Raw genomic sequence first — 48,196 nt, 5'->3', positions numbered from 1 at the left:
GATCGGTTAGTATACTTAGCCACTGATGTGCACCTTCAGTGTCTGAGATATACAAGCCCAACAGCTCCTTTTTTCCTTCTACATTGAGCGCCAGAATGGTGTACACAGCTTTGCTGACAAAGCGGCCATTCTCTTTGATTTTATAGTGAATAGCATCAAGCCAGAGGATGGGATACAGGGCTTCTAAATCACGTTCACGCCAAGCCTGAAGCTCAGGTAGCAGTTTATCAGTAATGGCGCTAATGGTGCCATTGGGGACTTCAATGCCGTAGATATCGGCGATATGGGCACGAATATCCTGATAACTTGTGCCCAGTGAAAATAGCGCAATGATTTTCCGCTCCATCTCATCGGTCAGGTATGTCTGGTTCTTTTTTACAACTTGAGGCTCGAAGGTGCCATCTCGGTCACGCGGAGTATGCAGCTCAAAGCTACCGGTAGCGGTCTTCAGTGTCTTACTGGTCTTGCCATTTCTGCGATTACCAGGCTGCTTATCTTCAAGATGTTGGTCGAGCTCAACATTGAGGGCCGCTTCAGTAAGCTGTTTAATGAGTGGGGTGAGAATACCATCTTTGCCGGTCAGGTCTTTACCTGCACGCAGAGCTTCAATGGCGGCTTCCATGTCGAATGTAGGTTTGGTCATTTGAATATCCTTTTGGGTGTATATTACTCAAATGACACAGATTTATGAACACTACCAGATAACACCTCTTGTTTTGTTAAGTTGACTTGGTTACTTTAAAGGCGGTTCAACCAGTTATAACATGCGGCCACCACAGGGGCGGCTGGCATGCCAATCCCCAAAAAATCAACACAAAAATAATTTAAAAGGAGAACACCATGACTGAAAACAAGCAGTCTAAAATGGATATAAATTTACATGAGATCAACTGTCCAGAATGCGGCGAAATAATGCCGAAAATTCGTATCCCTCAAAATATAAGTCAACTGATGTGGGGTGGTTGGACTTGTCCTAAATGCAATTGCAAAATGGATAAGTTTGGTAAAAAAGTCATCTAATTAAAACAGACTATAACCGAAATACCCATGGCTTCATCAAATCTACACATGAGCTAAGAAAGGTGCGAATAAGTCCTCGGGCCCTAAAAAAACTGCAGGTACACGTTAAGCTGAACTGTAGAAATAAGTAACCAGCCTTACAAATACCCTCGGACGGTTGGGCTTAAAAGTGGTGGCAAGTATCTGTTTAAAGTCCTAAGCCGCGCGTTAACACCCTCTTGCGACTAATACAACTTACACTACCTTCTGCGCCTCACTATAAGACACTTGCCACCATTTACCTGACTATGACTTCGTCATACTGGCTTGTTTCAAGCCAATACGCTTGCCCAACCAGACACCCAAGCCCAGTGGCGCAAAGAACACTACCAGCAAGAACAGCACGATATAGAGGATTAGGCTTTTAATCACGTCGGTGAGCTCTTCAAACACCTGAGTCACAGTACGTTGCACCAGCGCATCGGCTTCTTTGGTCACGGCCTGGCGCTCCCTATCCACCATCTGCTCCAGCGCAATGCGTTCACGTTCCACCATTTTTTCCAATGCCAGACGTTCGACCGACAGTTGCGCGAGATTGCGCTCGGCACTAGCATCCAACTGTACCAACAGCGGCGTCAGCTCGCGGCGCAGATCCACTGCCAGCTCAGACATTAACTGCGGGCTTTCATTCATCAGCTTCTGAAATTTAGCCGAGGTTTCGCTGATATCTTTTAGGGTTTGCTGTACCTCTTTTGAGTTGATGTTGGAGTGAAGGGCAAACAGCTCTGCCTTCCAGCCAAGCAGTTTTGGCGTTTGACTCGCCAGCATGGCCATACGGTCAGACATATCGCTCATCACCTCAGGCACACTGCCGAAGGTAGTCACAGCATCAAACTCACCGATCTTACGGAAGCTCAACCAGTCGTTAAACGCGGAGACCCGTGGAAAGCTAATATCAAACAGCGGGTGGGCCATGGTATATTCGCGGATAAACTGCTGATTGGCAGTAAAATCGGCTTTACTCATCAGCCCTTGCATGCGGCGCTCATAATCAGCCAACAGTTGCTGACTGGTGTTGGCTGCCAGTTGCGTTTGCTCGCCAAACAATGCCTTACCATTACCAGAGTCAAAAAACTGGGCCATCTGTGCAGTAAATGCCCAAGTGTCTATCATGGCGGCTACCGGCGACACCTGAAAAATGGTTTGTCCCAGTGTTTGTTCGGCATTAATTTTCCACATCAAGGCATTGGATTTGCTCTGCAGATCATCAGAGCGTAGTAGTATCAGATCGGCGCTCTGCTCTACTCCGGCAAAAAAGCTGCTGGCATATTCCCGGGTAAATACCCGCATGCTCAACTGCTCCTGCGGCAGCGGCTCAATACCGCTTTCCAATTTCACCTCAAGCAATGAACAACCCGAAACCAGCAACGACAGACAAAGAACCAAACCCCAGGAGGATAAACTACGCATGGCACTCCACCAATACAGACAATAATAAGGAAAAGAGGATCTTACCATTTTGCCGACTATTGCCGCCGAAGATAACCTAAAACGTGAGTAGACTCACAGCCCGCAAACAATTAAAAAAACAATATGATTGAGGATATTTTAAGCGGGTGTTAACGGTCCACTCGATGACCAAGGTTAACCTTGGCGGATACAGAAAACTAATGCAATAACGCAAACAATAGCAATATACCAATGGCAATAAACAAGTTGGTCTTCCAAAAGGCATTTTGGGTTACCGTTTGCCGAATCAATACCCCGCTCCCCCTCAACCAACCGGCCCAACATCCGGCGATCAATGCTTGTAGCATCAAAATAGTCCCCACCAACATATAGGTCAGATCCAACCAACCCTTGGATTGAAACATAGAAGGCAACAGCAGTAATCCAACAATGCCCGCCAAGGCCGCCCAACTGCAACCCACCAGCAATGCCAACAAAGAAGACAATAAAAATCCCTTAAATCCTTGCATCACACTCTCCTTGTTTTCGATAAAATTGCTTCCCTTTAGCCTGTAGTATTTTTTATCTATCCCTATGGAGAGCGTAAGTATCACACGAAAATCAAGAACTCACGTTGAGATAAATAGCATTGGAATCAGGCTGGTTGAAAATACTGACAGCTGGTTGCAAAATGCCATCGTCGCTTCTCCAGTGTTCGCAGTAGTAAGTTCTTGCAGCGTCCCTACCGGCCCAGGAAATAGTTTTCCAAATTCAGCGGTAAGCCTGGGCCAGTTATCATGATGGATATTCACCACACCTACAGCTTGGCGCTCTTTTCACTAATAGCGACACGTTTATCATTGCGAATACACCGCCAGGCATAATCCATGCATTCAAGATAATTCTTTAACGAAAATGCAATACCATTGGTTGACTAGGCGATCAATCGCATTCATTCCCAATAAAGGGGTATTCTGAAAATACAAGCCAATCATTTAAATATTTATTTTTTAGACGTAGCCACATTCCTGCCAAAATAAAAATTCAAGTCAGCAAAAAATATTTAAACTTATAGTGATTTAATAAAGCATTCAAACTTTTCAACCACCTCATCTTTATTATATTTAGAAGGTAACTCCTTAATAAATCTCTCAGGATGATTCAGTGCGTCTTCAATTCTAATGCCTAGATCCTCACCTTCTTTAACCAATCCCGCAAAGTCTTCTCCTAATACCTCAAGTGGACCTACAGCTTCTGTCGCTACAATAGGAATTCTAAGTGCCATGGCCTCAAGCAAAACATACCCCATAGACTCAAACTCTGAACACAACACAAGACACTTAGCTTTCTTCATGATATTCCATGGATTTTTAAGCTCACCTAAAAAATGTACGCGATGACTAATATCACATTGATCGAGTATTCTGTGCAATTTACGGGTAATAGGACCATCATGCTTAGGCTCAGCCCCGACAAAAACCAAGTCCGTTGAATGATGTAATTCTTTGTTATCAATATAAGTTTTTAACAGTAAATCCTGACGTTTCTCTGGTGCAATCCGACCAACATGTAAAATGAAATTTTCTGGTAAACTCATAGTCAAAGGTTCATTAGCTTTGGCCTGAATTACAGCAGGTTCAAAAGGATTTGGTATATGTTTTACTGGATATTTAATAAACCCATTAATCTCATCACCAAGTTTTTTAGAAATAAAAACAACCTTCCTGCGACCTAGAGAAAACTTTACTTTAACAAGTTCCTTGAACTTACTTACTAAAGATTTATTGCATTTGAACTTATACAAGGGATCACCATGAATAATAGAAACAACCCCTTTTACCGGAGCGTAACGACTTGCGGCATTATTCACAAGAACCATCACTTCTCCCTTAACAACGGAGCGCTTAAAAAGCAAAAGTTTAATCTTGCTAATTTTCTTAACATTGACCCATGATGACCAACATTCCAAATCCGTTTTATTTTGCTCACCTAAATTCCAAACTTCAACTTCATTACCTCTGGCAACCAACTCTTTCACTAATATCAATGTTGCCATTTCAACTCCACCTGGAGATATATGCCTTACCACGAAAATATACTTCATTACACTTAACTATTCAAATGAGATTCATTAACAACAATACTAAACTCTCTGCTACAACTCTAGCCTGACTAAAACTGGTAGCTAAAGGTAGAAGGATTTCAAATCCTGCTCAATTTAAGACAGCCACCATCAAAAGTGAATTAATATTTTAAATCAATTCAAAAGCACCTCAAAAACTCATACAACAACAAGGAAACCCAAAAAAACAAAAACATAATCAAAACATTTAATTAACACAAAACATTTTAAAACACTTATTCACGCCTGCAACCACCCAGCGGACAAGTTGCATCACAAAACAGCAACAAATACCAAGACGAATAAGCGAATATAGAACATCCTAAACACTTTCCGAGCAGCAAGAAGCACGCTATTGGGAGTCAGTCTCTGATAAATAACGACAGTTTTATGGAAATGAGATTCTCTGAGACGCTCACTTTCGGAGGTTCATGACAAAGCGACGGAACAGGGCGATGTTTTCCACCGCGTCTTCAAGTGTGATACGTGAGTTATCTTCTTTAAAGAGAACATCCAACACGCAATGCTGGCTGTTCTCAATCCGCCAGTACTGGCGGATGTAGTGGCTGCGCTGCTTCAGCAATAGCATCAGCATCAATGAAGTCGTTCTTGTTACCTTTGACGTAGGGCTTTACATACTGCGGAGGGATAAGTTTGACTTGCTAAATCGATACCGAGTACTTGAATAAACATGATGATCTACCTCCTGTCCAAATCTAATCTCAGCATAATTGCTGAGGAGGGGGCAGACCATCACATTAGGCCAAACATGATTTGTTTGGCTTTTTTATTGTAAATGATATTAATCCAAGTCTTTCAGTGGCCAAAGTACAATATGATCTTCAAGATCCCTGACTTTAGTTTCACTCAATGTCTTATCTTTCACCGACATCCCCACTTCATGCATAGCATTCTTGGAACCGGTCAAGAGCGGATGCCAGGCGGGTAATGGTCGCCCCTTATACAAACGCCGGTAAGCACAACTATCCGGTAGCCAGTCCAACTCTCCGATATTATTCGCCGTCACCGCAGTACATTGGGGAACAAATTCAAAGCGCTTTTCATAATGAATACAGCTGCAATCTTTATCAGACAACAACTTACAAGCCGCGTTAGTATAGTAGAGTTCATCGGTTTCATCATCGATGAGCTTATTGAGACAACATTTGCCGCAGCCATCACAGAGAGACTCCCATTCATCGGGAGTCATTTCGGCCAGGGTCTTGGTTAACCAAAAGGACATAAACTTGTTGATTCGTTCTTGAAAACTTGCGTGAACGCTATTTTACACTAATTTGAGGGTGGATACTTGATCCGTTCGGAAAGATAGGCCGCCGCCAAAGCAAAATAATCTGAATCCTGCCAGCTTCGCAATGCGCGATAATTCTGATACACGAGATAGTGTCGACCACGTTTGCCATCGGGCATAATCAATGACACTTGCATATCAGTTCTGCCTGGCAGATCACTGCCATCGTAACGACGAACGCCCAATTGCTGCCAGTGACTGAAGCTCGCCTGATAACCTACACCCAGTTGGTCATTCTCTATCGACTCTGGTGCTTTAACCTGACGTCCCCAGGTTTGGGTGTCATCCCAGCCCGCTTGCTGCAGGTAGTTAGCCACAGATGCCAAACCGTCAGCGAAACTATTCCAGATATCAACCTTGCCGTCGCCATCGCCGTCGCTGCCATATTGTAGATAGGCACTTGGCATCAGCCCTAAAGGTCCCATGGCGCCAGTGCTGGAGCCCTTGAGCTCATTTGATTCAAGCGATTGTGACGCGAGGATTTTCAGTGCCGAGATAAACTCATTGTGATAAGCCTCTTGCCCCTCATAGGCCAGTGACGCTGTCACAGACAGCACAGGATAACTCCCTTGCTGATTGCCAAAATCCGACTCGAGTCCCCAAAGCGCCAAAATAAACCTGGGTTGCACCCGGTATTGTTTGCCCAGCCCAAGCAACAGCGGCCGATACTCTTCAGCCAATACTCGCCCCTTGACCACCATCTCTTCATTGATAATCCGGGGAATATAGTGTTCTAAATCCTGCGGTGGCTTCGGAATGGCTTTATCATCATTGGAGGCCTTTTTAAACAGTTTTATTTGGCTGAAGGCCTTATCCAATGTGAGTTGATCTATCCCTTGCGTTGCCGCGTCCTGTTTTAATATATCAAGATACTGCTCGAAACTGCCCTCAGTCGCCACGCAAACATTGGGCAGCGCCACACCCAGCAGTGAAATAAACACCAGGGAAAATCTATCCATAAACCGCGTTATTCCTTAAGCAGAGTGATCATCCAAGCCCTTGCTAACTCTCAGCTCCTTCAGCATATCCACCTGAGGCGGCGGCAATTGCAAATAATAGCCCTTTTCTGCCAGGTCTGCTTTTACCTTGTTAATATCAGCAATGCCCAGTTGTTGCCTTTTCTGCAGCGGCAATAGCATTACCAGTTGTGGCGGCCCAAATACCTGCATCAAGGGAGCAGGTACATCATCAAACTGGCCTTTCTTGTTAACGAATAAATAGGTGTCGGCTTTTTTCAGGCTTTTATAGACAGCACAGATCATAATTGTATCAATTTCCATGGGTTCAAACTTGCCACTCATCGGGGCACACTATAACATGGACGCCTTGGAATATAACGCTGTCACGCAATCTGACTGTTCATTTTCTGGAGAATGATGCCGGGATGCCAAAACCTAGTCTAGAGCTAAAAGGCTCTTCTTTTACGCTCTCTGTACTTCACATCAATACCCCTGATCTGGGCGCCCTTTTCAAAGAGCTCGATGGCAAGCTCGCCCAGGCTCCGCAGTTTTTTATCAATGCCCCATTGGTGCTTAACCTGAGTCAAGTTAGCGACACTGATATAGATCTCAAAGGACTGCGCCAGGGACTAACCGACAGAAAGTTGGTGATTGTTGGGGTAACTGCAACCGATAAGGCTCTCAATGAAGCCGCCAAAGCTCAGGGATTAGCCAGTATCAAGGCGGGAAAGCAATCAGAACTGCCACCGCCTCCCCCGAGAATCACCAAGATAGTGAAACAAAACGTGCGTTCCGGGCAACAAATATACGCCAAAGACGGTGATTTAATCGTTTTTGGCGCTGTTGGGAATGGCGCTGAAGTCATTGCTGATGGTAGCATTCATGTATACGGGGCACTGCGTGGTAAAGCCATGGCGGGAGCCAGCGGCGATAAACATGCCGTGATTCTGGCCCAGTCCATGGAAGCTGAACTGGTTTCAATTGCGGGACAGTATTGGTTGACTGAAAACCTGCAGCAACACTGTACCGCCAAGAGTGGTTGTATCAGGCTCAGCGGTGAGTCATTAATCGTTGAATCGCTGCCCGGATAAGGCAGATGGAAAGGATAAAATAGAACATGGCACAAATTATTGTTGTCACCTCAGGTAAAGGCGGTGTGGGCAAAACCACATCGAGCGCGGCTATCGCTACCGGCTTGGCGCTCAAAGGACATAAGACTGTCGTTATCGATTTTGATATTGGCCTTAGAAATCTGGATTTGGTCATGGGCTGTGAACGCCGGGTTGTTTACGACTTTGTCAATGTCATCAACGGTGAGTCCAATCTAAATCAAACACTTATCAAAGATAAGCGCTGCGATAAACTGTTCGTTTTACCGGCATCCCAGACCCGGGACAAGGATGCCCTGACCCGAGAAGGTGTCGGCAAGGTACTCGATGATTTGAGCAAAGACTTTGATTACATTATCTGTGACTCCCCTGCAGGTATTGAAACCGGCGCCATGATGGCACTCTATTTTGCCGATATCGCCATAGTAACAACCAACCCTGAGGTTAGCTCGGTCAGGGATTCAGACAGAATTCTAGGCATGCTGCAAAGCCGTAGCCGCCGTGCCGAACAAGGGCTTGAGCCTATCAAGGAATATCTGCTGCTGACCCGCTACTCCCCTGCCAGGGTGAAAACCGGCGAAATGCTTAGTGTGGAAGATGTACAGGAGATCCTGGCAATAGAACTGCTTGGAGTTATTCCTGAGTCCCAGGCAGTGCTCAAGGCTTCCAACTCTGGCGTGCCGGTGATCATAGATCATGACAGCGATGCAGGGCAGGCCTATGAGGATACAGTGGCTCGTCTGCTGGGTGAAGAGCTTCCGCTACGCTTTGTCGCGGAAGAAAAGAAAGGATTCCTTAAACGAATATTTGGTAGCTAAATTATGTCATTACTCGATTATTTCAGAAGCAGCAAGAAAAGCAGCACCGCGGCAACCGCCAAGGAACGTTTGCAGATCATCGTTGCCCATCAACGCGGTGAGCGCGGGGCACCGGATTACTTTCCGCAGATGAAGCAGGAGATAATTGAAGTGATCCGCAAGTATGTGCACATCTCTGAAGAGCAGGTATCTGTGCAGTTGGATCAGAACGATGACAACTTGTCGGTACTCGAACTCAATGTGACTCTGCCGGAACGCCCCTGATTAAAGGGCAAACCCTTATAAATAATGCCGTTTCTGTAAAGAGACGGCATTTTCTTATCTGGTCATTGCCAATACAACTCGCTCTGCCAAACACTGATTGCAACCCACTCAAAAAGCTATTTAATGATGGTTTCAGTAAAAAGCAATTTTGGATAACGGCCGACAACACCCATAAAAAATCCGATGAGTCTGTATCATCGGATTTCAGTTTCAGCTTTGCCAGAGCAGCATTTGATTTATCCCTGGGGATCAGCGCCTGGCAACCGGCACTTCCAACATAGCCATAGCAGCCACACTGGATTCCAGAGGTTTACCTTCAAAACGAGCCTGGAAGCTGTACCCCTCAGGGCCAATTCGCTCAAGTGTCTTGGCCGGTACCTTGAACATCACCTTCAGTGTCTGCCCCGGCTTAACGCTGATATCTCTGATTGCTTGAGTGAACATCATTTCGTCTGACCAAGCCCAGACTCGCTGTTCCTTGTCATCCACCAACCAAAGATCCGCCGTCATCCCAGAATTGAAGCGAATCCCAATCGGGTATTCTTTGGGATTATGGATCTCCAGCATCACCTGCAAAGGTTGCTTGTCGACCACATCGCTAAATGTCAGCTTACCTTCAAACAGTGCCGGTGTCGGCGCTTTTTTGATGGTACCAAAGTGCAGTGTCAGCATTCTGAGTTCCTCCATCCCTGTCGGGCTCTTTTGAGGCACAGGCTGAGTAGTTGCGGCATTGGAGCCGCTGCAACCAACAAGTGCCAAGACCGCTAGCAAAGGCAAAACGGCGCGCATCAATTACCTCCTCCAAGTTTCTTGAAGATGCTTTCTTTAAGCTTGTCTTTCACCTTCTCGGTCTCTTCCTTGAGCTTGGAATCAAACAATGCCTGAGTATCGAGCGCAAATTTAGGTTCCTGGAATGAACCAGAAATCATCAACGGGATTTCAACACCGGCCAGATCATTCTTGCCTTCGCCGCCCTGTCCCTTGAGGCTACCGACCACTGAGGTTTTCAGCTTATAGTCCAACTGTTCACTGATAAGGTTGGCACTACCTGCACCCGCCAAGCGAATAAGTGGTGATGCCATAGCGAGATCCGGGTTGTTGGCCACACCATTTTTCAGACTGAAACTGCCGGTCAGACTGGAAAAGTCTGTCTTGCGTTCACCCTCGTCCTGAGCCGACAAATCACCTTTAAGCTTGGCTTGGGCACTGCGGATCATATATGGGATATTCACCCCATAGAGCGCACCATCACTGATTTCAAACTTACCGTTGGCATCCAAGTTCTGCTTGATATTATCCGGGATCAAGCTCTTGCCTTTACCTTTGACACTAAACGCAGTAGCTCCGGCAAGAATTTTCAAATCGGCCGCATCCTTGAGCAGAGGTTGAATTTTGACGCCGCTAAGCTGAGTATCAAAATTGTAGCTGGCGACCTTGTTGCGACCGTCAAGCTGCGCCTTGGTCATCAGTTTGCCCTGATACAAATCAGCGCTGAGCTGCTTCATATCCAGCACGCCATTGGTCAGAGCCAGATCCATCTGCCAGTTTTCAGTGGTCAAGCCGGCAACCTTAATGGCCTTAACAGCAAGATCCATGGCGAAATTGACCTGTTTCATCGCGCTCAAGTCTGGTTCACTGCTGGCCTTGGCGGCCGTTGCCGATTCAGTAGTTTTGGCGGCGGCTTTATCTTCTTCTCCGGCAGGCAGTAACTTGTCGAGATCTATTTCCCCCAAAGCCAACTTGGCTTTCACATCCGGTATCTTGCCGCCGAAAGCCACTTTAAGATCCCCTTTGCCTTCAATATCGGCCACCTTGAGACTGCTCAATACCAGCTCGGCGTTTTGACGATTAAGATCCAGTTTTACATCAGCATTCAGGGCGGCGCTCAGGCTTCCGCCGGGCATACTCTTGCCTTCAACGCGATTTTCAATGGCAAAGCCGGTGATCTCCAACTGCTTCATGTCCGCTGAAATCTTCAATTGCCCTTTACCCTCGCTGGCAATTTTCATCTCCGACATATTGCCACTGAACTTATAAGCCAGAGGCGCAAATTTACCCAGCGAAAACTCGCCCAAGGTCAGAGACTCAAGCACAAAGGTTTGATCACTGCCACTGCGCTTGTCGAGCAGATGAATCTGGGTATTGGTGATATTGATGCCACCGATATTGAGACTGGCCAATCCCTGAGCGCTGCCTTCGGTATTCTTGGGTTGCTCTTTGGCCGTCCCTGTGTCACCACTGAGCCCATCCAGACTGGTGCGGCCGTCTTTCTGGGTAATGAGATCCAGTTTCAAACCATCGAGGTTTAATTGGGCAATTTCCACTTCTTTACGAAACAGTGGCATCAAGGCCACTTCAGCGACAACCTGGTTGACCGCCAACATCTGTTTTTCATCAAACCCATCCGGGTTACTCAGGCTGATACCGCCCAATTCAATTCCCAGAGTCGGGAAAAAAGTCCAGTTGAGATCCTGACTAATGACCAATTCACGCCCTGTCTGTTTTTTTACCGCATCGACAATCTGAGGTTTAAAGTCGTTGGGATCAAACAACAAGGTCAAATACAGAACCAGACCGAGAAACAATACCGCGAAAATACCCAGTATCCACTTAACCACTTTCATAATAGTTTCCTTGTTCAACAATAAGGACTAAGGCGCTTGTTCAACTGATAAAGGCCATATTCAGGGGATTTTGACTAATTGCGATGCCATTATCGTCAGCATAAAGCATCATTCCGGGGGTTATCTGCACATCTCCGATGTAAAGTGCACAGTTTATTTCTCCTGCTCCCTTGCGCTCGGTTTTAATGGGGACTGGCGCCAGAGCCTTTACCCCTAGCGGCATAGTTGCCAAGGTGGCAACATCACGCACAGCGCCGTAGATCACCACTCCCTGCCAACCATGGTCAACAGCACTCTGGGCAATGAGATCCCCCATAAGGGCCTTGGCGGTAGAAGCGCCACCGTCCACCAACAGTACTTTACCCGTACCATCGGTTGCCAACAGCTGTTTCACCTTGGAATTATCCTCGAAACACCTGACGGTAACGATTTCGCCCCAAAAAATCGATTTGCCACCAAACTGACGAAAGACAGATGGCAGCAACGTGAGATCATTTTCATAATGATCAAAGAGATCCGGTAACAAATCCAGCATAGAGGCCTCCGTGCAAATACTGCTTTCTAGGTTAACGCCCTTATCCTGTCACCACAAGTTCCATGATAGCAGAACAGTTGTCTCCAGATTTATCTCATCCAATAAACGGTGAAATGCTTGAGTAATTTCAGAAATATACTATAGACTATTACAGGTGACAGCTTTGCGATCCCTTTATCCTGTCCCCCCTTTCGGGCAAAACTTCGTTTTAAGTGAACATACATGACAAAAGATCTCGATTTGCAGAGTGCTATTGCGGCACTCGATGCATATGGATATGAAAAAAAACACTCAACGGATCTTGAGCAAGCCAGAAACAAACAACAGATGACCCGCTATTTGAAGTCTTTGGACTTTAGCCTCAGGCGTCTGAAGCTTCTTCAGGAAGCGGTCAATGAATTGGTTGAAGAAACGCAAAACAACTTGCATAAACAGGAGCAAGTACAAACCTTTAAGACCAAGGTCATCAATTTATCCCGCGAACTCAACATGTCCTATGATGAAGTATTGGTCTATATGGCCAATCAGGGTAGTAAGTAAGGATGTGAGTTCAATATCGATTACAGTATTGTTCGATATACCAGAGTTGTTTGATATATCAGAGAGGCGCAGTCAATATCTGCGCCTCTCTTTTTATGGGACAAGGATGTGCGTTATCACCCCAGATAGTATTTCACAACTTATTTCACTTTTTGAATCCTATTGCATTATTGTTCGCTTGCTACAATTAACAAAAGAAATAACTGTCTTCCGCTATCGGTTTCACTTTCCAACCGAATACCACAAATAATCCCATGAAAAATATGAGCCTTTTATAGCACGCCCTTCCGTTTGCACTACACTTAAGAAAGTTGAAATCATCTGGATTGAACAAAACACGGGCTTCAGACTATGACTAATGGAGGACAGCAATAACCATGGGAAAGATGCTAGTGCCTTTGGCTCTATTGCTATTCTTGTTTATCTGGCTCAGCATGCCCAGACAGCCAAACTCCCCAGTTTTGCTCAACCAGACGCCGGTTCGCATCGCCGTATCCACCTCACTGCTTTCGGCCCCTGTCATTATTGCCGACAAGCTCGAACTCTTTGCCCGCGAAGGCGTCTATGTAGTGCTGCAACCACTTCAAGGAGGTGATCTTTGCTTCGAGGCTATGCTCAATAACAGGGCTGATCTGGCCACCAGCTCTGAATCCGTAGTGATGTTTAATAGCTTCAAGCGAACCGACTTCACCGTACTGGCAAGCTTTGCCGAATCGGATAACGACATCAAACTGTTAACCCTACATCAGAGCGGTATCACCACTCCGGCCCAACTGGAAGGTAAGCGCGTTGGCGTCGTCGCCGGCAGCGCCAGCGAGTATTTTCTTGATACCATACTCAACATAGCCGGACACCCGTCCTTAGCGCCGGTTCGGGTGGATATCCGCCCGTCCGCTTTAGCACCGGCGCTGCTTGCAGGCGATGTGGATGCAATTTCGGTTTGGGAACCATACGGATTTCAGCTATCGCAACATCAACCTGGCAAGATAAACGAATTTCCCAGCCGCGGTTTGTATAGCCTATCTTTTAATCTCATCAGTCGTAAGGGCGACAATCAGGCGTACTACGAACACCATGTGCGGATCCTCAAGGCGTTGAAACTCGCCAGTGAATTTATTGTTCTGCACCCACAGGAAGCCCGTCAGTTGGTTGCCGAATATCTGCACCTGCCCACTGAAGAAGTCGTCGCCCTATGGCCAGACTATCTGTTTCGTTTGTCATTGGGTAATAGCTTGCTCAGCAATCTGCAATCACAGGCACGCTGGGCCATGACCAGCGGCACCATAGAAGCCCAGCAGTTGCCCGACTTCAGAAATGTTATCGCACCCGAAGCACTGGATCAGATACAACATATGTCATTGGTAGAACAGAGATGAAATTATCCAGCCGCCTCAATATCCTGGTCATTCTCTGTGTTACTCTGACACTGGTACTAGCGCTGTCATTGCTGCAGCAACGTCATTTCTCCCAGCAGACGTTCCAACAGATGCACAAACTGGTGGAACTGCAACTACACCTGGATCTGCTGAGATCCAACTTATGGCTGCTGCAACAATACAGGGACACCCAAGCGGTGGAAAACACCCAAAGGGATCTGCTGCGCCTGAACGCCCTCTTGACTACCACTCAGGTCGATGATGAGCAGCAACAACAGCTGTTGGCTAACCTCAAACGCCAAAGCAACAACATCAGCACCCTGTTGGAGCATTCTCTGCCCAAGCTGTCTCTGATAGCAGATGATCAATTGGTCAGTAATATGTTGCTGTCAAGATATAATATGAGCATTCAATCCATGAGCGAAGACCTGTTTCGCTTTCAACATCACACCATGGACAGAGCCCGTGTGCTGCAGCTCAGTCATCTCTATCTCAACGGTGCCCTGCTGTTGGCCATAGCCCTGCTGGTGACCGGCTTTACTCTGCATACTCTGAGGCGTTTTCGCCGCCATTTGGGCAGTTTAAAACGCGGCATTCGCGATCTGGCCAAGGGCGATCTTCATAGCCGTATCAGACTGGAACAACAAGATGAACTCTCGGAGCTGGCCCATGAGTTCAACAATATGAAGCAGGCCTTGATGGAAGCGACAAAGCGAAAAGATCAATTACAGCAGGAAGTAGAGGAACAAACCCAGCAATTGCAACTACAGCAAGATAGATTGCGCTATCTGGCAGATCATGACGATCTCACCGGCGCACTCAATCGCGGCGCCGCCACCACTGAGCTGGAACACGCCATTGTGCGTTGCCAGCGTCAACAGCTTAAAGCGGCGCTGCTATTCATTGATCTGGATAAATTCAAACCCATCAACGACAATTTTGGTCACAGCGCCGGTGACGCAGTGCTGGTGGAAATAGCCAAAAGGCTGAAGGAGACATTAAGACGCTCTGATCTGGTGGCCCGCATCGGCGGTGATGAATTTATCATCTGGCTGGAGCCAATAACCGACCGTAAAGAAGTCTGCACTGTGCTGGAAAAAATCAATACCCTCGGCCGCGATATCCCCTGGCAAGGACAACAACTTCAGGTTGGCCTGAGTACCGGCATCAGCCTTTATCCCGAGCATGGCGATACCCTGGCCGAGCTTATCAACGCTGCCGACAGCGCCATGTATCAGGCTAAACAGGCACCCCTGCAAACTTCAAAGGAGTTTGCAGCAAAGAAGCAATACAGCTTTGCCTCGCCCTTGGCCGACGCCTGACAAAGCCTACCGTCTCATGCTCAGTCTCTGCGTCTTTCTTCAAGCAAACGGCCACAGACAGCGAAACCAGTTGAATCTCGGCAATCTTATCGCCAATAACAGCACCATGGCAGCGAAATAAAGACTGGGTTCGATGATTTCGGACTTAACCGACCAGTAATAATGCACAGGTACCAACAGGGCTATGGCATAAATACTGTAGTGCAGTTGCTGCCAACGCCGCCCCATCCGGCGCTGCAATGCCTTGAACGAGGTCAGCGCCAGCGCAGCAAGCAACAACCAGGCGCTGGCCCCCACCAAAATATAGGGACGCTTGATAATTTCACTGAGTAGCAGCTCCCAGGCAAACAGCAGATCCAGGCTGAAATAGCTGAGAATATGCAAGCAGGCCCAGGCAAATACCCATAGTCCGAGCAAACGCCGGGTCTGCATCAACAACCCCAGTTTGAATTTTCTGGCCACAGGCGATACCAACAAGGTTGCCACCAAGGCGTTGAGTGCCCCTTTGCCGGTGAAATGGATAATATATTGCACAGGATCACCACCGGCGCTATCTGTCACCACTTGCAGAACCAAATAAAGCAGTGGCAAACCGGCGGCCAAATGCAACAACGCCTTTAACCAAGGCAGTTGCTTGGGAGCTAGACGCATCAATAATATTTCCTTAAATCCAGATCCCGGTACAGATGAGCAACCAGCTCGCCATAGCCGTTGAACATCTGGGTCGGGATCCGTTTGGCAGAGAAGATCCCGCCTTCGGCAATCCGCCGCTCTGTCGCCTGTGACCAACGCGGGTGATCCACCTTGGGGTTCACGTTGGCATAAAAACCATATTCATTGGGTGCCAATTGATTCCAACTGGTCGGCGGCTGTTTGTCCAAAAGCCTAATTTTCACGATAGATTTAATGCTCTTGAAACCGTATTTCCAGGGCACCACCAAACGCACGGGAGCACCATTTTGCGGCGGCAGCGTCTTGCCATAGAGGCCCACCGACAGGAAGCTCAACTCGTTCATCGCCTCATCGAGCCTTAATCCCTCCACATAGGGATAATGAATGCCGCCGCCCATCAGGCGATTGCGTTGCCCAGGCATCTGCTCGGGATCAAACAGGGTTTCAAAGGCCACATGAGTCGCAGAGGATTTGACTCCGGCCTTGGCTAGCAAAGCCGCCAGCGGAAAGCCGACCCAGGGGATCACCATGGACCAGGCCTCGACACAGCGCAAACGATAGTGACGCTCCTCCAGAGGAAGCAACTTGAGCAAATCGTCATAATCCAACGTCAAGGGGCGCTCGACCTCACCTTCAACTTTCAGCATCCAGGGATTAACCTTGAGGCCCTGACTGTTTTCGAAGGGATCTTGTTTACCTGTACCAAACTCGTAAAAATTGTTATGGCGGATCACCTTATCAAGGGGGGTCAGGCTCCCCGGTAATTGAAACTCAGGGTTGCTGCGATAGTTGAGATTTGAGGTCACAAATGCCTCGTTCTCGCGCTTTTCACCAAAAAGGTCAAACAGGCCAGCCTGAACATGGCCGGGAATACTGGCACCTATAGCGCCGAGCCCCAACGCCTTGACTATGTTGCGCCGATCGCGAAACACAGATTCCGGCGTGACTTCAGTTGCCGGCAACTCCCAGGGCATCTTCCTGCCGATGCCAGGTTTAAATTTTTTATTACTCACTGTGACCTCTCAATAGCTGCAGTCAATTCAGTTTATAAGACCCAGGCAGGCAAAGAAAAATTTCCTGCTGGAATAATTCCAGCAACTCCATTGGCTGAACATTGGCTGACAAGGGGTACAAAATGGGCAACTCTTGGCCATTTATCCTGAGTCTGCATGCCCTGGCCCTTGAAGGCTCTGACTCATTCTGCGACTCTATCCGGGTTTTCCGCTCCTCTTTTTGCACTCAAGGGACATGATATGGACTTGGCCACCACAATTTCCGCGCCTCAACTCATTGCCGCCGCAGCCGTATTACTGCTGGGTATCTTGCTTGGCGCCCTCTTTAATCAACGCATGACCCGTAGCCGCTGGCAACAGATTAAAGACCAGTTAATACTGCAACATGAACAAAGATGCAGCGAGCTCAGCGAACAACTCAGCAGCAGTCAGGAAAAAGCCGAATGGCTGGTGTCACAACTCGGTAAAGCAGAGGCTATTGCCGAGCGGGTGCCTGACCTGGAACAGCAACTCAAAGATGCTCAGCGCAAACAGCTGGAAACCCAGCTTAACCTGTCAAAATCCAATGCGATGCAGCAGACAATCAGCGCCCGCTTCGACGCCGAGCAACAGGCGCTCAACGATAAGATTGAACTGCTTGAACGCAGTGAAGCCCGCTTAAAAGAACAGTTTGAAAATCTCGCCAACAAAATTTTTGAAGACAGAAGCGAAAGGCTAAAATCCCAGAATTTATCGCAACTCGATGGCGTACTTGGGCCACTAAAGCAACAGCTCGAAGGCTTCAGAAGACAAATTCATGAATCCTATTCACAAGAACAGAGTGAACGTTCCTCACTGAAACACCAGTTGGAAGATCTCAAACAACTCAACCTGCGCATGAGCCAAGATGCGGTCAATCTCACCAAGGCGCTCAAGGGTGACAACAAGCAGCAAGGCAACTGGGGCGAAGTGATCCTGGAGCGTGTGCTGCAGGAAAGTGGCCTCAGACAAGGGCACGAGTATGATGTGCAACAGGATCTGAAAAATGATGCCGGCAAGCGCTTTAAACCCGATGTCATCGTCCACCTGCCGGCCAATAAGGATGTGGTAATAGATGCCAAGATGTCACTGCTCGCCTATGAACGCTACTACAACGCCGAAACCGATGAAGAGCGTTCCCTGGCGCTGCGTGAACATATCAACTCTATCCGCGGTCATATCAAAGGCCTGAGCCAAAAGGACTACCAGCAACTGCACGGCATCAAGAGCCTCGATTATGTATTAATGTTTATTCCGGTGGAACCCGCCTTCCTGCTGGCACTGGAACAAGAGCCGCAGTTGGTGAATTTCGCGCTCGAAAACAACATCATGCTCGTCAGCCCAACCAATCTTTTGGTAGCACTGCGCACCATCAATAACATCTGGCGCTACGAATACCAAAACCAACACGCACAAAGGATCGCCAGGCAAGCCGGTAAAATTTACGATAAACTCTGTGGCTATCTGGAAGATATGGACAAACTCGGGCGCGCGCTGGACAATGCAGAGAAGTGTTTCAACGGCGCCATGAATAAACTGGCTACCGGCAGGGGTAACCTTGTCCGCCAGGCTCACCAGATGCAACAGTTGGGCGTTGAAACCAGTAAACAATTGGATAAACAACTACTTGAAAAGGCGATGACAGAAACGCCCTTGCCAGTAGGCAAGGAGGTTGATGCCATAGAAAATACAGAGAAGGACGGCGAACTCACCTCCTGAATTCAGCCTCTCAAGTGAAACTGGCCATCAACAAGGAGTTTTAGATGCGCAGAGCCTTGACCCGAATCGCCCTCGCCGGCAGCGTTGCCTTGAGTGCATTGACAGTATCCATCCCTTGGATGCTGTTTCCCGGGATAGGCCATGCGGCCAAGGCACCTGCCGCTTTGGAGCAACAACGCCAAAGCTACCTAAAGGCCAGAGAAGCGCTGGATAAGGGCCAACTTGCCGATTATCGCAAGCTCAGGGCCCAACTCAAGGATTACCCGCTCAATATCTATCTGGATTTTCACGCCGAGCTCGATGACATAATGGCGCTTGCAGGCCCAGAAGCACAAAAGGCAATAGACAAATTTGAGCATTCGCCCCTGCATGGCAGCGCCCGTCACAGGTACCTGCTGCGAGCCGGCGCCGACAAACGCTGGCATGACTTTCTGGCCATCTCCCCGGAACTGCCCCGAGCCACTGAGCTGCAATGTTACTTTTACCGGGCCCAGCTTGGGCAAGGGAATAAACAGGTCGCCTGGGATGGTGCCCGTCAACTCTGGCTCTATGGTCGCTCCCGTCCCAAGGAGTGCGATCCCCTGTTCAATGCCTGGAGCAAAGCCGGGCTTCGCTCACAGGAGTTGATCTGGTCGCGAATGTTGCTGGCCTTTGACGCCGGACAAAACGGTCTGCTGCAGTATCTGGGACGCAAAGTCACCCAACATCAGAATCAGGCCAAACTGCTGCAGGCGGTATACAAAGATCCCAATCGCCTTAGACACATGAACCAGTTTGATGGCGCGGCCCCCATCTACAGCGATATCGTTTCTGCCGGACTCAAGCGCCTGGCCCGTAAAGATCTTCGTCAGGCGGTGCGTTTGTACGTTAAGTATGAAAAGGCCGGTAGATTCAGCGACTTCCAGGGGCGACAACTGAACCGTTATCTGGTCAGGCGAGCGCTTATCGTCGAGGACGAAGGGCTTAGGGATCATATCGACACTATGTTGCCGCTGCTCGAAGCCGACGATCTGACCGAGCGCCGTTTGCGCTGGGCCATTGCCGAGCAAAATGACGCCGATATCCGCCGTTTTCTCCCCTTACTCAGCGACCAAGGCCGCAACGATGCCCGCTGGCGCTACTGGCATCTGAGAGTCAATGGCCGGGACGATGCTGTGCTCGAAGCGCTCAGCAAAGAACGTAATTTCTATGGTTTCTGGGCCGCCGCCGAACTCGGTATCACCCCCAATCTGGCGCATGTGCCGACTAAACCACAGGCACAGATGCAGGCAAGGCTTGCCGATGACAAGGCGCTTGCCCGGGTATCTGAGCTGCTGGCGCTGGATAAGTTGGTCGATGCCAGAATCGAATGGAGCCAAATGCTCGCCCGCCACAACAAACAGATGCGTGCCCAGTATGGGGTCTATGCTCAACAGCAAGGATGGGATGCATTGGCGGTTGAAGCCAGTATTCAGGCCAAGCTCTGGAATGATATGGAGATGCGCTTTCCCTATGCCGCCGATCCTTTCTTTACCCAGGCAGGCAAAGACTTCAAGGTCAATGTCAATGAAATTCGCGCAATCTCCCGCCGCGAAAGCGCCTTCTACCCCTACGCGACTTCGTCAGTGGGTGCCAGAGGCCTTATGCAATTGATGCCAGCCACCGCCAAGCAAACCGCGAAACAGTTTAAACTGGCGTTCAACGGCAATCGCAGTTTGTACGACCCGGCCATCAATGTGCCGCTCGGCAGTGCCTACTACACCAAGCTGCTGGAACAGTTCGACAACAATCGGGTACTGGCCGTTGCCGCATACAATGCCGGTCCACATAGGGTAAAACGCTGGTTGAAGCAGAGCGATGGCAAACTGGATGTGATGAGCTTTATTGAAACTATCCCTTTCAGCGAAACCCGCGCCTATGTGCAGGCGGTGTTCACCTACCGGCAAATTTATGAACTGCGTCAACAGCAAACTCGGCCACAGTTCAGCGAAGCAGAACTAGACCGCCGCTATTGAGGCGGCGGTGAATTGGCACTGAGTCAAATTCCCAACACTTTGATATTAAAGAGCTTGTTCCTAGACGTATTTTTCAGCGCTCAACGCTTTAGTGGGGTAAATTGACTTGTTATCTTGGCCCCATAATGGGAATAATTAGCATTCATTTAGCTAACTCCGTTGATAACTACATGGATCTTTCCCCTCCGCGGCACATTGCCTGTGAATATCAGCCGCTTGTCTGTCCCCGAACTCTGGCCATTCAAGGCTATGAAGCCCTGGCCCGCTTTTACGATCACCAAGGAGCCTCCTTGGCACCTAATCTGGTATTCGACTGGCTGCATAGAGACAGCCGTGCTCTGGCGGCGGTAGAACTGCAAGCCAAGCTGTTGCAACTCAGTCAGGCGCCCAAGACTCCCAGACTCAACCTCAACCTGGATCCTCACGCACTCGATAGCAGCAACTGTCAGTACATGATGCAGGCACTGGATAAGTATCAGCAGCAAACCGGAGGCTTGACGGTGGAGCTGATAGAAAACACCTGCGTCAACGATGCCGACAAGGCACAAACATTACTCAAGGAGCTGCACCGGCGCGGGATCACCGTAGCGCTCGATGACGTCGGCGCACCCCATGCCATGGTGTCGCTACAACTGTTGACCGCCGTAGACTGCATCAAGCTCGACCGTCACTGGCTCAGTGCCATCCAGATACCACTCATGGCTAAGCTTCTGGAAAACTTGCTTAATTTTGCCAAGTCCTGCCAAAAAATAACTATACTCGAAGGAATAGAAACCGAGCAGCACCTGTCTCAGGCTCTGGCTTTGGATGTGGATTTGGTGCAAGGTTTCTACTTCAGACCTCAGTTCATCCAAACCGAGCCGGAACTGATTTCAGTGACCATCTAACAAGGAAGCCAATGTGTCCAGGAGCCAGATAACCCAGGTACTGCAGCAGCTCGAGCAAGTTTTGATAGGCAAGCCCAGGGTAATACGGCTGGCACTGGCCTGCATTCTGGCTCGCGGTCACCTGCTGATTGAAGATCTGCCGGGCATGGGCAAAACCAGTTTATCCCACGCGCTGGCGCAAACCTTAGGCCTGAGTTATCAGCGGGTACAGTTTACCAGCGACATGCTGCCGGCAGATATTCTCGGGGTTTCCATCTTTGATAAGCAGCAATCTGAGTTTGTATTCCACCCTGGCCCCATCTTCAAACAGATGGTGCTGGCCGACGAAATCAACCGCGCCAGCCCCAAGACCCAGAGCGCCTTGCTCGAGGCGATGGCAGAGCGGCAGATCACTGTCGACGGTGTGACCCACAGGCTGCCGCATCCTTTTTTTGTGGTCGCCACCCAAAACCCCACAGACCAATCAGGCACCTTTCCACTGCCGGAATCCCAGCTGGACCGCTTTATGATGCGCCTCTCCATTGGTTATCCCAACCAGGACGCCGAGTTGGCCATGCTCAAAGGACAGGAGCGCAACCAGCCCCTGCCCCAGTGTCTGAGTGCGCTCGAGCTGGATCAACTGCAGCAGGAGTGCGAACAGGTGGCCGCTTCTGACGCCCTGCTTAACTATATTCTGGCGCTGGTGGAGGCTTCCCGCAACCAAAACGAAGGCTATGGCCTTTCCCCCAGAGCCACCAAGGCGCTGCTGGCGGCTGCCAAGGCCTGGGCCTATATCCAGGGGCGTCAATATCTGGTGCCCGAAGATGTGCAAGCTGTGTTTGGCGCCGTTGCCGAGCACCGCCTGCGGCATTCGAGCCAACTTCAGGGCGAGCAGTTATCGGCCAAGTTACTCGGCACCATTAATCCCATTCGGTAACAACGAGATGGCCTCTGTGACCTCCCTCTTCTCTGCGCGGCTCAACCGCTGGTTGTCACGGCGTATTCCCGCCGCCAAAGAGCAACGTTTGAGCCACAGAAGCATCTTTATTCTTCCCAGCGGCTTTGGCGTTATCTGGCTGGCGCTGGTACTGCTGCTGTTTCTGTTCGGCACCAACTATCAAAACAACCTGGTGATCGGTCTGGCCATAGTATTGGCCAGCGTGTTTCACACCTGCATCATTCACAGTTACCGCAACCTGGCGGGATTGAGACTCAGTGCCCGTAAGCCTCCCCAAGCCTACGCCGGTGACAGCCTCTCCTTCCCTGTCACCGTCAGCGCCGACAGAAGCCTGTTTCGGCTCGGTTTCAGCTACCCAGGAGAGCGGCAAGTCTTTATCTCCTGTGTCGATAACCAGGAGCAGACGGCTTTGGTGCCCATGCAGCCAAGGCCCAGAGGCCTTTGGCATCCAGGTAGACTCAAGGTGGAGTCCTGCTATCCTCTGGGGCTCTGCCGCGCCTGGTCTCATCTGGATCTCGACACCAGTCAATGGGTGTTTCCAGCGCCGGTGGTCAGCACAGCTAAACTGGGCCGCTGTGAACACGTCCCCGAATCCCAAGACAGTGGCGAGTGGCTCAGCGGCGTCGATGAATACGCCGGGCTTAAGAGCTATGTTCCGGGTGAATCGCTCAAACAGGTGGCCTGGAAACAGTGGGCTCAGGGCCGAGGCATGCTCAGCAAGGAGTTTGCCGAGCCTCAGGGGGCGCCTTTGTGGCTGGACCTTAATAGCAAGTTAACCGGCGATGAGTTGGAAAAGCGCCTGGGTGAGCTGAGTTATCAGGTCAATCAATTGGCCCATTCAGGCCAAACCTGGGGGCTTAAGTTAGCGGGCAGGACCATAGCGCCTTCTCAAGGCGAACCTCAGCGTCAGGAATGCCTCAAAGCCCTGGCGCTCTATCCGGCAAAGGCTGAAGGTACCGGCCGATGAAAGCCGCTCGCTTGCAAACCGCGCTCAAGGAGACCTCGGAGGAGATCATCGCCCGCCGCACCTTGCTTTGGCTGCTGATCACCAATCTGGCAGTGCTGGCGCCGCTTGCAAGCAAAATCACCCTGGGAACCCTGGGGATCTGCGCCATCTGTTTTGTCTGGCGCTTGGGGATCTATCTTGGCAAGGTCGCCAGGCCCCCCAGAGTGCTGGTGACTGTGCTGGCCATTGCTGCGGCGCTGACGTTGGCGCTGGTGAGTCGCGAACTTGGCCTGCTAAATGCCCTGGTCAACTTGTTGATCCTCGGCTATTCCCTCAAATATATCGAAATGCGCAGTCGCCGCGATGTCAAAGCCGTGGTACTGGTGGGCTACTTTCTTATCGCCCTCACCTTTATCGACCATCAACAGATGCTCGACGCCCTGCAACTCTCGCTGGTGGCTGCGCTCAACACCTGTGTGTTGGCAAGCCTCTACCACGAACAGGCCTCGTTCAATCGCCAACTGAAACTAACCCTGATGCTGCTGGCACAGAGTCTGCCGCTGGCGCTGCTGCTTTTTGTGGTGCTGCCGCGTTTCAGTCCGCTTTGGATGGTGCCGCAGATGAAAAGCAGTACCACAGGGCTGTCCGATGAGCTTAGCTTTGGTGATATCTCGCGCCTGACCAAATCCAACGAGCTGGCATTTCGCGCCAGTTTCAAGGGTCAGATACCGGCTCCCGAAGACAGGTATTGGCGCGCACTGGTATTGGAAGAATATGACGGCAAACGCTGGCAGCAGTCACGGGGAATAAAGGCGCTGCAGCAAGACAGCTTTATCATGAATAGCCGCCCCGAACCCGGCGTCCCCAAAGGGCCTTTTATCGATTACAGCATCATAGCCGAGCCGAGCGGCCAGCATTGGCTGTTCGGCTTGGATCTCGCCTACAGCATGGATCCACGCCTGGTGAATCTACCGGACTTTCGCCTCTATGCCATAAGGCCGGTAGAACAAAAGTTGCAATACCGGGTGATGAGCTATCCTGATGCCCCGCTGGATAATCGCTTGAAAGCGCCGCTGCGGCAGCTCAATCTGAGCCTCCCCGATGAAATCAACCCCCGCAGCCGCAAACTTGCCGCCGATTTTGCCCATCGTTACCCGCAAGCCGAGCAGCGCTTGACGGCCATGATGCAGTATTTCAACAGTCAGCCGTTTTTCTACACCCTGACGCCCCCGCCGGTGGGGCCGCAGCAACTGGACGACTTTTTGTTTGAAAATCGTGCCGGTTTCTGCGTTCACTACGCCTCAGCATTCACCTTCATGGCCAGAGCCACCGGCTTGCCCGCCCGCATCGTCACCGGCTATCAGGGCGGCGAATACAACCCGCAGGCCGGTTATCTCAGCGTGTATCAATATATGGCCCACGCCTGGAGTGAGGTCTATCTCGAAGGCAAAGGTTGGGTACGTTACGATCCCACCGCCATGATAGCGCCCGAACGAATTGAGCAGGGTTTCGACTCCCTGTTCAGCCCTGAAGAAAGCTATCTTTCCGACCGTTCTTTCGCCGGGGTTAGGGCCAGCGACTGGTACAACAGCCTGAGACTCAGACTCGCCAGCCTGGACTACTACTGGAGCGTCTGGGTGCTGGGTTTTGACAACGAGCGCCAGCAACAAGTGCTCTCCAAGCTGCTGGGAGAAGTGAGTATCGGCCGTCTGGCAGCCTTGGTCCTCGGGGTGATGACCCTTACCTTTATCGCCATTATGTTCAACACTGGCCTGCTGCGGCTTAAAAGAGGCCCGGACAGCATCAACCGTCACTATCTCAAGGTATGCCGCCAGGCAGCCAGACTCGGGCTGCCAAAGCCAGCTTCCTTGGGGCCTGTGGATTACGCCGCGGCGCTTGTTGCGCGCTGGCCGGCGCTGACAGAGGAGATAGAAAGCTGGACCTCACTCTATATTCAGCTCAAGTATCAAGGCGCTTCCAAGGAGTCGGCAATATATAAACGCCGCTTTATCCGTCAGTCCCGCACTTTGTGGTTCAAACTGCTGAAACAAGATTTGCAACCCGATAAATCAAGCACCTAGAATAGAGCACCAAAGCAATAAACGGCCCAAAGCCAGGTAACCCTGCTGCCTATGTTTACTCTTATCCAGTCCAACAAGATGGAATTGCTGTCGGCCACCCTGGCAGACCGGCTTCGCGATGGCGTGCCCGGCATGTCGCCGCTTAGCTGCGAGCAAATTCTGGTGCAAAGCCCCGGCATGTCCACCTGGCTCCGCCTTGAGCTGGCACGCCACAATGGCGTGGCGGCGGCGCAGGAGTTTCCGCTGCCGTCCAGCTTTATCTGGCAGCTCTGTTATCTGCTGCTCGATGACGTGCCCAAGGAAAACCCCTTTACCAAGGCGGCGATGACTTGGAAACTGATGGCGCTGTTGCCCTCCCTTCTGGATAGAGACAATTTTGCACCGCTCAGACATTATCTGGGCAACGATGTCGAACTTAAACTGTTTCAACTCAGCGGCCGTATCGCCGATATTTTCGATCAATATCTGGTATACCGTCCGGAATGGATCCTCGGCTGGGAGCAAAATGAATCCCCGCTGGAGATAGCGCCGCAGCACGCCTGGCAACCCGAGCTTTGGCGCGAGTTGGTGCGTTACAACAATCAGGAATTGCAGCAGAGCCATTACCACAGGGCCAATCTGCACCAGGCGCTGATAGAAACGCTGACAGGCGGCAGCGATCATGCCTTGGAAGACCTGCCGCCCAGGTTGTTCGTGTTCGGGATCTCCTCGATGGCGCCGCAAACACTGGATGTACTCTATGCGCTCGCCAGTCGCATCGAGGTAGTGATGCTGAGCCTCAGCCCCTGTCGTCACTATTGGGGCGATATCATAGAGCCCAGGGCGCGAGCGCGGATGGCGCTGGCTTTTGAGGGCAAAAAACAGTTGCCCGAGCTCTGGGAAGACAAGCTGGAAGTGGGCAATCCCATTCTGGCCAATAACGGCCGTCTCGGCCGCGAGCTGCTGGATATGGTGCTGGAGCTGCCACCTGAGCGGCTGGAACTGGAAGAGCTGTTTCACCCAGGCAACACAGATACCCTGCTCGGCGGCATTCAAAATGACATTCTGGAGATGGAAACCTTAGGCGAGCCTCTGGGGCCGGATGTCAGCAAATACCTGAATATCGCCCGGCGCAGGCCCTTGGCCGCCACCGACGACTCCATCACACTGCGAAGCTGCCACAGTCCACTGCGGGAAGTGGAAACCTTGCACGATCATCTGCTGCATCGCCTGCGCAGCGACCCTTCGCTGGCCGCCAAGGACATCATGGTGATGCTGCCCGATGTGGCCGCCTACGCCCCCTATATCGATGCGGTGTTTTCCGCCAAGAGCGGCGATCATTTCATCCCCTATGCCATAGCCGATCGCGGCGCGGCCCAGGAATCCCCCTTAATTGCCGGTTTTCTCAACCTGCTGGCGCTGGACAAGAGCCGCTTTGGTCTGACAGACATCATCAGTATTCTCGAAGTGCCTGCTGTGCTGGCCCGCTTTGGCATAGCCCAGGAGGAGCTGGAGCAGCTCAAGGGCTGGCTCAAGGCCGCCGGCATTCGCTGGGGCCGCGACAGTCACAACCGCGAAGAACTGGGCTTGCCCGGGTTTGACAAACACTCCTGGGCCTTTGGGATCCGCCGCATGCTGCTGGGCTATGCCCTGGGCGATGATGCCGAGCTGTATCAGGGCGATCTGCCGCTGGCCGGTATTGAAGGCCAGTCGGCGCAGGCGCTCGGCAAGCTGTTGAATTTTATTGAAGCGCTCGATGACTTCAGGGAAGAGCTCAAGCAGCAAACCCCGCCGGAAGAGCGGGTGGCGCAGCTTAACGCCCTGCTCGATGCCTTTTATCTGGCCCAGGAAGACGATGCCAGGGAAGAAATCAACGACATTCGCCAGGCCATAGACAGATTCGCCGAAGAGCTGCGATTGTCGGGCTTTAGCGGGGTATTGCCGCTGACAGTGGTTTGGCAATGGTTCAACTCAACCTTGAGTGAGTCCAGGGTCGGTCAGCGTTACCTCGCCGGCAGCGTCAACTTCTGTACCCTGATGCCGATGCGCTCCATCCCCTTCCGCCAGGTGTGTTTGCTGGGAATGAACGATGGCGTCTACCCCAGGGTGCAACATCCTGTGGGGTTCGATCTCACCGCCCATGAAAAGCCAAGACGCGGCGACCGCTCTAGACGCCTGGATGACAGATACCTGTTTCTCGAAGCCTTGCTGTCGGCCCGGGATCAGCTCTATATCAGTTACATAGGCCACAGCGAGCGCGATAACAGTGAGCGTATTCCCTCCATGCTGGTATCGGAATTGCTGGAATACATTCAGCTGTGTTACCGCCCGGACGAGGCGCAATTTACGCCGTCATCAGTGCCCACAGATGCCGATGAGATTGCCGCCCTTGGCGATCTGGCGGCCGATGCGCTGATGCAGCGCCTCATCATTCAGCAGCCGCTGCAGCCCTTCGACGCCCGGCTCTACAGTGACAGCGAGCTGCCCGGCAGTTTTGCAACCCAGTGGTGCCCCCGGGAGATGTTTGCCGCCCAAAGTCCGGCGCCCTTTATTGAACATGAGCTGGGCGAGGAAACCGGCCTCAAGGAGCCGGAGCTGGAACTCTCGGCGCTGATCCGCTTTTTCCGCAACCCGGCGCAGTATTTCTGCCAGCGGGTGCTGCAGCTGGACTTGAGGCTGGATATCGACAGTCAGGACAATGATGAGCCCTTTGAGCTCAACGCCCTGCAACGCTATCAGCTGCAGCTGCTGATGATGCAGGATGCGCTGGAAGACGAGCGCGGAGAGCTGGATGAAACCCTGCTCGACAAGCTCAAGGCCGAAGGTCTGCTGCCGATGGCGCCGTTTGACGATCTGCTGCTGGATCAATACCGCCGCGATATCGCCCCGGCGGTGGAGCGCACCCGTTTTCTTCGCGCCGAATTGCCCAAGCCGGATGCCGTTGAAATAGCGCTCAAGCTCGAGGTCAATGGCCGCGAGTTGCTGCTCTGTGGCCGCATCGAAGACTGCTACCCCAAGGGGCTGGTCAACTTAAGGCCGGGTACCACCAAGCCCAAGGATCTGTTGAGCCTCTATATTCGCCATCTGTGCCTCAATGCCAGCGGCATTCACAGGCACAGCTATCTGCTGGATGCCGGTCACTTCCACGCCATGGCGCCGCTCAAGGCCGAGTCCGCCAAGGCCCTGCTGGGTCAGTTGGCCGCCTTGTTTGAGCTGGGGCAACATAGGCCACTGCCCTTTATGGCGCAAACCTCCATGGCGTACTTCAGCGCCGAGGTAGAAGATGGATTGCCCATTGACACTGAACATCAGCTGCGGCTTGCTGAGGCCGAGAGCGCCTGGTTGGATGATGCCGGGTTCGGTGACGGCCAGGATCCCCATAACGCCCGCCTGTTCCGCTTTCCGGAAGACTTTGGTTTAACCCTTGATGAAAGCACCTATGCTGCCACGGCGACGGATTTTGGACTCAAAGCTGGCGAACCTAAGCTGAATGAGAATGAGCTGAGTGAAAATGAGCTGAGTGAAAATGAGTTGAGTGAAGATGAGTTTTCGCTGAGCAACATGAGTGCGGGGTTGCCAGGCGGTTGGCAACTCAGACTCAAGCAGAGCCTGAGTTTCCCGGCGTTGGCCCAGGGGATTTTGGCGCCGCTTATCAGCCTTTACCACAAAGACAAACTGGCCGCCCTGGCCGATTTTACCCAGATGGGGCAGGAATAATATGCAAGCACTGGAGCCATTGAGTTTACCGCTGAGCGGCCGGCGCCTGATTGAGGCCAGTGCCGGAACCGGCAAGACCTACACAATTTCCGGCCTCTATCTGCGCTTATTGCTGGGTGATTTTGAGCGCCCGGGCCTCGGCTGTGAGCAGATCCTGGTGGTCACCTTTACCAACGCCGCCACCGAAGAGCTGCGCGACAGAATACGCAAAAGGATCCGCAGCTGTTATCAGCGCTTTATCGGCTTAAGCGTCAAAGACGATTTTATCGAGCAGCTTTATCTGCGCTGCCCGCCAACGCAGCGCGCAACCGCCCTCAAGCAGCTGGTTCTGGCGCTCAAGAGCCTGGATGAAGCCGCCATTTTTACCATTCACGGCTTTTGCCAGCGGATCCTCTCGGATATGGCCTTTGAGTCGGCGCTGCTGTTCGAGTCGGAATTTACCCTGGATGACAGCGAATATCTGCGCCAGAGTGTGCGCGATTTTTGGCGCCATGTCTGTTATCGGCTGCCAACAGCGCTGGCGACCGCGATAGCCGCCCATTACGCCACTCCGGATGCGCTGGGGCGCGAATTGAGACCGCTGCTCGGCGCCAGTCAAGCGAGCGCCAACCGCGACCCGGGGAAATTCGACCAATATGCCGAGCAGTTGCAGACTCAGCTCGCAAGGCTACGACTGAGCTGGCCAAGAGAAAGGGACGCCACCGAGGCCCTGCTCCACAGCCTGCCGCTCAACGGCACCAGCTATGGCAAGCAGGCCGATGGCTACCCCAAGCTCACGGCCATGCTGGAGCAGATGGACAACTGGGCCAAGTATCATCAGGGGCTGCCGACCCCGAAACTCCTGGACAGCCTGGCTCTCGGGTCACTGAAACTGAGAAAAGGCGGCGAAATCCCTACAGCACAACAAGCGCCGCTACTGGCGCAGATAGAAGCGCTCAGAGACAGCGTAGACTCGCTTATTCCGGCATTTCTCTATCAGGCAAGAGCCCAGATAGCCGAGCGTTTTGCCGAGCTCAAGGCCGAGCGCAACTTGCTGAGCCCGGACGATCTACTGCTGACCCTGGCCAAGGCCATAGGCGGCCTGACCCAGACGGCGCCGGATAGCGGCCTTGCCATAGGTGAGCAGCTCAAGCAGGAGATAGGCAAACGCTTCCCGGTGGCGCTTATCGACGAATTTCAGGATACGGATCCGCTGCAGTTTGCAATTTTCTCCGGCATCTACCCGGCGCAGTTGCCACAGCAGGATGCGGATGCCGGCGCCCAGCCTGAACCCAAGCCTGAGCCAAGTCGCACGCTGTTGATGATAGGCGATCCCAAGCAGGCGATTTACGCCTTTCGCGGCGCCGATATTTATACCTATATTGAGGCCAGGCGTAATACCGCCGATCACTATAATCTGGACACCAACTACCGCTCGGCCTGCAACATGATTGCAGCAGTCAACCGCCTGTTTGCCAACCACAGCGACCCTTTTATCAGCGACGCCATCCCGTTCGAGCCGGTCAAGGCCAAGGACGCTGGCAGTAAACAGCTGCTCGCGCCCGGCAGAGACTCGGCGGCGCTGCAGCTCAGGCTGCTCAAGGAAGATCCGGACAAGGGCCTCAACAAGACCCAGGCCCGTAAGCTGCTGGCCGAAGATGCTGCTGCCGAAATCGTGCGCCTGCTCAATGCCGCCAACCGCGGCGAGTGTCGCCTCAGTGGCAATGAGCAGCCGCTGCGCGCCCGGGATATCGCCATTTTGGTGCGCGACAGAAATGAAGCCGCCGTCATGCAACAAGCGCTCAATAGTCGCCAAATCGGCGCCGTGTTCCTCAGCCGCGACTCGGTAATGGGCACGGAGGAAGCGCGGGAAATCGCCCTTATCCTCAAAGCGCTCGCCAGCCCCAGGGATGAACGGGCGATTCGCTCGGCACTGGCCTGCCGCTTGCTGGGCTTCAGCGCCAATAATATCCATGAGTTCAACCAATCTGAGACACTGCGCGCCGAGGTGCTCGATACCTTCATGTCGCTGCATGAGCTCTGGAGCCGCCGCGGCATCATGCCGGCGCTGCTCAATCTCGCGGATCACTGGCAGCTGCTGGAGCGGCTTGGCCGAGAGGCCAACGCCGAGCGGCGTCTCACCGATTTTCGCCATCTGGCGGAACTGCTGCAGCAAAAATCCACCGAGCTCGAAGGCATGAGCGCCCTAGTCAACTGGTTTGAGCAGGAACTGCTCTCCGGCCAGAGCCGTGAAGAGCAGCAACTGAGGCTCGCCAGCGAACAAAACCTGGTGCAGATAGTCACCATCCACAAGAGTAAGGGGCTGGAATATCCTGTGTGCTTCATCCCCTTTGTCAGTTTGGCCCGCGACGGCAGTCGCCGCCCCTCGCCCATGCTGTACCACAAAGACAATCAATTAGTCTGGGATCTGGACGCCAGTGATGAAGGCTGGGAAGCCTGTAAACGCGAGACGCTGGCCGAAGATCTGCGCCTCTTGTATGTGGCGCTGACCCGGCCCATATATCGCTGTTATCTGGGGCTGGCCAACCATTGCCGCATGAACAAGACGGGCATCAACAGCTTTTTGAAAGACACAGCCATAGGCTATCTGCTCGGCATTGAAGACAAGGACTGTGACGGCGATAGGTTGCAAAGCGCCGCCGCATCCCTTGTTTGCGAGGCCATCTCCTTGACCGAGATGGGCGATGCAGACCCAAGTTGCCTTCAAGGCATTGAAAACCACTCTCCAAGCCCACTTTGTGCCCAGGTGCCGGCGGCGCGTCAAGGCGCACCCTGGCGGGTCGGCAGCTATTCCGGCTTGGTCAAACATCTGCCCCACGAGCGGGTGTTGCCGGGCGCCGGTGATGAGGAGTTTGAAATCGAGCCGGCCTCTGTCTATGAACCGCAGGATGTCTTGCCGGCCAACCGCTTCAGCTTCGAGCGCGGCGCCAATGCCGGTTCTTTTATGCACCTGGTACTGGAGAAAATCGACTTTACCCAGGCCGAGGAGGAGCTCTTGCTGCATCTGCCCCAGGCGATGCAGCAGTATGGCATCGACAGCGATTGGCAGGATGTACTTTATGACTGGTATCGGGATCTGCTTAACGCCGACATCGCTCTGCCCCAGGGGCAGAGTCTGCGCCTGGTTGATCTCAGCAAGCGCCAAAAGCTGGTGGAGATGGAGTTTTATCTGCCCCTTGGCGGCGATACCCAGCTTATCGATACCGAGCTCAGCCGCTTGCTGGCCAAACACGGTTATGGCGGTGAGCTGCGCTTCGATGCCTTCAAGGGCATGCTCAAGGGGTTTATCGATCTTACCTTTGAATATCAGGGCCGTTTCTATATTGCCGATTATAAATCCAACCATTTGGGGGACGATTTCAGCGATTACCGCCAGGACAAGATGGCCGCCGCCATCAGCGAGCACAGATACGATCTCCAGTACCTGCTCTACAGCCTGGCGCTGCACAGATATCTGAGCCTCAAACTGCCGGACTATTGTTATCAAAACCACTTCGGCGGCTGCTGTTATCTGTTTCTACGGGGCATGTCCGCGGCCCATCCCGGCGCCGGGGTGTTTGTGGACAGGCCGGATGAAGCCGTGATCCTGGCCTTGGATGCCTTACTCAAGGGCGAGTCGCCCTCGAGCGTCCCTCAGTTGGAGTTGAGTCTATGACAGATAGCCCATCAATACTGCAAAGCAGCCAAGCTGTTACTGCGCTGCTTAAGCAATGGGAAGAGCAGCGGCTGCTGACGGCGCTCGACCGCCACTTTGCGCTGCAGATGGCCGCCATTCACCGGGAGCCATCGCCGCTGTTTCTGCTGCTGTGCGCCCTGCTGAGCCGCCAGTTATCATCGCAGCACGCCTGCCTGCCACTGGGGAGCATAGCGTTTGATAATCCTCTGGCAGAGCCCCACCCCAGTGTGCGCCTCAATACCGACCCGGCAAGCCTTGAGCTGGCGGTGGCCAATTTTGCCGCCGTCGGCGCCCCGGGTGAAGACAAACCCTTGATCCTCGACGCTGGCCGCCTCTACCTCAAACGCTATTATGATTTTGAGTGCCGGGTCGCCCGGCGCCTCACCGCCATGGCCGCCACTGAATACCCCGCCACCGACGAAGTGCGGCGCGCGCTCGATTGCCTGTTTTTGCCGCCCGCCAGCCATACTGGCCAAGCGACTAATGATGCAGCTGAAGCCGATAGTGAAGCTCAAACTGATGGTGAAACTCAAACTAATAGAGAAAAGTCCGGCAAACGCGATTGGCAAAAAGTCGCCACCGCCACCGCTTATTGTCGCCAGTTGGCGGTGATCACCGGCGGCCCGGGCACAGGCAAGACCACCACGGTCACCAAGCTGCTGATGCTCCTGTGTCTCGGCAGTGAGATGAACATACGTCTGGTGGCCCCCACGGGTAAAGCGGCTGCGCGCCTGACCGAATCGATAAAGGCCTCCAAACAGCGCCTGGCCAAAGAGCTTATGCCCTTTGCCGCCGAGCTTGACCTTGGCGCCATAGACAAGATCCCCGAAGAAGCTGCCACTGTGCATCGCCTGCTGGGGGTGATCCCAGGCTCGCACAAATTCCGTCATCACCAAGACAACCCGCTGCATCTGGATCTGCTGATTGTCGATGAAGCCTCCATGGTGGACTTGCCTATGATGGACCGGCTGCTCGATGCCCTGCCCGCCAATGCCAGATTGATACTGCTCGGGGATCAGGATCAACTGGCCTCGGTGGAAGCCGGCGCCGTGCTCGCCGATATCTGCGCCGGTCTGCGCCACCAGCAGGACTGGCGCATGCGTTACAGCGCCGAGTTTGCCGCAACCCTTACAAGGCTCACCGGCTTTGACCTCAGCGATTGCGTCAATCTCGCCCCCGGCATAGGCAATAATCTTTGTATGCTGCGTCACAGCCACAGATTCCGCGGCGATGCCGGCATAGGCGTGCTGGCCAAGGCGGTAAACCTCAGTGATGGCGCCGCGATAACTGATGCCTGGAATGGCGGTTATCAGGAGCTTGAGTGGCTGGAAATCGGTAAAAAGCAGCAGGGGCTGGCCCAGCTTCTCAGCCAGGCCTGTGAGCACTACCGCGACTATTTGGAAGTGGTGCACAGGCCGGACATCGGCGCCGAGGAGATCATCGCCCGTTACAACCGCTTTCGACTGCTGTGCGCCACCCGTGGCGGCGATTTCGGTGTCGAGGGGATCAATCGGCAACTGACACAAGTGTTGAAACAGGCCGGACTGATCGCCCCGCAGCAGGAGTTTTATCCGGGCCGGCCGCTGATCATCCAAAGCAACGATTACAACCTAGGGCTGTTTAACGGCGATATCGGCGTTATTCTGCCCGATCGTGACAGCAACAGGCTGCTGGCGCACTTTATTCAGGCCGACGGCAGTGTGCTCAAGGTGTTGCCGGCACGTCTTCCCGGCCACGAGACCTGTTTTGCCATGACAGTGCACAAGTCCCAGGGCAGTGAATTTGATTCTGTGGCCTTGGTGTTGCCGCCGAGCCCGAGCCCGGCGCAGCTGCAACTGCTCACCAAGGAGCTGATCTACACCGCCATTACCCGCGCCAAACAGCATTTTTGCTGCCTGGGCAACAGCTCAGTGTTTGACGGCGCCTGTCGTCGCCTCACTCGCCGGGCCTCGGGGCTGGCCGATAGGCTGTGGCAGTGATTGTGGCAGAGATTATGGCTATGGCAGAAACTATGACTGTGGCCATGACTATAACGAAAACAGCAACCGGGCCAGATGCCATACGGCCCCGTTTCGCTCTGGCGGCAAAATAACCAGATGAGAGCCTGCGTCAGCTGCCGTTATACTCAAGGCCTGTCTAAGCAGGCATAATATCGGCCAAGGTTATTTATCAGGCCGCTCAGTCAGGAGAATTCATGAGCAAAACCCATATCTTGTTACTCTGTGGCGGCGGGGCCGCCGAGCACAGTATCTCTTTGATGTCGGCTGACTATATCGAAAGTTGCCTGGCAAATATTCCCGACATGGAAGTGCTCAGGTTGGAGCTGGACGCCGCCGGCCACTACCACACCAAGCAGGGCCAGGTTTGCGAGCTGACCAATCGCCGTGAAGTGCGCTTCGATGAGGCCGAGCCCAGCTGGCCGGTGGACTATGTGATCCCCTGCATTCACGGCTATCCGGGTGAGACCGGCGATATTCAGTCCTATTTCAATCTGATCAACCTGCCCTATTTCGGCTGCGGCTCCGAACCCAGCAGCAACTGCTTCAACAAGGTCACGGCCAAGATGTGGTTCAGTGCGCTCGGCATCCCCAATACCCCTTATCTGTTTCTCAGTGAAGCCGGTGAAGTGGCCAACACCCGCTGCCGTGAGGCCTTGAATGAATGGGGCTCACTGTTTATCAAGGCAGCATCCCAAGGGTCATCCGTCGGCTGCTACCGGGTGGACAATGGCGATGATATCCCCTCTGTGCTGGAGCAGGCCTTCAGTTACTCCCCCTACGTGGTAGTGGAAAAGACCATCAAAGCCAGGGAGCTGGAAGTGGCCGTATATGAATACCAGGGTGAAGTGATTGCCACAGTGCCGGGTGAAATCATCTGCGCCAACAACACCTTTTACAGCTTCGATGAGAAGTATGATGCCAAGAGCAAGGCGGTGACCAAGGTCGAGGCCGAATTGAGCCAAGCGCAAATCGATACCATACGCGATTATGCCATTCGTGCCTTTAAGGGCATGAAGCTGTCCCACCTGTCGCGTATCGACTTCTTCCTTACCGATGAAGGCGAGATACTGCTCAACGAGATCAATACCTTCCCGGGCATGACGCCCATCTCCATGTTCCCCAAGATGCTCAGCAACAATGGCCATGATGTCAGCGAGTGGTTGGTGAGTAACATAAGACGCCAGCTGAGCGAACCGCTCAAGTAAAGCCCCCGTCCTGAGCCAAGCACCAACCGGACTGAAACAAACGCAAAACCACACCCGCCACTCGCGCGGGTGTTCTTTATCCTGCTAAGCTGACAATAGTTGTGACGGCATGCAGGAGAGCTTATGTTCAGTGCGATAGATATAGATCATCTGGTGTTGATCTGCAGCAGTCTGGAAACCAGCCAAGCATTCTATACCCAAGTACTGGGGGCTCATCCCGAGCGGCGGCTCGACTCCCCTCGCCTGCTGCAACTGAGATTCGGCAGTGCCCTTATCGATCTGGTGCCAAGAAGCGATCAACCTTTAGGCCTCAATATGGCGCATTTCTGCCTCAATATTGCCGCCAAGGATGAAGCCTCAGTGCTACAACACCTTGAGCAACACGGCGTGCACCATGAAGGATTTTCGGAAAAATATGGCGCCCGGGGTTACAGCCGCTCTATCTATATTTACGATCCTGACGGCAATCAAGTAGAGCTTAAACTCCTGAGTCGGCAACAGCAGAGCGGCCAATAAGGCGTTGCTTAATCATGGTTTTTGACTGGCGATTTAACAGATAAAAAAGCGCGCCGGGAAAGTTCGGCGCGCTTTTTCCATGAAGCAATAGGCTCTGCCCAGAGCTTTGGGCTCAGAAGCCTTCCACTCCCTGCATATCCGGCAGGTGGTGGGCTATCCCCTTGTGGCAGTCGATACAGGTCTTCTCACCGCTTGCCAGCGAGGTGGAGTGCATATTGGCCGCCCGCTGTGACTGACGGGTGAAGTCCATATACTGGAAGTTATGGCAGTTTCGACACTCCAGCGAGTCGTTGGCCTTGAGTCTGGCCCACTCATGCTCGGCCAGTTCACGCCGCTTGGACTCGAACTTCTCCCGGGTATTGATGGTGCCGAACACCTTGCCCCAAACCTCTTTGGAAGCCTGCATCTTACGGGCTATCTTGTCGGTCCAATTATGGGGAACGTGGCAGTCCGGACAGGTCGCCCGCACCCCGCTGCGGTTAGTGAAATGTATGGTGGTCTTCAACTCCTGATAGACGTTGTTCTCCATTTCGTGGCAACCGATACAAAAGGCCTCCTGGTTGGTGGCTTCCAGGGCAGTGTTGAAACCACCCCAGAAGATGATCCCGGCGACAAAGCCTCCCAGGGTCAAAAAACCCAGACTGAAGTGAACACTGGGCCGGTTCAGCACCCGCCATATCTGTTTCAGTTTCTCAAACATAGCGACTCCTAATGGCTGGATGGGTTCTCAGCCCCGGACTTGAGCAAGTGATCCATATCGACAAAGTCATTCTCCACCATCAATCTGGCGTCCAGTTGCGGCACATGGCACTGGGTACAGAAATAACGTCTGGGTGACAGCTCGGCCAGGAAGTTATTGTCTCTGTCCATATAGTGAGTCACGCTCACCATAGGCGCCTGCGATTCACCGGTGCGACTGCGGGCATGACAGGACATGCACTTGTTGACCTTAAGATCCAGCTGGTAGCCGTCTATCTTGTGCGGTATAACCGGCGGCTGCATCGGGTAGTTACGGGTCTGTTTGATATCCGTATTTCTCACCTTCTGCATCACAGGTGGCGTCGGCTGGCTATTGAGCGGCGCCTGGCGCAAAGTCGCCACCTTATCCTCGGGAATGCCGGCAGCATTGACAGACAGCGCGGTCATCAGTGCAGCAAAGGCCAACAGGGTATGATTCGATTTCATCTTCTTATCCTCCTCAGGCCTTCATCACTTTCACGGCACACTTCTTGAAATCTGTCTGCTTGGACAGCGGATCCGTGGCATCCAGAGTCACCTTGTTGATCAACTGACTGGCATCGAACCAGGGGACAAACACCAAACCCACCGGTGGCTTGTTGCGGCCGCGGGTTTCCACCCGGGTCAGTATCTCGCCGCGACGGGACACTACCTTGACCTCATCCCCTCGGCGCAGGCCGCGTTTTTTGGCATCATCCGGATGCATAAAGCACACGGCATCCGGGAAGGCGCGATACAGCTCGGGTACCCTCTGGGTCATGGAGCCTGAGTGCCAATGTTCCAGCACCCGCCCGGTAGAGAGCCAGAGATCATATTCGGCATCCGGGGATTCTGCCGCCGGCTCGTATGGCAGCGCGAAGATAACCGCCTTGCCGTCTTTTTTGCCGTAAAACTCAAAACCCTTGCCGGGTTTAACGTAGGGATCCGCACCCTCACGGTAGCGCCAGAGGGTTTCTTTGCCGTCAACCACAGGCCAGCGTAAACCATGGGCCTGGTGGTACATTTCAAAGGGAGCCAAATCGTGACCATGACCACGGCCAAAGGTGGCGTATTCTTCAAAAAGCCCCTTTTGTATATAGAAACCAAAGTGCTTGGCCTCGTCGTTCAGATACTTGTTATCGCTTTCACTGAGAGGAAACTTATTGACATTGCCGTTCTGGTACAGCACTTCATACAAGGTCTTGCCCTTGTATTCGGGATTGGCCGCCAACACAGCCTCGGACCAGACTTCGTCTGTGGTAAAGCGCTTGGAGAACTCCAGCAACTGCCAGAGATCCGAGCGCGATTGTCCGGGCGCTGACACCAACTGATGCCAGAACTGGGTACGGCGCTCGGCGTTACCATAGGCGCCCTCTTTCTCCACCCACATGGCGGTAGGTAGAATGAGATCCGCGGCCTGGGTGGTAACCGTTGGGTAAGCATCGGACACCACAATAAAGTTTTCCGGATTACGGTATCCTGGCAAGCCCTCTTCGTTGATATTGGGGCCGGCCTGCATATTGTTATTCACCTGCACCCAGTAGCAGTTGAGATCGCCATCTTTCAGGCGCCGGTTCTGCTCTACCGCGTGGTAGCCGGGCTTGGGCGGAATGATCCCGGAAGGGATTTTCCAGATGGTCTCGGCAATCTTGCGGTGCTCTGGATTATTCACCACCAGATCCGCCGGTAAGCGATGGGAGAAGGTGCCCACTTCCCGCGCAGTACCGCAGGCTGAAGGTTGACCTGTGAGTGAAAACGGACTGTTGCCCGGGGTGGCTATTTTGCCGGTCAGCAAATGGATATTGTAGATAAGGTTGTTACACCAAACCCCTCGGGTATGCTGGTTAAAGCCCATGGTCCAGAAGGAGGTCACCTTCACCTCGGGATCGGCGTAGAGTTTCGCCAGCTCCAGCAATTTATGCTCGGGTACGCCCGAGAGCTTGCTGACCTTCTCCAAGCTGTAATCGGCGACAAAGGCCTTGAACTGCTCAAAGTCCATCGGGGTAGATTCACCGGCGGTGGCCACGTTCTTGGCTTTTTGCTGCAGCGGATGTGAGGGCCGCAGGCCATAGCCAATATCGGTTGTACCTCTGCGGAAGTTCACATGCTTGTTGACGAAGTCCCAATTAACCTTGTCATTGCTGATGATGTAGTTGGCGACATAGTTGAGTATGGCCAGATCGGTTTGCGGCGTGAAGACAATCGGCAAGTCGGCCAAATCAAAGCTTCTGTGCTCGAAAGTGGACATCACAGAGACTTTTACATGGGGCGCGCTGAGGCGTCTGTCTGTGACCCGGCTCCAGAGGATTGGGTGCATCTCGGCCATGTTGGAGCCCCAAAGCACAAAGGCGTCGGCAGCTTCAATATCGTTGTAGCAACCCATGGGCTCGTCCATACCAAAGGTACGCATAAAACCGCCCACGGCCGAGGCCATACAGTGACGGGCGTTGGGATCAATATTGTTGGAGCCGAAACCTGCCTTCATCAGCTTGGAAGCGGCATAACCTTCCCAAACCGTCCACTGGCCTGAACCAAACATGCCCACCGCCGTCGGCCCTTTGGTCTTGATGGTGTGCTTCCACTTCTCGGCCATGATGTCAAAGGCCTGATCCCAACTGATAGGGGTAAATTCACCGTGCTTGTCATATTTGCCGTCTGTCATCCGCAGCATGGGAGTCTGCAGCCTGTCATGGCCATACATGATCTTCGACAGGAAGTAGCCTTTAATGCAGTTTAGGCCGCGGTTGACCTCACTGTTGGCATCGCCGTGAGTCGCCACGACCCGGCCTTCGCGGGTGGCCACCATCACAGAGCAGCCAGTACCGCAAAAGCGGCACGGCGCCTTGTTCCAATCAAGCTTGGTGTGTTCTGAACTGGTGATCAGGTTGCTGGCTGTGGCAGGTAAAGCCAATCCTGCGACCCCGGCTGCCGCCATGGCGGCATTGGCCTTCATGAATTCGCGTCTGTTCATTTTCATTGCTCTTCCTCTTCGAGCTGTTCACACTGGTGATACACCATAGCGGTGGAGATCACGCCCTTGAGGGCATTGATTCTGTCCATGGTGGCGAGGATCGCCTGTTCGGTCGGGCCTTCCAGCACCACAACCAGCTTACTTTCATCGTTAACCGACAACTCGGCATTGCCGAACGACAGAATTTGTTGACGAACGCCGGCCATCTTGGGTGGCATCACCTGAAGGATCAGGCTGCTGACATGCAATTCCCTACTCATCTGGTTCCCCTGTTTTAAGGACTCTCGTTATATTTGCGTTAACCGGCTCCCGGTGGACCGGTTAAAATTTGGCTAAACCAGATGGCAAAGCCCAAACCGCTGACCAGCAAAACCGACAACAGCGGCGCCAAAAAAACCGTCAGGAAGATAAATATCTTCAGTTCCAGACGTTTTTCATCAGTACTCGGTGTCTCGCTCATGGCTCCTCCTAGGCGCTATGAAGATGGCTTGCTGCTGTGCTATTCCAGGGCAACGGCCGCCAAGCCCGGCAGATTAAAGCCGCCTTTTAAATGCGATTTATTTTTCGGTTTCAATCATAAAGGCAAAGTGTTAACAAACTGTATACCCCCAAGTTGGTAAACACCTGATACTGTTGATCTGGATCATATAAATAGCCGGTAAAAGACGGATATCACTTATTTCAACCGCCTCAATCGATTGTAATTTCGACATTTTCCGCTTTTAGCTATTCAGGCTCACATGAAATACAGCAAAGAAGTGGCTATTTCGCCAATAACTAACGGTTAAAAAACCAACGAAATAAGCAAAATATCCCTTAGGGAGTAGTGTCCAGGCTGGGCGGGCTTTAAAGCGATAAAACGACTATATAAGGAGAAACTGAATCCTGTTTCAGGTCACAGAATTCAGTAAAAACAATATCTTGCGGTTGCAACTACAGACAGAGCTCCTTAGCATTATCATGCATTTTAGTTATATCTTTTTTGATTTCAGGGACCAAATTTCAAACGCCTGTTTGTGCGTCGTCCCAACCAAGGAGAGCCTGTCGTGAACCCCTTTACCCACCCTACTACATTGCCCTTAGTGCTCGGTTTGAGTCTGTCATTTTCCGTTGTCGCAGCAGATAAAACATCGAGCCTGCAATATCAGACCTGGGCGCAAACCTCAGAGGAGATGCAACGGGAAGATATGCTTGAGAAAAACCCCGCCAGCGTGATCCTCTGGGCCGGCTCGGCTTATGCCAAGGAGTACCATAGCCCCAGAGGGCACCACTTTGCCGTCGCCGATGTCAGTCACAGTCTACGCAGTGGTGTTAGCCCCAAGGCTGGTGAAACAGGCCTATCGGCCAGCTGTTGGACCTGCAAAACGCCGGATGCGCCCAGGCTGATGAAAGAGCTGGGTGTAGAAGGCTTCTCTGCCAAGAGCTTTGCCGAGCTGGGTCCGGAAATCCAAAATCCTGTGTACTGCTCCGATTGCCATACCCAAGGCTCAGCTGAACTGACACTGCCAAGACCTCATGCCCAGGATGCCATGGCCAAAGTGCACAAACCCTTTGGCGAACAAAATCAGTCTATGCAGCAATCACAGGTTTGCGGCCAGTGCCATGTCACTTACTACTTCCAGCCTGAGCGCCAGGACAAGGTCAATATCCCTTGGATCTTCGGCAACAGCGCCGATGAGATAGAAAAGTACTATGATGCCCGGCAGTTTTTCGAGTGGGTACACCCGATATCGAGAACGCCGCTGGTGAAGGCGCGCCATCCCGAGTTTGAGCACTGGAACCGCAGCGTCCACGCCGAGGCTGGAATCAGCTGTGTCACCTGTCATATGACCCAGGAAACCAGCGCCGACGGCAAATCTTTCACCAACCACAAGATAACCAACCATCTGCCGGACTTTGAAGCGGCCAATTGCAGCAGTTGTCACCAGAGTCAGCAACACATTACCCAACTGATTGCCGACAACAAGGCGCTACTGGAGACCAAGGCGCAACAGTTACAGGAACTGCTTATCAAGGCCCACTATGAAGCCGGTGCCGCCTGGAAGGCCGGTGCCCAATGGCAACAGATAGGAGAGGCCATTATGGGGATACGCCATGCGCAGTGGCGCTGGGACTTTGCCATGTCCTCCCACGGTATTCACGCCCACAACGCCAAAGAGGGTGAAGCCCTGCTGAACAAGGGCTTAGAGCAGATCCGCGCTGCCAGAGAGATATTGAGCAAGCTGAATGCCGACCTTGGCGTAACCCGAGTCGATTATCCGGACTACAGCACCAAGGCCAAGGCGCAGGCAGCCATAGGCGTGGAGCTGGAGAAACTGACCGAGGAGAAGCAGGCCTTTATCAAGACTGAAGTGAAAAAACATTGGCCCAAGGCTGCAAACTTCGGCTATTGAGCGGCAAGGTGAACAATTGCCGGAATGAGAGCCAAGCCTTAATCAAAACATGCAAATTTGATTGGGAATAAGCGGCGTTCGACAATAGCCGCGGTAGGAAATATGGCCGTTTACCAAGCGGGCACCAGCAGGCACTGTGTGTGCTCTGGGCCCGCCTGTTTTTTTATCGCGTCCACTTTAGGAGCCAGCTGCAGCTGTCCAGTTAAAACTGCTGCAACTGGTTAAGGATGCGCTTTTCCGATATCGGATAGGCAGTGCCCAGACTCTGGGCAAAACAGCTAACCCTGTACTCTTCCAGCATCCAGCGCACCTCGGCCAGCGCCTCCGGTACCGCCTGGCTGCGCGGCACCTTGGCAAGCGCGGCCTTGAACTCTGTCTCGGCGTTGTGAATGCTGTGCAGGTGCAAACGGTCACGGTTGGGATCCACCGGCAGCTTGTCCAGGCGCAGCTCAATCGCCTTGAGATAGCGGATCAGATCCCCAAGACGGCGCCAACCGGAAGCTTCAACAAATCCCTTGAACACCAGAGCGTCCAATTGGCTTTGAATATCACTCATGGCAAAAGCGATATCCAGGCTGATTTTACCCTTGAGACGCTTACGGATCTTCTGGTGCAAGGTCAAAATCTGCTCCACCTTAAGGGCGATGGCCGCTGCGGTTTCATTGAGCTCAGCCCTGACGATCTCCTTGGCTTTGGCAAAGTCATCGGCACTGCGGACATTCAACTGCTGCTCATCCAAAAGCTGCTGAATTGCCGCGGCAATAATGTCATCTATCAGTATCTGCACCTGGCCGAACGGATTGAAATACATCGCCAGTTTGGCCTTGTTGGGCAAGGCCTGCTGTAGATGTTTCACCGGCGATGGAATATTGATAAGCAGCAGCTTTCTCAGCCCTTGTCTGTGGTTGGAAAGCGCCTGCTGTTCGTCATCAAATAATTTGATAGAAACTGTATCACCGGCATCCACCAAGGCGGGGAAGGCCTTCACCTCATAGCTGCCTTTGCGGCTTTGATATTCCTTCGGCAGATCGCCAAAGCTCCATTCGGTCAGGGCGTTTTGCTCTATGCCCTTGTCGGCAACCTTGCGTATCGCCTGGTTTACCTGCCCCTGCAATGATGCCTTGAGGCTGTCGAGATCCCGGCTCTGGGCCAAGAGCTTGCCCTTGTCGTCTTCCACCTTGAAGTTCATCTTCAGATGGTCGGCAATGGCGTTAAGATCGAAATCCTCCGGATTGACGCGGGTGCCACTCATTCTCAACAGCTGTTTGCACAGGGAGGGCAACAAAGGCTGGGCAAAAGGTTCCATCGCCTGCACACAGGCGCGGGCATAATCCGGCGCAGGCACAAAATTGCGCCGCAGCGGTTTGGGCAAGGACTTGATCAGGGCAACACACTTCTCCTCCCTAAGCCCCGGCACCTGCCAGTCAAAATCGGTATCATCCAACTGATTGAGCAGCGCCACCGGAATAAGCACAGAGACGCCGTCATCCTCGGCCGCCGGTTCAAAATGGTAACTCAGCTTGAGGCTGAGATTGCCCTGCTGCCAGCTGTCGGGGAAGTCCAATGCCGATACATGGGTGTCATCCCTTTGCATCAAGAGTTCGCGGCTGAAATTGAGCAGCTCAGGGGTCTCTTTCCTGGCCTGTTTCCACCAGGTGTTGAATTTGGGCTGGTTGTATATCCCTTGTGGAATGCGCTCATCGTAGAAGGCGAACAAGGCATCTGTATCCACCAGAATGTCGCGCCGCCGCGACTTATGTTCGAGATCTTCCACCTCTTCGAGCAACGCCTGGTTGGCCTTGAAGAAGGCTTCATTGCAGCGTAGCTCACCCTCGGCCAGAGCCGAGCGAATAAAGATTTCCCGAGCCTTAACCGGCTCCAGCGGGCCAAACTGTACCCGGCGGCGGTTGACTATGGTGAGGCCATAGAGCACCTGATTTTCCAGGGCGATCACACTGCCCTGTTTGGCTTCGAAATGGGGCTCGTTGTGCTGCTTCTTGACCAGATGCGCCGCCAGAGACTCGAGCCATACAGGATCGATACGGGCGCAGGTACGGGCGAACAGGCGTGATGTTTCGGTAAGCTCGGCCGCCATAATCCACTTGGGGCCCTTCTTGGCCAGCGGCGAGCCGGGAAACACAAAGAAGCGCCGGTTGCGGGCCCCCAGATACTCGTTGTCTTTATCCTTGAAGCCGATATGGCTCAGCAGCCCCGAGAGCAGCGCCTGGTGCAGTGGCTCATATTCGGCGGCCTGACTGTTGAGGCGCCACTTGAGGTCGTGCACACTCTGACGCAGCTGGGCATAGAGATCCTGCCATTCGCGAATACGCAAATAGGCCAGATACTCGGCCTTCACCTGCTTGCGGAACTGGCTGGATGACAGGCTCTTCTGCTGCTCTTTGAGGTACTGCCACAGATTGAGCCAGGCAACAAAGTCGGAGTCTTTGTCGGCAAAACGGCGATGGGCCTCATCGGCGGCCTGTTTCTTCTCATGTGGCCGCTCACGGGGATCCTGAATCGATAACCCGGCGACAATCACCATCACCTCATGCAGACAGCCCAGCTTATTGGCCTCAAGCACCATGCGGGCCAGGCGGGGATCGACCGGGATCTTCGCCAGATCGCGCCCGAGCGGGGTCAGTTTCAGCGCCCCTTTGTGCTTGCTCACCGCCTGCAACTCTTCGAGCAGCAAGAAACCGTCGCGTATGTGGCGCGGATCCGGAGGCTGAATAAAAGGGAAACCCTCAATGTCACCCAGGCCTATGGCCAGCATCTGCAGGATCACGGATGCCAGGTTGGTACGCAGAATTTCAGGATCGGTAAACTCTGGCCGATTGATAAAGTCCTGTTCGTCATAAAGGCGAATACAGATCCCCGGCCCAACCCGACCGCAACGTCCCTGGCGTTGATTGGCACTGGCCTGGGAGATGGGCTCAATCGGCAAACGCTGCACCTTGGTGCGATAGCTGTAGCGGCTTATCCTGGCAGTACCAGGGTCAATAACATAGCGGATCCCTGGCACAGTCAGCGAGGTTTCGGCCACGTTGGTGGCCAATACAATACGCCGTCCTGGATGCGACTTGAATACCTTGGACTGCTCGCCGTATGACAAACGGGCATAAAGCGGCAAGATCTCGGTATCGCGCAGGTTACGCTTTTTCAGCTGCTCGGCGGTATCGCGGATTTCGCGCTCGCCGTTCATGAAAATCAGAATGTCCCCCGGGCCTTCGCGACAGAGTTCATCGACGGCGGCAAAGATGCCGTCCATCAGATCCAAGTCGGCGTCGTCATCCTGCAACAGGGGGCGATAGCGGGTTTCCACCGGATAGGTGCGGCCGGACACTTCCACCACGGGCGCATTGTCAAAATGCCTGGAAAAACGCTCCACATCTATGGTGGCCGAGGTGATGATCAACTTGAGATCCGGGCGCTTTTGCAAAATTTGCTTCAGATAACCCAGAATAAAGTCGATGTTGAGACTGCGCTCATGGGCCTCGTCTATGATGAGGCAATCATACTGACTGAGCCATTTATCCGATGCCAGTTCTGCCAGCAGGATACCGTCTGTCATCAGCTTGATATAGGAGTCCTGGGAAACCGCATCGGCGAAACGAACCTTAAAACCCACTGCCTGACCCAGCTCTGTCTTGAGTTCATCGGCAACCCGGCTGGCCACGCTGCGGGCCGCCAGCCGCCTTGGCTGAGTGTGACCAATCAGACCACGACTGCCAAGCCCCAAGTCGAGACAGATTTTGGGCAGCTGAGTGGTCTTGCCCGAACCTGTCTCACCGGCCACTATCACCACCTGATGATTGATGATGGCCGAGGCGATTTCATCGCGCTTTTGTGACACCGGCAGCTCATCCGGATACTCGATGACAGGCCTGTCTGCCAGCCTTTGCTGCGCCCTTTCATAAGCCTGCACCGCGGCTTCACTGAGCTCGGCGAGTTTTTGCTGTTTGGCTTCTGTATCGGGGCTTTTTTTCAAGCGGAATAAGCTGCGGCGAATGCGCGCCGCATCGGCTTGAAAGCAGAGATCCAGATATTCGCGGGAGAGTGGGTGCAGCTTAGCGTTCAAAACCTGTGTCCATTAGGGATCAAAAACGGCGATCCTAACAAGGATACGCCGTCTTGGGTATGCTTACTGACTGATAATGCCCAAATTTCAGTCAAATCAAGCGCAGTTGTCAGGCCGGGGTCAAATAACACTGCTGCATATAGCTGTTCATGGCCTTGAGCACATTGGTACGGTTGATGGTGCCCACCACCCGGCCATCTTCCACCACTGGGTATATTTTCGGCTTCTGCCCCAGCATCTGCTCGGCCAGCTGCAACATGCTGTCATCCGGTCTGACCCAAAGGACATCGGCGCGCATGCAGTCGCGCACCACGGCGGTCAAATCGCAGTGATAGCTGCTCTTGAGCATGGCAGCCATACAGTCTTGCTGTGACAAAAAACCCACCAGGCTTCCTGCTGCATCCACCACGGGCGCCCCGCCCTTGTTGGCCTCAAGCAGTTTTTCCACCGCGGTGGCTATCGACATATCCGCCTTCAGCAGCACGGGCTGACGGTCCATATGATCACGTATTTTTATCGAATCCATAGTTTTCCCCAAGTTCAAAACGGCTTCATTGTTCAGTGTAGCCAATATTTTGCCCTTGGGGTTCAAGCCAACAGCGATTGCCTCAATCCAAAATTTTAGTTATCCCGCCAGATCATCACTTCCGCCGCTTGATTGCTCTTGCGCCAGGCACGGTACATCCCTTCCGTGTTGAACGGCGTTGCCACATTGCCCCTTTGGTCAATGGCGATCACTCCGCCACTGCCGCCGGCAGAGATCAGCCGCTGGTTGATCACTTCATCGGCAGCCTGCAAAATCGACTTTTGCTGATACTTGGCCCTGGCGCAGATATCGCCGGCCACATGGAAACGGATGAAGTACTCACCGTGGCCGGTCGCCGAAACGGCGCAGACACCGTTCTCGGCATAAGTGCCGGCACCTATCACAGGTGAATCACCGATTCGGCCATAACGTTTGGCTGTCATGCCGCCGGTCGAGGTCCCGGCCGCCAGGTTGCCCTGCTTATCCAATGCCACTGCGCCAACTGTGCCGAACTTGTAATCGAGATCCAAAGGACTCAGACGCGCCTGAAAGTCTTTATTGGCTTCGGCGGCGTTGATTTTGGCCCTGGCATCGAGAAGCTGCTGATAGCGCGCTTCGCTGTCAAAGCGATTGCCAGGCACCAGCTCCATTCCCAACGTCAGGGCGAACTCCTCGGCGCCCGCCCCCGAGAGCATCACATGTTCTGACTTGTCCATCACGGCTCT

General features: G+C 52.8%; 39 protein-coding genes and 2 pseudogenes (1 of these 41 running past the window's edge). 19 read left to right on the top strand and 22 right to left on the bottom strand.

The features are described from left to right. Window positions 1–643, bottom strand: a 643-nt coding sequence (locus ACMHXE_RS10795) for a transposase (RefSeq protein WP_413732233.1), incomplete at its 3' end; no start/stop codon positions are given. A 197-nt stretch (window positions 644–840) separates the two neighbouring features. Here ACMHXE_RS10795 and ACMHXE_RS10790 point away from each other — a divergent pair. Continuing rightward, a complete protein-coding gene (locus tag ACMHXE_RS10790; RefSeq protein WP_165565012.1) occupies window positions 841–1,020 on the top strand; it encodes a hypothetical protein in 180 nt (59 codons plus the stop codon). Window positions 1,021–1,305: 285 nt separating this feature from the next. On the opposite strand, the gene ACMHXE_RS10785 is transcribed toward ACMHXE_RS10790, so the two are convergent. From ACMHXE_RS10785 to ACMHXE_RS10750, 8 genes and pseudogenes are all read right to left on the bottom strand, one after another. Continuing rightward, a complete protein-coding gene (locus ACMHXE_RS10785) occupies window positions 1,306–2,469 on the bottom strand; it encodes a chemotaxis protein (protein WP_413732231.1) in 1,164 nt (387 codons plus the stop codon). Between the two features lie 197 nt (window positions 2,470–2,666). Further along, window positions 2,667–3,062 (bottom strand): hypothetical protein, encoded by a 396-nt coding sequence (locus tag ACMHXE_RS10780; protein WP_157822709.1) that lies wholly within the window; start codon window positions 3,060–3,062, stop codon window positions 2,667–2,669. A 41-nt stretch (window positions 3,063–3,103) separates the two neighbouring features. After that, window positions 3,104–3,376 (bottom strand): annotated as a pseudogene (locus ACMHXE_RS10775) (hypothetical protein); the annotation flags it as partial. Window positions 3,377–3,517: 141 nt separating this feature from the next. Then, a complete protein-coding gene (locus ACMHXE_RS10770; protein ID WP_165565010.1) occupies window positions 3,518–4,504 on the bottom strand; it encodes a glycosyltransferase in 987 nt (328 codons plus the stop codon). Between the two features lie 484 nt (window positions 4,505–4,988). Beyond that, a pseudogene (locus tag ACMHXE_RS10765) lies at window positions 4,989–5,147 on the bottom strand (ISAs1 family transposase); the annotation flags it as partial. 225 nt (window positions 5,148–5,372) lie between these two features. Beyond that, entirely contained in the window at window positions 5,373–5,813 is a 441-nt protein-coding gene (locus ACMHXE_RS10760; protein ID WP_101057694.1) for a YcgN family cysteine cluster protein, read from the bottom strand. A 47-nt stretch (window positions 5,814–5,860) separates the two neighbouring features. Continuing rightward, window positions 5,861–6,838: a lytic transglycosylase domain-containing protein gene (locus ACMHXE_RS10755; RefSeq protein ID WP_101057696.1), complete on the bottom strand. Its 978-nt coding sequence runs from the start codon at window positions 6,836–6,838 to the stop codon at window positions 5,861–5,863. Between the two features lie 15 nt (window positions 6,839–6,853). Continuing rightward, window positions 6,854–7,141, bottom strand: coding sequence for a YcgL domain-containing protein (locus tag ACMHXE_RS10750; protein WP_101057709.1), 288 nt, complete (start codon window positions 7,139–7,141; stop codon window positions 6,854–6,856). Between the two features lie 122 nt (window positions 7,142–7,263). Here ACMHXE_RS10750 and minC point away from each other — a divergent pair, with 122 nt between their 5' ends. The 3 genes from minC to minE are packed head-to-tail and all read left to right on the top strand — an operon-like array spanning window position 7,264 to window position 9,029. Beyond that, window positions 7,264–7,929: a septum site-determining protein MinC gene (minC, locus tag ACMHXE_RS10745; RefSeq protein ID WP_413732228.1), complete on the top strand. Its 666-nt coding sequence runs from the start codon at window positions 7,264–7,266 to the stop codon at window positions 7,927–7,929. A 26-nt stretch (window positions 7,930–7,955) separates the two neighbouring features. Next, entirely contained in the window at window positions 7,956–8,765 is an 810-nt protein-coding gene (gene minD / locus ACMHXE_RS10740) for a septum site-determining protein MinD (protein WP_101057699.1), read from the top strand. Between the two features lie 3 nt (window positions 8,766–8,768). Continuing rightward, the gene (minE, locus tag ACMHXE_RS10735) at window positions 8,769–9,029 is read left to right on the top strand and encodes a cell division topological specificity factor MinE (protein WP_039033258.1); all 261 of its coding nucleotides are present in this window, start codon (window positions 8,769–8,771) and stop codon (window positions 9,027–9,029) included. A gap of 249 nt (window positions 9,030–9,278) precedes the next feature. Here the strand turns inward: minE and ACMHXE_RS10730 are convergent, their stop codons facing one another. Genes ACMHXE_RS10730 through ACMHXE_RS10720 form a run of 3 tightly spaced genes read right to left on the bottom strand, consistent with a single transcriptional unit; the run spans window position 9,279 to window position 12,188 of the window. Then, entirely contained in the window at window positions 9,279–9,818 is a 540-nt protein-coding gene (locus ACMHXE_RS10730) for a BsuPI-related putative proteinase inhibitor (RefSeq protein WP_224866539.1), read from the bottom strand. Beyond that, entirely contained in the window at window positions 9,818–11,653 is a 1,836-nt protein-coding gene (locus tag ACMHXE_RS10725) for an AsmA family protein (RefSeq protein ID WP_413732225.1), read from the bottom strand. Before ACMHXE_RS10725 ends, ACMHXE_RS10730 begins: the two co-directional genes overlap by 1 nt. A 40-nt stretch (window positions 11,654–11,693) precedes the next feature. Further along, complete coding sequence (locus ACMHXE_RS10720) at window positions 11,694–12,188, bottom strand: putative 4-hydroxy-4-methyl-2-oxoglutarate aldolase (RefSeq protein WP_413732223.1); 495 nt, start codon at window positions 12,186–12,188, stop codon at window positions 11,694–11,696. 222 nt (window positions 12,189–12,410) lie between these two features. On the opposite strand from ACMHXE_RS10720, the gene ACMHXE_RS10715 reads away from it, so the two are divergent. The 3 genes from ACMHXE_RS10715 (at window position 12,411) to ACMHXE_RS10705 (ending at window position 15,426) form a co-directional block, all read left to right on the top strand. Then, window positions 12,411–12,728: a hypothetical protein gene (locus ACMHXE_RS10715; RefSeq protein WP_101057707.1), complete on the top strand. Its 318-nt coding sequence runs from the start codon at window positions 12,411–12,413 to the stop codon at window positions 12,726–12,728. Between the two features lie 377 nt (window positions 12,729–13,105). Next, entirely contained in the window at window positions 13,106–14,104 is a 999-nt protein-coding gene (locus tag ACMHXE_RS10710; protein ID WP_101055102.1) for an ABC transporter substrate-binding protein, read from the top strand. Beyond that, window positions 14,101–15,426: a diguanylate cyclase domain-containing protein gene (locus tag ACMHXE_RS10705; RefSeq protein WP_413732221.1), complete on the top strand. Its 1,326-nt coding sequence runs from the start codon at window positions 14,101–14,103 to the stop codon at window positions 15,424–15,426. Before ACMHXE_RS10710 ends, ACMHXE_RS10705 begins: the two co-directional genes overlap by 4 nt. A 39-nt stretch (window positions 15,427–15,465) precedes the next feature. On the opposite strand, the gene msrQ is transcribed toward ACMHXE_RS10705, so the two are convergent. Together msrQ and msrP are read right to left on the bottom strand one after the other, a co-directional pair. Then, window positions 15,466–16,080, bottom strand: coding sequence for a protein-methionine-sulfoxide reductase heme-binding subunit MsrQ (msrQ, locus tag ACMHXE_RS10700; protein ID WP_165565005.1), 615 nt, complete (start codon window positions 16,078–16,080; stop codon window positions 15,466–15,468). Next, complete coding sequence (gene msrP / locus ACMHXE_RS10695) at window positions 16,077–17,072, bottom strand: protein-methionine-sulfoxide reductase catalytic subunit MsrP (RefSeq protein WP_413732218.1); 996 nt, start codon at window positions 17,070–17,072, stop codon at window positions 16,077–16,079. The genes msrQ and msrP overlap by 4 nt, the downstream gene beginning before the upstream one ends. A 279-nt stretch (window positions 17,073–17,351) precedes the next feature. Here msrP and rmuC point away from each other — a divergent pair, with 279 nt between their 5' ends. The 11 genes from rmuC to ACMHXE_RS10640 all read left to right on the top strand — a co-directional run bounded on the left by rmuC (window position 17,352) and on the right by ACMHXE_RS10640 (window position 36,786). Then, window positions 17,352–18,848 carry a DNA recombination protein RmuC gene (gene rmuC / locus ACMHXE_RS10690; protein ID WP_101055110.1) on the top strand — a complete coding sequence of 499 codons (1,497 nt, stop codon included), beginning with the start codon at window positions 17,352–17,354 and terminating at the stop codon, window positions 18,846–18,848. Between the two features lie 44 nt (window positions 18,849–18,892). Beyond that, on the top strand, window positions 18,893–20,842 hold the full coding sequence (locus tag ACMHXE_RS10685) for a transglycosylase SLT domain-containing protein (protein ID WP_413732216.1): 1,950 nt from the start codon (window positions 18,893–18,895) through the stop codon (window positions 20,840–20,842). A 170-nt stretch (window positions 20,843–21,012) separates the two neighbouring features. After that, entirely contained in the window at window positions 21,013–21,729 is a 717-nt protein-coding gene (locus tag ACMHXE_RS10680) for an EAL domain-containing protein (protein ID WP_101055112.1), read from the top strand. A gap of 13 nt (window positions 21,730–21,742) precedes the next feature. Continuing rightward, window positions 21,743–22,645, top strand: coding sequence for an AAA family ATPase (locus tag ACMHXE_RS10675; protein ID WP_101055114.1), 903 nt, complete (start codon window positions 21,743–21,745; stop codon window positions 22,643–22,645). After that, on the top strand, window positions 22,533–23,633 hold the full coding sequence (locus ACMHXE_RS10670; RefSeq protein ID WP_413732213.1) for a DUF58 domain-containing protein: 1,101 nt from the start codon (window positions 22,533–22,535) through the stop codon (window positions 23,631–23,633). The genes ACMHXE_RS10675 and ACMHXE_RS10670 overlap by 113 nt, the downstream gene beginning before the upstream one ends. Further along, entirely contained in the window at window positions 23,630–25,693 is a 2,064-nt protein-coding gene (locus ACMHXE_RS10665) for a DUF3488 and DUF4129 domain-containing transglutaminase family protein (RefSeq protein WP_101055116.1), read from the top strand. Before ACMHXE_RS10670 ends, ACMHXE_RS10665 begins: the two co-directional genes overlap by 4 nt. Before the next feature lie 51 nt (window positions 25,694–25,744). Continuing rightward, window positions 25,745–29,389, top strand: coding sequence for an exodeoxyribonuclease V subunit gamma (gene recC / locus ACMHXE_RS10660; RefSeq protein WP_413732211.1), 3,645 nt, complete (start codon window positions 25,745–25,747; stop codon window positions 29,387–29,389). A gap of 1 nt (window position 29,390) precedes the next feature. Beyond that, complete coding sequence (gene recB, locus ACMHXE_RS10655; RefSeq protein WP_413732209.1) at window positions 29,391–33,044, top strand: exodeoxyribonuclease V subunit beta; 3,654 nt, start codon at window positions 29,391–29,393, stop codon at window positions 33,042–33,044. Continuing rightward, window positions 33,041–35,044, top strand: coding sequence for an exodeoxyribonuclease V subunit alpha (gene recD, locus ACMHXE_RS10650; protein ID WP_413732207.1), 2,004 nt, complete (start codon window positions 33,041–33,043; stop codon window positions 35,042–35,044). Before recB ends, recD begins: the two co-directional genes overlap by 4 nt. Before the next feature lie 215 nt (window positions 35,045–35,259). Then, window positions 35,260–36,270, top strand: coding sequence for a D-alanine--D-alanine ligase (locus tag ACMHXE_RS10645; RefSeq protein ID WP_101055123.1), 1,011 nt, complete (start codon window positions 35,260–35,262; stop codon window positions 36,268–36,270). 123 nt (window positions 36,271–36,393) lie between these two features. Then, window positions 36,394–36,786 carry a VOC family protein gene (locus ACMHXE_RS10640; protein WP_101055125.1) on the top strand — a complete coding sequence of 131 codons (393 nt, stop codon included), beginning with the start codon at window positions 36,394–36,396 and terminating at the stop codon, window positions 36,784–36,786. A 112-nt stretch (window positions 36,787–36,898) separates the two neighbouring features. Here the strand turns inward: ACMHXE_RS10640 and ACMHXE_RS10635 are convergent, their stop codons facing one another. Genes ACMHXE_RS10635 through ACMHXE_RS10615 form a run of 5 tightly spaced genes read right to left on the bottom strand, consistent with a single transcriptional unit; the run spans window position 36,899 to window position 40,934 of the window. Beyond that, window positions 36,899–37,486, bottom strand: a complete 588-nt coding sequence (locus ACMHXE_RS10635) for a cytochrome c3 family protein (RefSeq protein ID WP_025009645.1) — start codon at window positions 37,484–37,486, stop codon at window positions 36,899–36,901. An 8-nt stretch (window positions 37,487–37,494) separates the two neighbouring features. Further along, window positions 37,495–37,971, bottom strand: a complete 477-nt coding sequence (locus ACMHXE_RS10630; RefSeq protein ID WP_025888064.1) for a nitrate reductase cytochrome c-type subunit — start codon at window positions 37,969–37,971, stop codon at window positions 37,495–37,497. A 13-nt stretch (window positions 37,972–37,984) separates the two neighbouring features. After that, window positions 37,985–40,474: a nitrate reductase catalytic subunit NapA gene (gene napA, locus ACMHXE_RS10625; protein WP_413732237.1), complete on the bottom strand. Its 2,490-nt coding sequence runs from the start codon at window positions 40,472–40,474 to the stop codon at window positions 37,985–37,987. Between the two features lie 2 nt (window positions 40,475–40,476). Further along, window positions 40,477–40,734, bottom strand: a complete 258-nt coding sequence (locus tag ACMHXE_RS10620; RefSeq protein ID WP_101055127.1) for a chaperone NapD — start codon at window positions 40,732–40,734, stop codon at window positions 40,477–40,479. 38 nt (window positions 40,735–40,772) lie between these two features. Beyond that, a complete protein-coding gene (locus ACMHXE_RS10615) occupies window positions 40,773–40,934 on the bottom strand; it encodes a nitrate reductase (protein ID WP_025009643.1) in 162 nt (53 codons plus the stop codon). Window positions 40,935–41,556: 622 nt separating this feature from the next. Between ACMHXE_RS10615 and ACMHXE_RS10610 the strand changes: the two genes are divergently transcribed. Further along, complete coding sequence (locus ACMHXE_RS10610; RefSeq protein ID WP_226564080.1) at window positions 41,557–42,867, top strand: ammonia-forming cytochrome c nitrite reductase subunit c552; 1,311 nt, start codon at window positions 41,557–41,559, stop codon at window positions 42,865–42,867. A 202-nt stretch (window positions 42,868–43,069) separates the two neighbouring features. Here ACMHXE_RS10610 and hrpA read toward each other — a convergent pair whose 3' ends face one another. The 3 genes from hrpA to ACMHXE_RS10595 form a co-directional block, all read right to left on the bottom strand. After that, window positions 43,070–46,945: an ATP-dependent RNA helicase HrpA gene (hrpA, locus tag ACMHXE_RS10605; RefSeq protein WP_101055129.1), complete on the bottom strand. Its 3,876-nt coding sequence runs from the start codon at window positions 46,943–46,945 to the stop codon at window positions 43,070–43,072. A gap of 109 nt (window positions 46,946–47,054) precedes the next feature. Then, complete coding sequence (locus ACMHXE_RS10600) at window positions 47,055–47,471, bottom strand: CBS domain-containing protein (RefSeq protein ID WP_101055194.1); 417 nt, start codon at window positions 47,469–47,471, stop codon at window positions 47,055–47,057. A 95-nt stretch (window positions 47,472–47,566) separates the two neighbouring features. After that, window positions 47,567–48,196: the 3' portion of an isoaspartyl peptidase/L-asparaginase gene (locus ACMHXE_RS10595; protein ID WP_335921632.1), read on the bottom strand. Its footprint extends 405 nt past the window's final position; only the last 630 of its 1,035 coding nucleotides appear in the window; the start codon falls outside the window, past its right edge; it ends in the stop codon at window positions 47,567–47,569.

It is taken from the genome of Shewanella sp. BJSY2023SW007 (assembly GCF_047314525.1).
Lineage (GTDB): Bacteria > Pseudomonadota > Gammaproteobacteria > Enterobacterales > Shewanellaceae > Shewanella > Shewanella chilikensis.
This window is presented reverse-complemented; position numbering and strand designations above follow the sequence as displayed.

What these genes read in the sequence shown, in the direction of transcription:
- ACMHXE_RS10790 (WP_165565012.1), top strand. Translation starts at nt 841, where the DNA reads ATGACTGAAAACAAGCAGTCTAAAATGGATATAAATTTACATGAGATC.
- ACMHXE_RS10785 (WP_413732231.1), bottom strand. Translation starts at nt 2,469, where the DNA reads ATGCGTAGTTTATCCTCCTGGGGTTTGGTTCTTTGTCTGTCGTTGCTG.
- ACMHXE_RS10770 (WP_165565010.1), bottom strand. Translation starts at nt 4,504, where the DNA reads ATGGCAACATTGATATTAGTGAAAGAGTTGGTTGCCAGAGGTAATGAA.
- ACMHXE_RS10760 (WP_101057694.1), bottom strand. Translation starts at nt 5,813, where the DNA reads ATGTCCTTTTGGTTAACCAAGACCCTGGCCGAAATGACTCCCGATGAA.
- ACMHXE_RS10755 (WP_101057696.1), bottom strand. Translation starts at nt 6,838, where the DNA reads ATGGATAGATTTTCCCTGGTGTTTATTTCACTGCTGGGTGTGGCGCTG.
- ACMHXE_RS10750 (WP_101057709.1), bottom strand. Translation starts at nt 7,141, where the DNA reads ATGATCTGTGCTGTCTATAAAAGCCTGAAAAAAGCCGACACCTATTTA.
- minC (WP_413732228.1), top strand. Translation starts at nt 7,264, where the DNA reads ATGCCAAAACCTAGTCTAGAGCTAAAAGGCTCTTCTTTTACGCTCTCT.
- minD (WP_101057699.1), top strand. Translation starts at nt 7,956, where the DNA reads ATGGCACAAATTATTGTTGTCACCTCAGGTAAAGGCGGTGTGGGCAAA.
- minE (WP_039033258.1), top strand. Translation starts at nt 8,769, where the DNA reads ATGTCATTACTCGATTATTTCAGAAGCAGCAAGAAAAGCAGCACCGCG.
- ACMHXE_RS10730 (WP_224866539.1), bottom strand. Translation starts at nt 9,818, where the DNA reads ATGCGCGCCGTTTTGCCTTTGCTAGCGGTCTTGGCACTTGTTGGTTGC.
- ACMHXE_RS10725 (WP_413732225.1), bottom strand. Translation starts at nt 11,653, where the DNA reads ATGAAAGTGGTTAAGTGGATACTGGGTATTTTCGCGGTATTGTTTCTC.
- ACMHXE_RS10720 (WP_413732223.1), bottom strand. Translation starts at nt 12,188, where the DNA reads ATGCTGGATTTGTTACCGGATCTCTTTGATCATTATGAAAATGATCTC.
- ACMHXE_RS10715 (WP_101057707.1), top strand. Translation starts at nt 12,411, where the DNA reads ATGACAAAAGATCTCGATTTGCAGAGTGCTATTGCGGCACTCGATGCA.
- ACMHXE_RS10710 (WP_101055102.1), top strand. Translation starts at nt 13,106, where the DNA reads ATGGGAAAGATGCTAGTGCCTTTGGCTCTATTGCTATTCTTGTTTATC.
- ACMHXE_RS10705 (WP_413732221.1), top strand. Translation starts at nt 14,101, where the DNA reads ATGAAATTATCCAGCCGCCTCAATATCCTGGTCATTCTCTGTGTTACT.
- msrP (WP_413732218.1), bottom strand. Translation starts at nt 17,072, where the DNA reads ATGCCCTGGGAGTTGCCGGCAACTGAAGTCACGCCGGAATCTGTGTTT.
- rmuC (WP_101055110.1), top strand. Translation starts at nt 17,352, where the DNA reads ATGGACTTGGCCACCACAATTTCCGCGCCTCAACTCATTGCCGCCGCA.
- ACMHXE_RS10685 (WP_413732216.1), top strand. Translation starts at nt 18,893, where the DNA reads ATGCGCAGAGCCTTGACCCGAATCGCCCTCGCCGGCAGCGTTGCCTTG.
- ACMHXE_RS10680 (WP_101055112.1), top strand. Translation starts at nt 21,013, where the DNA reads ATGGATCTTTCCCCTCCGCGGCACATTGCCTGTGAATATCAGCCGCTT.
- ACMHXE_RS10670 (WP_413732213.1), top strand. Translation starts at nt 22,533, where the DNA reads ATGTGCAAGCTGTGTTTGGCGCCGTTGCCGAGCACCGCCTGCGGCATT.
- ACMHXE_RS10665 (WP_101055116.1), top strand. Translation starts at nt 23,630, where the DNA reads ATGAAAGCCGCTCGCTTGCAAACCGCGCTCAAGGAGACCTCGGAGGAG.
- recC (WP_413732211.1), top strand. Translation starts at nt 25,745, where the DNA reads ATGTTTACTCTTATCCAGTCCAACAAGATGGAATTGCTGTCGGCCACC.
- recB (WP_413732209.1), top strand. Translation starts at nt 29,391, where the DNA reads ATGCAAGCACTGGAGCCATTGAGTTTACCGCTGAGCGGCCGGCGCCTG.
- recD (WP_413732207.1), top strand. Translation starts at nt 33,041, where the DNA reads ATGACAGATAGCCCATCAATACTGCAAAGCAGCCAAGCTGTTACTGCG.
- ACMHXE_RS10645 (WP_101055123.1), top strand. Translation starts at nt 35,260, where the DNA reads ATGAGCAAAACCCATATCTTGTTACTCTGTGGCGGCGGGGCCGCCGAG.
- ACMHXE_RS10640 (WP_101055125.1), top strand. Translation starts at nt 36,394, where the DNA reads ATGTTCAGTGCGATAGATATAGATCATCTGGTGTTGATCTGCAGCAGT.
- ACMHXE_RS10635 (WP_025009645.1), bottom strand. Translation starts at nt 37,486, where the DNA reads ATGTTTGAGAAACTGAAACAGATATGGCGGGTGCTGAACCGGCCCAGT.
- ACMHXE_RS10630 (WP_025888064.1), bottom strand. Translation starts at nt 37,971, where the DNA reads ATGAAATCGAATCATACCCTGTTGGCCTTTGCTGCACTGATGACCGCG.
- napA (WP_413732237.1), bottom strand. Translation starts at nt 40,474, where the DNA reads ATGAACAGACGCGAATTCATGAAGGCCAATGCCGCCATGGCGGCAGCC.
- ACMHXE_RS10620 (WP_101055127.1), bottom strand. Translation starts at nt 40,734, where the DNA reads ATGAGTAGGGAATTGCATGTCAGCAGCCTGATCCTTCAGGTGATGCCA.
- ACMHXE_RS10615 (WP_025009643.1), bottom strand. Translation starts at nt 40,934, where the DNA reads ATGAGCGAGACACCGAGTACTGATGAAAAACGTCTGGAACTGAAGATA.
- ACMHXE_RS10600 (WP_101055194.1), bottom strand. Translation starts at nt 47,471, where the DNA reads ATGGATTCGATAAAAATACGTGATCATATGGACCGTCAGCCCGTGCTG.